The 57,671-nt window shown below is 66.4% G+C and carries 51 protein-coding genes and 1 pseudogene (1 of these 52 running past the window's edge); 23 read left to right on the top strand and 29 right to left on the bottom strand.

What is annotated here, in order from left to right:
• The 12 genes from NS6_RS22880 to NS6_RS35990 form a co-directional block, all read right to left on the bottom strand.
• A protein-coding gene (locus tag NS6_RS22880) for an alpha/beta hydrolase-fold protein (RefSeq protein ID WP_068045042.1) crosses the window boundary here: on the bottom strand, positions 1-1,598 show its 5' portion. 181 nt of this gene lie to the left of the window's left edge; the window shows 1,598 of its 1,779 coding nt (coding positions 1-1,598); its start codon is at positions 1,596-1,598; its stop codon lies beyond the left edge, outside the window.
• A 250-nt stretch (positions 1,599-1,848) separates the two neighbouring features.
• A complete protein-coding gene (locus tag NS6_RS22875; RefSeq protein ID WP_084471325.1) occupies positions 1,849-2,868 on the bottom strand; it encodes an alpha/beta hydrolase in 1,020 nt (339 codons plus the stop codon).
• A gap of 436 nt (positions 2,869-3,304) precedes the next feature.
• A complete protein-coding gene (locus NS6_RS22870) occupies positions 3,305-4,354 on the bottom strand; it encodes an alpha/beta hydrolase (protein ID WP_068045039.1) in 1,050 nt (349 codons plus the stop codon).
• A gap of 286 nt (positions 4,355-4,640) precedes the next feature.
• The gene (locus NS6_RS22865) at positions 4,641-5,735 is read right to left on the bottom strand and encodes an alpha/beta hydrolase (RefSeq protein ID WP_068045037.1); all 1,095 of its coding nucleotides are present in this window, start codon (positions 5,733-5,735) and stop codon (positions 4,641-4,643) included.
• Between the two features lie 170 nt (positions 5,736-5,905).
• The gene (locus NS6_RS22860; RefSeq protein WP_068045264.1) at positions 5,906-7,843 is read right to left on the bottom strand and encodes an arabinofuranosyltransferase AftB family protein; all 1,938 of its coding nucleotides are present in this window, start codon (positions 7,841-7,843) and stop codon (positions 5,906-5,908) included.
• A 4-nt stretch (positions 7,844-7,847) separates the two neighbouring features.
• Positions 7,848-8,774: a decaprenyl-phosphate phosphoribosyltransferase gene (locus NS6_RS22855; RefSeq protein ID WP_068045034.1), complete on the bottom strand. Its 927-nt coding sequence runs from the start codon at positions 8,772-8,774 to the stop codon at positions 7,848-7,850.
• A gap of 1 nt (position 8,775) precedes the next feature.
• A complete protein-coding gene (locus NS6_RS22850) occupies positions 8,776-9,342 on the bottom strand; it encodes a phosphatase PAP2 family protein (protein WP_068045262.1) in 567 nt (188 codons plus the stop codon).
• Positions 9,343-9,347: 5 nt separating this feature from the next.
• Positions 9,348-11,282 (bottom strand): glycosyltransferase, encoded by a 1,935-nt coding sequence (locus tag NS6_RS22845; protein ID WP_068045031.1) that lies wholly within the window; start codon positions 11,280-11,282, stop codon positions 9,348-9,350.
• Complete coding sequence (gene glf, locus NS6_RS22840) at positions 11,279-12,508, bottom strand: UDP-galactopyranose mutase (protein ID WP_068045028.1); 1,230 nt, start codon at positions 12,506-12,508, stop codon at positions 11,279-11,281. Before glf ends, NS6_RS22845 begins: the two co-directional genes overlap by 4 nt.
• Before the next feature lie 159 nt (positions 12,509-12,667).
• Complete coding sequence (locus NS6_RS22835; protein WP_068045025.1) at positions 12,668-13,285, bottom strand: hypothetical protein; 618 nt, start codon at positions 13,283-13,285, stop codon at positions 12,668-12,670.
• A gap of 135 nt (positions 13,286-13,420) precedes the next feature.
• A complete protein-coding gene (locus NS6_RS34905) occupies positions 13,421-13,570 on the bottom strand; it encodes a TipAS antibiotic-recognition domain-containing protein (protein WP_245669468.1) in 150 nt (49 codons plus the stop codon).
• On the bottom strand, positions 13,567-15,084 hold the full coding sequence (locus tag NS6_RS35990) for a SpoIID/LytB domain-containing protein (RefSeq protein ID WP_245669467.1): 1,518 nt from the start codon (positions 15,082-15,084) through the stop codon (positions 13,567-13,569). Before NS6_RS35990 ends, NS6_RS34905 begins: the two co-directional genes overlap by 4 nt.
• A gap of 402 nt (positions 15,085-15,486) precedes the next feature.
• On the opposite strand from NS6_RS35990, the gene NS6_RS22825 reads away from it, so the two are divergent.
• The gene (locus NS6_RS22825; RefSeq protein WP_068045019.1) at positions 15,487-17,793 is read left to right on the top strand and encodes an N-acetylmuramoyl-L-alanine amidase; all 2,307 of its coding nucleotides are present in this window, start codon (positions 15,487-15,489) and stop codon (positions 17,791-17,793) included.
• 107 nt (positions 17,794-17,900) lie between these two features.
• Here the strand turns inward: NS6_RS22825 and NS6_RS22820 are convergent, their stop codons facing one another.
• On the bottom strand, positions 17,901-18,758 hold the full coding sequence (locus tag NS6_RS22820; protein WP_068045017.1) for a Cof-type HAD-IIB family hydrolase: 858 nt from the start codon (positions 18,756-18,758) through the stop codon (positions 17,901-17,903).
• Between the two features lie 189 nt (positions 18,759-18,947).
• Between NS6_RS22820 and NS6_RS22815 the strand changes: the two genes are divergently transcribed.
• From NS6_RS22815 to NS6_RS22795, 5 genes are all read left to right on the top strand, one after another.
• On the top strand, positions 18,948-19,925 hold the full coding sequence (locus NS6_RS22815) for an ABC transporter permease (RefSeq protein ID WP_068045259.1): 978 nt from the start codon (positions 18,948-18,950) through the stop codon (positions 19,923-19,925).
• A gap of 91 nt (positions 19,926-20,016) precedes the next feature.
• Positions 20,017-21,006, top strand: a complete 990-nt coding sequence (locus NS6_RS22810; protein ID WP_068045015.1) for an ABC transporter permease — start codon at positions 20,017-20,019, stop codon at positions 21,004-21,006.
• Positions 21,007-21,020: 14 nt separating this feature from the next.
• Positions 21,021-22,949 (top strand): ABC transporter ATP-binding protein, encoded by a 1,929-nt coding sequence (locus tag NS6_RS22805; protein ID WP_068045256.1) that lies wholly within the window; start codon positions 21,021-21,023, stop codon positions 22,947-22,949.
• Positions 22,946-24,610 carry an ABC transporter family substrate-binding protein gene (locus NS6_RS22800; protein ID WP_068045013.1) on the top strand — a complete coding sequence of 555 codons (1,665 nt, stop codon included), beginning with the start codon at positions 22,946-22,948 and terminating at the stop codon, positions 24,608-24,610. Before NS6_RS22805 ends, NS6_RS22800 begins: the two co-directional genes overlap by 4 nt.
• The gene (locus NS6_RS22795) at positions 24,607-25,332 is read left to right on the top strand and encodes a hypothetical protein (protein ID WP_245669466.1); all 726 of its coding nucleotides are present in this window, start codon (positions 24,607-24,609) and stop codon (positions 25,330-25,332) included. Before NS6_RS22800 ends, NS6_RS22795 begins: the two co-directional genes overlap by 4 nt.
• A gap of 260 nt (positions 25,333-25,592) precedes the next feature.
• Here NS6_RS22795 and hemC read toward each other — a convergent pair whose 3' ends face one another.
• The 4 genes from hemC to NS6_RS22770 form a co-directional block, all read right to left on the bottom strand.
• Entirely contained in the window at positions 25,593-26,519 is a 927-nt protein-coding gene (hemC, locus tag NS6_RS22790) for a hydroxymethylbilane synthase (protein WP_068045011.1), read from the bottom strand.
• A 428-nt stretch (positions 26,520-26,947) separates the two neighbouring features.
• On the bottom strand, positions 26,948-27,730 hold the full coding sequence (locus tag NS6_RS22780; protein ID WP_068045004.1) for a DUF1963 domain-containing protein: 783 nt from the start codon (positions 27,728-27,730) through the stop codon (positions 26,948-26,950).
• A gap of 33 nt (positions 27,731-27,763) precedes the next feature.
• Positions 27,764-29,341 (bottom strand): MBL fold metallo-hydrolase, encoded by a 1,578-nt coding sequence (locus tag NS6_RS22775; RefSeq protein ID WP_068045003.1) that lies wholly within the window; start codon positions 29,339-29,341, stop codon positions 27,764-27,766.
• Between the two features lie 44 nt (positions 29,342-29,385).
• Positions 29,386-30,342, bottom strand: a complete 957-nt coding sequence (locus NS6_RS22770; protein ID WP_245669465.1) for a hypothetical protein — start codon at positions 30,340-30,342, stop codon at positions 29,386-29,388.
• A gap of 100 nt (positions 30,343-30,442) precedes the next feature.
• Between NS6_RS22770 and NS6_RS22765 the strand changes: the two genes are divergently transcribed.
• A complete protein-coding gene (locus NS6_RS22765; RefSeq protein ID WP_068045002.1) occupies positions 30,443-31,204 on the top strand; it encodes a lysophospholipid acyltransferase family protein in 762 nt (253 codons plus the stop codon).
• Between the two features lie 204 nt (positions 31,205-31,408).
• Here NS6_RS22765 and NS6_RS22760 read toward each other — a convergent pair whose 3' ends face one another.
• The 4 genes from NS6_RS22760 to serS all read right to left on the bottom strand — a co-directional run bounded on the left by NS6_RS22760 (position 31,409) and on the right by serS (position 37,213).
• Positions 31,409-32,473, bottom strand: a complete 1,065-nt coding sequence (locus tag NS6_RS22760) for a DMT family transporter (RefSeq protein ID WP_068045001.1) — start codon at positions 32,471-32,473, stop codon at positions 31,409-31,411.
• 24 nt (positions 32,474-32,497) lie between these two features.
• Positions 32,498-33,853, bottom strand: a complete 1,356-nt coding sequence (locus NS6_RS22755; protein ID WP_371859352.1) for an MFS transporter — start codon at positions 33,851-33,853, stop codon at positions 32,498-32,500.
• Positions 33,854-34,013: 160 nt separating this feature from the next.
• Positions 34,014-35,792 (bottom strand): putative bifunctional diguanylate cyclase/phosphodiesterase, encoded by a 1,779-nt coding sequence (locus NS6_RS22750; RefSeq protein ID WP_068044997.1) that lies wholly within the window; start codon positions 35,790-35,792, stop codon positions 34,014-34,016.
• A gap of 158 nt (positions 35,793-35,950) precedes the next feature.
• Positions 35,951-37,213, bottom strand: a complete 1,263-nt coding sequence (gene serS, locus NS6_RS22745) for a serine--tRNA ligase (protein ID WP_068044994.1) — start codon at positions 37,211-37,213, stop codon at positions 35,951-35,953.
• Between the two features lie 428 nt (positions 37,214-37,641).
• Here serS and NS6_RS22740 point away from each other — a divergent pair, with 428 nt between their 5' ends.
• The 5 genes from NS6_RS22740 (at position 37,642) to NS6_RS22720 (ending at position 41,585) form a co-directional block, all read left to right on the top strand.
• The gene (locus NS6_RS22740) at positions 37,642-38,628 is read left to right on the top strand and encodes a septum formation family protein (protein WP_307648224.1); all 987 of its coding nucleotides are present in this window, start codon (positions 37,642-37,644) and stop codon (positions 38,626-38,628) included.
• Positions 38,629-38,642: 14 nt separating this feature from the next.
• On the top strand, positions 38,643-38,993 hold the full coding sequence (locus NS6_RS22735; protein WP_068044991.1) for a metallopeptidase family protein: 351 nt from the start codon (positions 38,643-38,645) through the stop codon (positions 38,991-38,993).
• Between the two features lie 175 nt (positions 38,994-39,168).
• On the top strand, positions 39,169-39,501 hold the full coding sequence (locus NS6_RS22730) for a PE family protein (protein WP_062971714.1): 333 nt from the start codon (positions 39,169-39,171) through the stop codon (positions 39,499-39,501).
• Positions 39,502-39,603: 102 nt separating this feature from the next.
• Entirely contained in the window at positions 39,604-40,758 is a 1,155-nt protein-coding gene (locus tag NS6_RS22725) for a PPE domain-containing protein (RefSeq protein WP_068044990.1), read from the top strand.
• Complete coding sequence (locus NS6_RS22720; protein ID WP_084471320.1) at positions 40,755-41,585, top strand: ESX secretion-associated protein EspG; 831 nt, start codon at positions 40,755-40,757, stop codon at positions 41,583-41,585. The genes NS6_RS22725 and NS6_RS22720 overlap by 4 nt, the downstream gene beginning before the upstream one ends.
• 115 nt (positions 41,586-41,700) lie before the next feature.
• Here NS6_RS22720 and NS6_RS22715 read toward each other — a convergent pair whose 3' ends face one another.
• The 3 genes from NS6_RS22715 to NS6_RS22705 all read right to left on the bottom strand — a co-directional run bounded on the left by NS6_RS22715 (position 41,701) and on the right by NS6_RS22705 (position 43,805).
• Positions 41,701-42,366 carry a histidine phosphatase family protein gene (locus NS6_RS22715; RefSeq protein WP_068044989.1) on the bottom strand — a complete coding sequence of 222 codons (666 nt, stop codon included), beginning with the start codon at positions 42,364-42,366 and terminating at the stop codon, positions 41,701-41,703.
• Positions 42,363-43,280 carry a prephenate dehydratase gene (pheA, locus tag NS6_RS22710; protein WP_068045240.1) on the bottom strand — a complete coding sequence of 306 codons (918 nt, stop codon included), beginning with the start codon at positions 43,278-43,280 and terminating at the stop codon, positions 42,363-42,365. The genes NS6_RS22715 and pheA overlap by 4 nt, the downstream gene beginning before the upstream one ends.
• 93 nt (positions 43,281-43,373) lie before the next feature.
• A complete protein-coding gene (locus NS6_RS22705) occupies positions 43,374-43,805 on the bottom strand; it encodes a hypothetical protein (protein WP_068044988.1) in 432 nt (143 codons plus the stop codon).
• Positions 43,806-43,979: 174 nt separating this feature from the next.
• On the opposite strand from NS6_RS22705, the gene NS6_RS22700 reads away from it, so the two are divergent.
• From NS6_RS22700 to NS6_RS22680, 5 genes are all read left to right on the top strand, one after another.
• Positions 43,980-44,738 carry a DUF2470 domain-containing protein gene (locus NS6_RS22700; protein ID WP_068045237.1) on the top strand — a complete coding sequence of 253 codons (759 nt, stop codon included), beginning with the start codon at positions 43,980-43,982 and terminating at the stop codon, positions 44,736-44,738.
• 55 nt (positions 44,739-44,793) lie between these two features.
• A complete protein-coding gene (locus NS6_RS22695) occupies positions 44,794-45,573 on the top strand; it encodes a CPBP family intramembrane glutamic endopeptidase (protein WP_068044987.1) in 780 nt (259 codons plus the stop codon).
• Positions 45,574-45,685: 112 nt separating this feature from the next.
• On the top strand, positions 45,686-47,056 hold the full coding sequence (locus NS6_RS22690; RefSeq protein ID WP_084471332.1) for an LCP family protein: 1,371 nt from the start codon (positions 45,686-45,688) through the stop codon (positions 47,054-47,056).
• Positions 47,057-47,130: 74 nt separating this feature from the next.
• Positions 47,131-47,685, top strand: a complete 555-nt coding sequence (locus NS6_RS22685) for a ferritin (protein ID WP_068044983.1) — start codon at positions 47,131-47,133, stop codon at positions 47,683-47,685.
• Between the two features lie 92 nt (positions 47,686-47,777).
• Complete coding sequence (locus NS6_RS22680) at positions 47,778-48,329, top strand: ferritin (protein ID WP_068044982.1); 552 nt, start codon at positions 47,778-47,780, stop codon at positions 48,327-48,329.
• A 270-nt stretch (positions 48,330-48,599) separates the two neighbouring features.
• On the opposite strand, the gene NS6_RS22675 is transcribed toward NS6_RS22680, so the two are convergent.
• From NS6_RS22675 to NS6_RS22660, 4 genes are all read right to left on the bottom strand, one after another.
• Entirely contained in the window at positions 48,600-49,520 is a 921-nt protein-coding gene (locus NS6_RS22675; protein ID WP_068044981.1) for a DUF5926 family protein, read from the bottom strand.
• A 76-nt stretch (positions 49,521-49,596) separates the two neighbouring features.
• A complete protein-coding gene (locus NS6_RS22670) occupies positions 49,597-50,382 on the bottom strand; it encodes a glycerophosphodiester phosphodiesterase (protein ID WP_068044979.1) in 786 nt (261 codons plus the stop codon).
• Complete coding sequence (locus NS6_RS22665; protein ID WP_218024280.1) at positions 50,379-51,428, bottom strand: DUF4328 domain-containing protein; 1,050 nt, start codon at positions 51,426-51,428, stop codon at positions 50,379-50,381. The genes NS6_RS22670 and NS6_RS22665 overlap by 4 nt, the downstream gene beginning before the upstream one ends.
• A gap of 18 nt (positions 51,429-51,446) precedes the next feature.
• Positions 51,447-51,815: a rhodanese-like domain-containing protein gene (locus NS6_RS22660; RefSeq protein ID WP_068044975.1), complete on the bottom strand. Its 369-nt coding sequence runs from the start codon at positions 51,813-51,815 to the stop codon at positions 51,447-51,449.
• A 490-nt stretch (positions 51,816-52,305) separates the two neighbouring features.
• Here NS6_RS22660 and NS6_RS22655 point away from each other — a divergent pair, with 490 nt between their 5' ends.
• From NS6_RS22655 to NS6_RS22630, 6 genes are all read left to right on the top strand, one after another.
• Positions 52,306-52,944 carry a hypothetical protein gene (locus NS6_RS22655; protein WP_068044973.1) on the top strand — a complete coding sequence of 213 codons (639 nt, stop codon included), beginning with the start codon at positions 52,306-52,308 and terminating at the stop codon, positions 52,942-52,944.
• A gap of 257 nt (positions 52,945-53,201) precedes the next feature.
• Positions 53,202-53,825, top strand: a complete 624-nt coding sequence (locus tag NS6_RS22650) for a superoxide dismutase (RefSeq protein ID WP_068044971.1) — start codon at positions 53,202-53,204, stop codon at positions 53,823-53,825.
• Positions 53,826-54,111: 286 nt separating this feature from the next.
• Positions 54,112-54,639, top strand: coding sequence for a peptidase (locus NS6_RS22645; RefSeq protein ID WP_068044969.1), 528 nt, complete (start codon positions 54,112-54,114; stop codon positions 54,637-54,639).
• 128 nt (positions 54,640-54,767) lie between these two features.
• The gene (locus NS6_RS34900; RefSeq protein ID WP_157112896.1) at positions 54,768-55,085 is read left to right on the top strand and encodes a hypothetical protein; all 318 of its coding nucleotides are present in this window, start codon (positions 54,768-54,770) and stop codon (positions 55,083-55,085) included.
• A gap of 513 nt (positions 55,086-55,598) precedes the next feature.
• Entirely contained in the window at positions 55,599-56,333 is a 735-nt protein-coding gene (locus NS6_RS22635; protein WP_068044966.1) for a TMEM165/GDT1 family protein, read from the top strand.
• A 110-nt stretch (positions 56,334-56,443) separates the two neighbouring features.
• Positions 56,444-57,211, top strand: coding sequence for an SDR family NAD(P)-dependent oxidoreductase (locus NS6_RS22630; protein WP_068044965.1), 768 nt, complete (start codon positions 56,444-56,446; stop codon positions 57,209-57,211).
• Between the two features lie 74 nt (positions 57,212-57,285).
• Here NS6_RS22630 and NS6_RS22625 read toward each other — a convergent pair.
• Positions 57,286-57,671 (bottom strand): annotated as a pseudogene (locus NS6_RS22625) (hypothetical protein); the annotation flags it as partial.

The raw sequence follows: 57,671 nt of genomic DNA, 5'->3' as shown, positions 1-57,671 counted from the left end.
GGACTCCAGTAGATGTTGCCGCCCTCGAACCCGCTGTACCTGCCGAAATCCTTCAGCGGGACTTCGGGGGCCACCGGGAAGCCGAGCCAACTGTTCTCGAAACCCAGTTCGGCGTATTTGCCGAGGATGAGACCCTCCACCCGATGGGCCCCGGTGGCGGGGCTGAAATAGAACGGGCCGCCTTCGAACGATTGCACCGCACCGTCGCGATGCGGTGTCCGGACCTCCGGTCCCACCGGGTATTTCGCCGGGCCGCCCTCGTAGCCCTGGCGACCCCATTCGGCCAGGATCGCCCCGCCCACCATCTGCGCACCCGTTTCCGGTGTCCAGTACAGCGATCCGTGCTGGAACGGCTGATAGCGACCCCGGCCGTCCGGCAGCGGTGTCTCCCCACCGATCGGCAGGCCGAGCGCACCGTGCGGTCCGGCCGCGGCCTGATAGCCGCCGCCGATACGACCGGCCACCGGGTGCGCGCCCGCCTCGGGGGTGAAAAAGACCCGGCCGTGCAGGAAATCCTGGGCGACGCCGCCCGGCACCCGGTATTCGCCGGTGAGGCAGTCACCGAGCCAGCCGTTGCCGGCCGTCACGCCGGCGATGGCACCGCCGACGGCGCATTCCGGTTTCGCGGCCGGCACACCGAGAGCAGCAGCGGCCTGGGGCCAGGACTGGCGCAGTTCGAAATCCCAGTAGGGCCAGGTGTGAGTACCGGCGGACCGGTATTTGACGGTCGCGGGGATGCGCAGTTCGTGCAGCTTCGAGACGAAATTCTGGGAGGTGATCAGAGATAGTGTTTCCAGACCCATCCCGAACATATTCGGGGTGACTCCCGGGATCTCGGATCCTTCGTCGTGTTTCCCTGAAGCGCCGGTTCCGCTCGATATATAGAGGGACTGGCCTTTCAGGCGGTCGGCGAGGTACACCGGATCGTGTTCTTCCCATTGCGGGCTGTCGGGCGGGCCCCACATCGCCGCGGCGTCGAATCCACCCGCGTCGATCATGGCGAGCCGGATCGCCTGTGGCATACCTGTACTCGTGGTGGTGAGGAAACCGGAGTAGGAGGCGGCGAATTTCGCGAAATCGCTGTTGCGGGCGGACAGGAACATCGCGGCGGTGCCGCCCATCGAGAGCCCGGCGATTCCACGGGTACCGGTGGCCCGCCATTGACTTTCCAGTAGGGGCGGAAGTTCCTTGGTGAGAAAGGTTTCCCACTTGTAGTTCTTGCCGTTGTCGGATTCCAGCCAATCCGAATAGAAACTGGCCTGTCCGCCGACCGGCAGCACGGCCGTGACGTTCTTGTCGGCGAAGAAATCGACGGCGCCGGTTTCGGCGATCCAGCCGCTGTTGTCGTCGGTGGCGCGGAGCCCGTCGAGCATGTAGAGCACCGGGAATTTCGCGTTGGGTGCAGTGTTCCAGTCCCGTGCCAACAGCAACCGCACCTGGATGGGTGCGCCCATGGCAGGCGAATTCACCCAGATGGCGACGTGGCGGTCGGAATGCCAGACGATATTGCGGATGGTCGCCGGCGCGGTGGTCGCGGTGGGCTGGGCAGGTGCCGGAGCCTGGGCGGCGGCGAAGGGCAACACCAGTGCGGCCGCCATCACGGCGAGTCCGCGCCGGCCGCGTATACCGGAACGGGCGGTCGAGCCCCCTCTTACGCGTTTCTTCCCTGCCACACACTGTTTGTACCGCCGTCACCGGCCGATTCGCGGTAGACGCGCGGGCAGCAAATCAGTTGATCACCGTCTCGACCCGCAAACAGCAACGGCGCCACCTGCTCGTATTGCTTTGCAGGTGGCGCCGTTGCGCGGTGCTATCGGTTCAGCGGCAACCGATCAGCGTGTCGTTTCCTCACCAGCCGTTGGTGGAATCCAGGAACATCTTGCGGGAGGCGAAGAGCTGGCTCTCCCAGTACTTCCAGGAGTGGGTGCCGACGCTCGGGAAATCGAAGTGGGCGTTGATCCCCAGGGTCTTCAACCGCGCCTGGAAGGCCCGGGTGTTGACCAGCGACAGCGCTTCCAGAGCCATGGCGTTACCGGTGTTGAACGCCCCGACAGCGCCCGCCGGCTGATCGTGCGGGCCCGGCAGGCCGCTCGCCGCCGAGATGTACATCGGCAGGCCACGCAGCTGCGGCGCGAAGACGAACGGATCCATCCGCAGCCACTGCGGGCTCCACGGGGCCGCCATCGAGTCGACGTTGTAACGACCGGCATCCAGCATGGCGATCCGGATGGCCTCACGCATACCCGGCGCCGAGATGTTCAGGTAGCCGGAGTAGGCGGCGGCCGACCTGAACTGGTCGCGGTGGTAGGCGGCCAGGGACAGCGCCGCGCTGCCACCCATCGACAGACCCGCCACCGCGTTGTTTGTGCGCGAGACACCGTGGCCTTCGAGGAACGCGGGCAGTTCCTCGGTGAGGAACGTCTCCCACTTGTAGGTGAACTTCTGACCGTTGGTGTTGCTCGGCGAGTACCAGTCGGCATAGAAACTGGACTGGCCGCCGACCGGCATGATCAGCGAGATGTTGTCGCCGCCGAACTGCTGGAGCGCGTTGGTCTCGAAGGACCAGGCGTTGCGGTCTTCGCGGGCGCGCAGGCCGTCGAGTAGGTACAGCCCGGCGTTGCCGCCGCGCGCCGCCCACTGCACCTGGACCTTGATGGGGCCCATGCTGGAGGGAACCATGAGTTCCTCCAGGGCGCCCCGGTGCACCGGCGCCGCCGGCGAGGCCACGGCGGTCGGAGCCGCGATACCCGCAGCGACCGGTAGCGCGAGTGCCGCCGCACCGATTGCCAGAATCCGGTTACGCCAACCGCGAGGTGCCCGTGACCGCCCTATACTTCTCTTCGGGCCGGCTGCCCTGCCGAAACGCATGAATTCTGCTCTCTTTCTGCTGTTGTGGTGTTGTACGCCACCGCTGCGCGGACAACACCCCGTTTCTCCTCGACGGCGCCGGCGGCCGGTCCCGACCAACCGTCGGCCGACAGCGCTACAACGATCTGGTCACAGATGCGCTCGCTGGACCTTATTCGACCTCATCCAGCCCAAGCAAGGCCGTGCTGATCGGATGGCCGAAATCCGCCGCGAGAACGTTGTGATCGCCCCGTGACGATACCTTGCCGAAGCGTTGATGTCTCGGTGGGCCGCGATATTCTTCCGTTATCGAAATCGCGCTCTGACCGGGCTTGTGTAACGGAATACGAACCATGGACGAATTCCCATCGACGGCAGTGTGCCCGCCACCGGAAAGTCTCGGTGGCGGGCACACTGCCGTCGATGGCGAGGCCGATGCCGGCCCCGCGACCGCCGGTTATCCGATATTCGCGGACAAATCCGGAATCATCCGATGCACTTCGGCTTCCCAGTAGGTCCAGGAGTGGATACCCGCTGCCGGGAACGAGTACGTGACATTGTTCGCACCCAGCGACATCATCCGCAGCTGGAACGATCGAGTGTTGGCGAGCGCCAGCGCCTCCAGCGCCATTCCGTTCACGGTATTGCCGTCGAATCCGTCGGCCGGCGCAGGCAGCCCGCTACCGGCGGATATCCAGAGACGGGTGTTGTGGTCACGGAGCATCGGCGCGAAGACGAACGGATCCATCCGCAGCCACTGCGGACCCCACGGCGGCGCCATCGAGTCGACGTTGTACCCACCGGCGTCGATCATTGCCATCCTGATGGCCTCACGCATACCCGGCGCGGAGATGTTCAGGTAGCCGGAGTAGGAACCGGCGAAACTGAACTGGTCCGGGTGATAGGCGGCCAGGGTCAGCGCGCCGCTACCGCCCATCGACAATCCGAATACGCCGTTGCGGTTCGGGTTGAACCCGAGCCGGTCGCGCAACGCCCAGCGCAGATGCTGATTGATGAAGGTTTCCCAGGCGTAGCGGAAGCTCTTGCCCGGCCCTTCCGAGATCACGTTGAGTGCGCCGGAACCCGAGGACGAGCCGGTCGGGGGCGCCCCGAAGAAGGAACTCGGCGCATTCCAGTCGGCGTAGAAGCTGGACATACCGCCGATCGGCATGACGACATTGATATTCCAGTCGGTGAGCGCGTCGGCAACATTGGTGTCGAACTCCCAGCCGCTGTGCGTCTCGGGGGCACGCATACCGTCCAGGGCGTAGACGACACGGTTGGTGTTGCCGTCCTTGGCTCGGAAGATCCGTGATCTGATCGGGCCCATCTCGGGGGAATCGACCACGAAATCGAAGCCCCGGGGGTTGGGTGCCGCTGCGACCCGGCCACCCGAATCGGACAACGACACCGCGAGTGGAGCGAGCAGTGCCACGGTGATCCCCAGTGCCCAACGACCGATCCACTGCCGGGATCGGGTCGATCTGAGCCTTCGCGCACTTCGCATTCGACTAGACCTTTCGCCTGGACAGCCGGACAGCAAATCACGAGCTACGTTACCGGCCCCATATCGGATACATAGACCACGGCGCCCACGGGATACCGGAGCCGTTACCTGGATACATGTTCCTGGTGCATCACTCGGGCAGATGCATGCTCATGTTGCCAGATAGTGGCGCGGGTCACGTGCATACGCGTCGCGCGGCTGCGATTTCGTTGTGGCACACCACGGGGAGCGGCCGCGGCAACGCTTCCACAAAACAGACCAAACGGTCTGGAATACCGGGCCGGGTTCAGCCGATATTCGCCGACAGATCCGGGATCATCCGGTACACCTCGTCGGTCCAGTAGCGCCAGTTGTGCACACCGACAGCCGGGAAGTCGTAGGTGACGTTCTGGGCGCCCAGCGACATCATGCGGGCCTGGAATGCCCGCGTGTTGACCAGCGCCAACGCCTCCAGGCCCATGGCGTTCACAGTGTGCATATCCAGCCCGTCCGCCGCCGCCGGCAACCCGCTCCCCGCTGAAACCCAGAGCCGGGTGTTGTGGGCGCGCAGCATCGGCGCGAAGACGAACGGATCCATCCGCAGCCACTGCGGGCTCCACGGTGGCGCCATTGCGTCGATATTGAACCCGCCCGCGTCCAGCATGGCCACTCGCAGGGCCTCACGCATACCGGGGGCAGATACGTTCAGATAGCCGGAATAGGAAGCCGCGTACCTGAACTGGTCCGGATGATATGCCGCGAGCGCAAGTGCCGCGCTGCCGCCCATCGACAGCCCGAAAACACCGTTCCCGTTGGGATTGAAGCCGAGCCGATCGCGCAGCGCCCAGCGCAGATCACGGGTCAGGAAGGATTCCCATTTGTAGGTATTCGAGCGGCCCAGCCCGGCCGCTGATCCCGAGGCCAGCCCCGAACCCGAATCCCCTGCCGACCCGCTGGCATCGCCGGCGCTGCCGGAACTGCCGAGGCCGAAGAAGTTGCTCGGCGCGTTCCAATCCGCGTAGAAGCTCGAGCGGCCGCCGACCGGCATGACCACATTGATATTCCATTTGGTGAGCTCGCGGGCGACATCGGTATCGATCTCCCAGCCGCTGAGATCGTCGCGGGCGCGCATCCCGTCCAGCGCGTAGACCACCCGTCCGGTGTTCCCATCCGCGGCACGGAAGATACGCGATTTGATCGCCCCCATCTCCGGGGATTCGACCCAGAAATCGAACCCGAAAGCAGGATCGAAACGCGCCGATGCCGGAGCGTCCGGACCGGCGACCGACATCCCCACCGGCAGCAGTACCGCCAGGGAGAGCAGCGCCGCTCGTTTCAGCCGGTTGCCCAGTCGCCGGGCCGGGTGGCCGGTCCGTTGGCCGCGGCCGATAACGCCTCGCATTACTCCCACCCTCCGTCGTGCGACCCATCGATCGCGTGGTCCGGCGCCGGTCCCCGGCTGCATGCGTACCGGGAACGGACGCCAGCACAATAGCGTGACACGCCGACAGCCGACAGCCGGGAACCCACGCCGATCCGGCAGTGCCGAAAAGCTATCGGAGAAAGGGGAGCTCAGCGCACCGGCGGGACCGGATCAACCAGGCCACAGCGTTGAATCTCATACTCCGGGACGCGATCTATGCGGTAGGAGGCGAAATCGAAAGCGTGCAACAGGTTGTGCTTGAAGCGTTGCAAGGTCAACGGGTCCTTGTAGGACAGCATCAGTGCGTGGGTCTGCGGGCAGGACATAGCCACGTGAGCTTGTTTCACCCAGTCCTCGTCCATATACCAGGGCAGCCACGGTTTGCGGTCCACCATGCCGGTTTCCACGATCACCCAGTCCGGGTAGAGGCTCTTGTCGTGGCCGATACGCCCGTCGTCGAGTCGTTCGGTGTGCGCGGCCAGCGGGAAGGCCAGTCCCATCGGATCGATGACCCGCACGTCCAACGGGACGTTCATGCTGGTCATACCGAGATTGAGGAAGTAGACCGTATGCCCCGCACCACCCGGTGGAATCGGAACCGGCGGCGGCGCCACGTACCAGAACATGAACGAGGGCGAATTCAGCAGCAGGCCACCGTCGGGCGTGTTCTCGATCGCCTCCACCATGGGCCGCATCCGCGCGTAGTCGAGGTAGTCCTCGGCGCGGATCGGGTGGTCGTGGCCGGTGTTGAGGACATAGTAGATACGTTCGTCGACGATACCGGAGTCATCGATCTTGGTTCCGGTTTGGATCGCAGTGGTCCCCGAGGCCATCAGCGCCCAGATCCCGGTCCCTGCCAGCGCGACCACCAACAGGCCGAAGGCCGGGGCGTCCCGGCGCGTCAACGCCCGAACCCCGCCCGCGGGCAGCCGCAGCGGCAACACCGCGACCGGCAGCAAGAACAGGAACAGCTGCGGCAGCAGCATCCGGCCGTGCATGAAATCGCCGCCGACCCGCAGCGCGTAGACGGTGAGGATCCCCGCGGCACACAGCACCAGCGTGACCACCGCGGCCGGTGTCCGCAGCCGTTCACGCAACCGCCGGAACCGCCCGGCCTTCTCTCCTGTCGGATCCTGTTCCACCACCGCCGGTTCGGCGCGATACACCCGCGCCGCCACCAGGCCCGCGATCAGCAGAATCGCCAGCGGAACATAGAGGTAATACGGGCCGGCGAGATCCCAGAGGTAGGTGAAACCTTGCCCCCATTTGGCCCCGCCCGCATCCTTGGCGACCGCGGTGTTCGGGTACGGCAGCCCGTAGTAACCCATCCGCCAGATCTGGTAGCACAGCGGTACCGCGCCGGCGGTGGCGACGATCAGCCCGCGCAGCAGCCACGGCCGCAACCGGGAGGCAGGCATCGGGGCGAAGAAGATCAACAGCAGGGCCAGTCCGCCGACAACCGCCATCTCCGGCCGAACCAGCGGAGCCAGGCCCGCCAGAAACGCCAGGGCGAGCAGCCCGGGAACGCGGGGGCGTTCGGCCTTGCTCCAGCGGATCAGCAGCAGCCACAGCAGCGCGATCCAGCAGATGACCAGGCCGTTCTCCAAGCCGGAGGTCACATAGTCGCGGGCCGGGGGGACCGCGATGTAGGCCAGCGCACCGGCCGGTAGCAGCAGCGTCGAGGAGGCCGGGCCCCACAGCTTGCCCGAACCCAGCATCGCGAACACCAGCGCGAGCACCGAGAGTGTCAGCGCAACTCCCAGAACGACATACTCGAGCCGGGCCTGGGTCACCCAGCTGAAGAACCACACGATGTAGGTCCACGCCGTACTGGTATTGGTCTCCACCCGCTCGCCCGGGTTGAACACCGGGCCGTTACCGGCCAGCAGATTACGCACGGTACGCAGGACGATGAGACCGTCGTCGGCGATCCAGCGCCGCTGCCAGCCACCGAAGGCCAGTAACGCGACGGTCGCCACGATCCCACCCGCGAACACCGCGCGCGGTATCCAAGTGGGACGAGCCGGCTTGCGGGGCTGCTCTGTAGCAGCCCCCTCGCCGGTCTTTTCTTGTTCGGCTACCGCAATCTCGTCAGAAGAGATAGACAGCGACACCTACCGCTCCGATCCAGGCAATGGCGAGCAACTGCAGGACGCGGTCGCCGAAGGCGATCTCTTCCGGTTCTCCCGCCTCACCACCGTCGACGTCGACTGCGTAACGCAGAATCGCGATGGTGAACGGGATCATCGAAAGAGCGAACCACTCCGTATCTTTGGCCGCACCCTGTTCGAAAGCCCACAGTCCGTAGAAGACCACGACCGCCGTAGCGGCCAGGCTCCAGGTGAATCGTAGGTAGGTCGGGGTGTAGTACTCCAGGGATTTGCGAATCTTGGCCCCGGTGGAAAGCGCCAGCTGTAGCTCGGCATACCGCTTACCGGCCGCCATGAACAGCGACCCGAAGGCCATGATCAGCAGGAACCACTGCGACAGCGGGATTCCGGCAGCCACACCGCCGGCAATCGCGCGCAGCAGAAATCCCGAGGACACGATGCAGATATCCAGCACGGCTTGGTGCTTGAGACCGAAGCAGTAGGCCAGCTGGACACCTACGTAGACCCCGATGGCGACGGCGAGCTGCCAGTTCGCCACGAAGGAGAGCGCCACCGAGCCGATCAGCAGCACTGCCGCCAGCGCGAAGGCCAAGTTCACCGGAACCACACCGGCCGCGATCGGGCGGAACCGCTTGGTGGGATGCGCCCGATCGGCCTCGACGTCCATCGCGTCGTTGACCAGATAGATACCCGAAGCCGCCAGACAGAAGGCCACGAACGCGATCGCGACGTGGGCGAGCACACCCAGATCAGTGACCGACCCGGCGGCCATCGGCGCCGCCAGCACCAGGACGTTCTTCACCCACTGGCGGGGTCGAGCGGCCTTGATCAGGCCACCGACCAAGGTCTTGGGCGGTCCCTTGACCTCGGCCTCGGCCAGATCGACGCCGGTGGGCTCTTCACTCATATCAGGCAGCGCCTTTTCGTCTTGTACGGTCACTGTCGAGTCTCTTTTCGGCGGCGAGCAGGACGGCGGCGGACGCAGCGCCGAGCGCGGAACCGGCGATCACATCGGAGGGGTAATGCACCCCGAGAACGACCCTGGACAGCAACATCGGCGGTACGAGTACCGCTGGCAAGGGTAGCCCGGTCAATTTTCCGAGCAGCACCGCCGCCGCCGTTGTCGAAGTCGCGTGCGAGGACGGGAAGCTCAGTTTGCTCGGCGTACCGACGTTCACCTGCACCGACGGCGCGTGGGGTCGCGGGCGGCGAACTATGCGCTTGATCACGATGGACGCCGCGTGCGCGCCGACGGCGCCGACGGCCACTCCGGCCCACTGTCGCCGGCGGGATTTGTCGGCGAGCGCACCGGCCGCGGCGATCGCGACCCAGCCGAGCGCGTGCTCGCCGAAATGCGACATACCGCGCGCTGCCGAGATCACCGGTGGGGTTGCAATGGCGCCCTGCACCGCTTCGATGATCTTCACTTCGGGCGGGGTCTGCCCGGTGGCCGAATCCTGCAGGCTCGGGTTCATCGCATTCACCGCTGGGTCTCCGTACTACCGTCGATTCCGAAAACCTTCTCCCACGCGGCGGTACCGGTGAGCTCCGCGTGCGCGGCGCGATAGCGCTGCCGCATCTCCGGCATCCGGTCGGCGAGTTCCTTACGCAACCGCAGTGCTTCGCGGAACAGCCCGTAGGCCTGCCGCGGATCCCTTTTCCGGTACACCACACCGCGACCGTCGGCGGTGGTGACGGTGACTCCGTCGACCTGGGAGAGCAGAAACCAGCGCGCGTCCAAGGTCGGCACATTGAGCTGCGGGCGCTCATGATGCTCCGGATGCGCCGGTCGCAGATTGTTCAGCACGCCTTTGCCGAGCCGCACGATCTTGGCGATCGGGTTGGCCGGTTCGCCTACTGCGCCGACCCCGATACCGCTGGCCAGCGGCAGTTCGGTCGAGGACGGCAGGGTCACCGCATCCGGATACTGTTTGCGCAGTTCGTGTACCGCCCCCAGCGCGCTGGGCAGCAGTTCGAATAGACGCTGCGGACCGGCCAGGAAATCGCTGATCGCCAGATTCTGGACCGCAACCGTCGAATATTCGAGGCAGAGCAGGTGTTTGAGGGTCGCCTTGACCGTATGCGCGATCATGGCGCGCCCGGTACCCGGCTGGTACAGCGATGCCACCACCAGGCGGTTGCGCAGATGGAAATACGCCTGCCAGTCGATGGCGTCGTCTTTATCGCTCCACGCCATATGCCAGACCGCGGCACCCGGAAGGGTGACAGTCGGATAACCCGCTTCGCGGGCCCGCAATCCGTATTCGACATCGTCCCATTTCAGGAACAGCGGTAGCGGTTGGCCGAGTTGTTCGGCCACCTGCCGCGGAATGACGCAGGTCCACCAGCCGTTGAAATCACCGTCGATACGCCGGTGCAGCAGTTTCGAATTGTCCCGGTCGCGCAGGGGGTACTTCGCGAAGTCGTGGTCGTATTCGACATTCGGAGCCGCCGACCACATGAAGATATTGCGGTCGACCACCTCGCCCATCACATGCAGGTGCGAACGTTCCTGCAAGTTGAGCATCTGCCCACCCACCAGCACGGGGGATTCGGCGAAACGAGCGAAAGCCAGGGAACGCAGAATCGAATCGGGTTCGATCTCGATATCGTCGTCCATGTAGACGATGTATTCGGCGCTGGTCGATTTCAGTGCCTCATACATCACCCGGCTGTATCCACCGGACCCGCCGAGATTCGGCTGGTCGTGAATGGAGAGCCGGTTGCCCAGCACGGCGGCGGCCTCGTCGAAACCGGGTTCGTCGACGACCTTGCGAGTGCCCTGATCAGGAATGATCACAGCGTCGATCTGCGCCAGCACCAGCGGGTCGGCACCGAGCGCGGCCAGCGTTTTCACGGCATCGGTGGGACGGTTGAAGGTCGGCATACCGACCGCGATCCGCCCCTCGCCGGGCGCTTCGATCGGTGCGTACCAGCCGCCGGATACCAGCGTCACCGCGGTGTCGGTGGTGATATCGAACCAGAGCCAGCCGCCGTCCTCGAACGGCCCGAAATCGGTCTCCAGTTCGAGCGTGACGGTTTCGGCGCCGGGCGCCACCGCGAACTCCTGGCCCTGTATGTGGATACGCGAGCCGTCGGCCTTGGACCGGTACATGTCGACCCGTCCGTGCCCGGCCAGCTCCAGCCGCAGCACCACCGAATCGAGCATGCTCCAGCGCCGCCAGTAGCTGGCCGGCAGCGCGTTGAAATAGGTGCAGAACGACACCTCGGACTCCGCGCCCACCGAGAGCGAGGTCCGGGTGCCGGCGTGTGCGCGCCGGGCGTTGGTCGCCGACTCTTCCAGGTAGAGGGTGCGCACATCCAGCGGCTCACCCGGGCGGGGCAGGATCACCCGCTGCAGGAGTGACTTCGCACGGGTGGCGGACGCGCTGTGCGTCAGTGATGCTGAGGTCATACGTCGTTGTTCTCCTCGGCCAGCGGTGCACCCGATTCCAGATGCGGCCGCAGCACATTGTCGAACATGTTCAGTGCACTCGCGATGGCCATATGCATATCCAGGTACTGGTAGGTACCGAGGCGTCCGCCGAACAGGACCTTCGTCGTGGCGGTCTCCTGCTTGGCCAGCGCGCGATACGCGGCCAGTTTGGCTCGGTCTTCAGGGGTGTTGATCGGATAGTACGGTTCGTCGCCGGTCTTGGCGAAACGCGAGTACTCGCGCATGATGACCGTCTTGTCCGTGGGGTAATCGCGCTCCGGATGGAAATGCCGGGGCTCGATGATGCGGGTGTAGGGCGGGTCCGCGTCGTTGTAGTTCATCACCGATGTGCCCTGGTAGTCACCGGTCGGCAGGACCTCGGTCTCGAAGTCGATCGTGCGCCAGCCCAGCTCGCCCTCGGTGTAGTCGAAGTAGCGGTCCAGCGGGCCGGTGTAGATCACCGGCGCGTCCGGGTTCTGCGCGCGCAACTCGTCGCGCACGTCGAACCAGTCGGTGTCCACCCGGACCTCGATCAGTTCACTGGCCGCCATGTTCTCCAGCCACTTCGTGTACCCCTCTTTGGGCAAGCCCTCATAGGTGTCGTTGAAGTAGCGGTTGTCGAACGTGTAGCGGACCGGCAGCCGGGTGATATTGCCGGCCGGCAGCTCCCTGGGGTCGGTCTGCCACTGCTTGGCGGTGTAGTCGCGGACGAACGCCTCGTAGAGCGGGCGCCCGATCAGCGAGATGGCCTTTTCCTCGAGGTTCTGTGCGTCGGCGGTCTCGATCTCGGCAGACTGCTCGGAGATCAGCGCACGGGCCTCCTCCGGAGTGAAATACCGGCCGAAGAACTGCGAGACCAGCCCCAGGCCCATCGGGAACTGATAGGCCTGGCCCTTGTGCAGGGCGAACACACGATGCTGATAACCGGTGAACTCGGTGAACTGCGTGACATAGTCCCAAACCCGTTTGTTCGAGGTGTGGAACAGATGTGCACCATATTTGTGGATTTCGATCCCGGTTTCCGGTTCGGGTTCCGAATAGGCGTTACCGCCGATATGCGGACGGCGGTCCAGCACGAGAACTCTCTTACCGAGTAAGTTCGCGCTGCGCTCGGCGACGGTCAGCCCGAAGAAACCGGAGCCGACGACGATCAGGTCGAACTGTGCGTTGTTATCTGAGTTACCCGGAGACGATGCGGCGGTCACGGGAGCCCAGCGTATCGGAAGCATTTCCCGGCGCCAGTCGGGATCAGCGGGTAGATGGTAACGCCAGGTGAGAAGGGTTCCGGCCGGGGCGGTCGCAAAACGTTCGCCGGGGCCGTGTCGATGACCGGGCCCCGGCGAACGGGTGTGTGGACCGTTGGATCAGTAGCCGTACGGGGTGGGCATATAGCCCCCCATGGCCGGCGCCCGCGCGGCCTCGATCCACCGTTTGGTGGACCCCAGAGAGGCCAGGACCAGGGTTCCGATGGCGAAGAGACCGGCGATGACCGCCGTGAGTCCGAAGCCGAAAATCGAGACGATGAGGAACGCGACACACGCGACGATCACCGTGGTCCGGCCGGCGCTGCTCCGTTTCAGCAGCATGATCCCGCCGACCAGCAGTGCCAGCGCCACGACGAGGTACAGGATTCCCCAGATGATGCCGACACCCTCGAAATCGATATCCACGTCGGTGCCGCTGCTACTGCTGCTACTGGAGGAACTGCTGCGCCGACGCGCCCCGGTGGCCAGCGCCGCCCCGCTGGTGAGCGAACTCTCCGAGGTGGCGGCGGTCAGGATGAACATGGAGATGGCCATGCAGACACTGGAGACGGCGCCCAGCAGCGCGAGGATGCCCGCGGTGATCCCGGTACCGCCACTCGGCGCGGGCTGCGGGTAGCCGTACGGGCCGGGTGCGGCCGCATAGGCCGGGGCCGGGTAGCCGGGACCGGGCGCCGGGTACCCCTGTTGGTGCGGCGGCTGACCATACGGATAACTCATGGGACCTCCCCCTCGTAAAGGTTTTCGGGAACCCTACCGCGCCGCAGTGGAGTTCGCCGACGTCTCGTCCCACTCATTGTGAAACGCAAGTGTCCGCATACTTTTCGTGTGCGGACACCGCGGTGGTTCCGTTTTCTATTCGAGATCGGTGTCCGCGTAATACTTCATCGCGTCACGAACCAGCTCTGCCGTTCGCTTTCCGTGCCGGTCGTAGTGGACTCCGGAACATTCGTCGGCGAAATACATTTCACCGAGCCCCGCGAATTCCTTCGCAGCGGTGTTCACGAACCGCTGGACAGGTCTGCCACCTCCATGTCCATGGGGATTTTCTGGGCACCCGGTACGGCAGCCGGGCGGTCGCCCTGCAGCGCGGGCCCGCCGGACGGGGTTTCCGGTGCGTCCGCGGCTCCGGCCCGGCCCGCCGGCACTCGCCCCGGAGCGGTACCGGGGTCGCTTCCGGCAGGTCCCGAACTGCCTGATTCGGTGGTCTCGGATTCGGTCGCCCCGGGAACGCCGGTGCCGGGTTCGGTTGTTTCCGATTCAGCGCTGCCGACCGCGGGGTCCTCGAGGTTCGGCACCATCTGCATCAGCGTGGTGAAGTCCACGACCTGCGCACCCAGGGCCGGGGTGTAGACGATGACGCCGTTCTCGAACAGCCGGTAGCTACCGGCATCGTCGGGTAACGGCATTTCCGTGGTGACCGGTAGGCCGACCACACTGCGCGCGCCGCCCATTTCCGCGTAAGCGGTATCGATCGGCGAGGGTGTCTCGCCCGGTTTCACCCCCGGGAGCGCTGGATTCGTCCCGTCCGGTGAAATCGGCAGGCTGCCTTCGGGAGTCCGCGGCACCGGTGCGCCCGCGTTCGGGGCGGTCTTGTCGCCCTCCGGTGACACCGGCGGTACGGAGCCCCCGGGCATACCGGGCGTGGTTCCGTCGGGCGCCGCGGCCTGGATCTGAGGATCGGCCGGCGCGGCCGGCATGGGGCCGGCGACCGCGAGTTCCGCGGGTGTCGGGCCCACCTCGAAAGTCTGGATATCGGCGGGTTGCCCGCCGTCGGGCGCGGCGGAGTACTCCGACCGCAGAATTCGCCCGTCACGCAGTAGCACCCGGCCCGCGGTGGCTTCCACCGCAGCGGTGGTGCGTGGATCTTCCTGGGCGGTACCGCTGTAGACCTGACAGTCGGTGGTGTCGCAGGTCTGCGCGTACGGCCAGCGGGTCTCGGCGAGAGCATAGGAGCGCGCCGCGATGGCCTGGGCCTCGAGCGCCACGGGGTCCCAGCCGGCGGGCATCTCCGCGGGGATCACGCCGCGTAAATAGTCCTGGACATCCACCCGGTTGACCGTGCGGGGGTCACCGTTTTCGGTGGCCACACCTACAGAGCCACGGTAGGCGCTGCCCCCGCACACGGTGAGGTGCTCGTTCGCCGGGCGGTTGGGGTTCGGGTCGACCGGATAGACCCAGGGGTCGCCGACGGAGGTCTCCCAGAGCACGCCGCCTTCGCATCCGTCGGTGACCACGACATGCGCGCCGCCGTCGGGCAGGGGGATCAGGCGGGCAGCCTCGCCCGGTTCGAGCACCCGGCCCGCCACCCGGGCGCCTGCATCCGAGAAGACGACGGGTTCGGCGCCGTCGTAGCCCTGCAACCGGACCGATACCGAAGCCGGGCCGACGCTGCCGATCTCGGCCCCCGGGTAGTAGTGCCCGAGAATCTGCTCGACACTCTGACCGCTGCGCGCGTTCTGCAGGGCACCGTGCTGGCTGAGCCCTCGGCCGTGCCCGGGGCCGGCCTCCGCAATCATCCGGTATACCTCACCGGCAGATGGCGCCAGTAACGATCCGCCGATCAGCAGAGCCGTGGCGCCGCAGGCGAACATCGGCCCGGGCCTGATCCTTCGTCCTTGCATCGACCCGGGTAATCGGCGCTTTACCAGTGGATTCGCAAGGCGCAGCGGAACTTTCGCGCGAGTTATGCTGTTTCGGTATGACATATGAGCACTCCCATCGATTCGCCCGGACGTTTGCCTCGACACGACGTCGGCATGTCGTTTCGACCGGCCACGCTCCGGGAGCTACATTCGAGCGACCAGGTAAGCCTCAACCTCAGGTTTAGATTTGTGACGAATGTGGCTAGTGTGGTCTGTGAGACTCGAGTACGCAAGCATCACTTGCTCACCGATCACTGGTTGCAACCCTGATTGGAGATGCTCGTGCCCTACCGCAAACCGAAGCGTTCCTACGTCCTGCCGGTTGTCGCGCTGATTGCGGTAGCGGGGCCACTCCTGGTTCCCACGGTCATCAGCCCACACAAATCCGCCGACCAGGTGGAACTCACCGCCGTACCGCCCCTACTCACCGAGCAGGCATTGAACAATGCCACCGATATCGTCCTGCCGCTGGCCGAATTGACCGGTCTAGAACTTCCCGACCTGCGATTATCGGACTTACAGGCACTCGATCTGTCCGGACTCGCCCCGGCTGATCCCCCACCGGGCCAGACATCCGGCCGGCAGGCCCCCGGATTCGTGACCGGATCCCCCGGCAGCGGCACACCTTCTGCCGACACGCCGGCACTCACGCCTGGTGTCATCCCCCCTGAATTCATGAACGCCGTCGGCGCGCAGGTCAAGGAACTGACCCGGGAAGAGCCGTTCAGTATGGTCGCGCTCACCGCGCCGGACCTGGCGAACACCACCGTGATGGTCCGCGCCAAACAACCCGACGGGTCATGGGGCCACTGGTACGAAGCCAGCCCGATCGACGGCGCCGACGGCGTGGCCGACGGCGCGCCCGCAGGAACCGACCCGATCTACGTCGGAAACACCACCGCGGTACAGGTTCTGGTCACCCGGACACCCCAGCAGGCCCCGGGCGGACCGCTGACCCCCACCCCCGCTGCGGCCGGCGAACAAGAACCTCCCCCCGACCTCACCGCAGTCTTGATCGATCCCGGTCGCGGCGCAGTCGACGACAATCTGCAGGACATCGCCGCCGCCCTGCCCGGCGGCGGACCACGGGTGATCACCCGTGATCAATGGGGTGCCGACGAATCGATCCGCTGCCAAGAACCCACCTACGACGACGGCCTCGGTGGTATCACTGTGCACCACACCGCCGGTCGCAACGATTACAGCAAGGGCGAATCGGCCGGGATCGTGCGCGCCATCTACGCCTACCATTCGAAAACCCTCGGCTGGTGCGATATGGGCTACAACGCCCTGGTCGACAAGTACGGGCAGATCTTCGAGGGCCGCTACGGGGGCCTGAACGAGCCGGTACAGGGCGCGCACGCGGGCGGTTTCAACGAAAACACATCCGGAGTCGCGATCATGGGCGACTACCAGGCCGAACAGCCCACCGACGCCTCGATCGAGGCCACCGGCAAATTCGTCGGCTGGCGCGCGAAGATCGCCGGACTCGACCCGCAGGGTCAGACCACCATGTACTCGGAAGGCACGGAGTTCACCCCGTACGCCCGCGGTGAAGAGGTGAAACTGCCGGTGGTGTTCGCGCACCGCGACGTCGGCAACACCAGCTGCCCGGGGGATGCCGCGTACGGGCAGATGGACCGCATCCGCACGATCGCCGCCGGTGAAGCCGGCGGGACACAATCGCAGTCGCCGTCACCGCGCAGCCAGGCCGCCCGTTCCGACCTGGCCGCGCTCGCCGATCTCACCGCGAAGCTGCTGACCATGGTCAACGACAACCTCATCGCCAGATACTGGGTCGCTAAAGGCGGCCCCGACGGCCCCCTCGGCCAGGCGGCCTCCGAACCGCTGCCCGCCGCCCACGGTCAGCAGTACGCAAAGTTCGTGAACGGCTACGTCTACACCACCCCGGAAGGGCAGGCCCACGAAGTGGTCGGCAAGATCCTGGACCGCTTCCTGGAACTCGGCGCCGACGCCGGCGCTCTCGGCCTGCCGCTGACCGGCCCGTACCAGGTCCCCGAGGGTTTGCGCACCGATTTCCAGAACGGTTCGCTGATCCTGAACCAGGCGACCGATGTCGTCACCACACTCTGGAAGACCTACAACGAACTCAACCAGCAGCAGGTCCAGGGCGCCCCGGGGCAGCCACCGCATCCGCAGGTCGCTCCGCCGCCGGGCCCGGGTCTACCGCAGGGGGTCGCGCCGACACCAGCACCCGCGCTCGCCGCCCCGCCGCCTGTGCACGCCCAGGTACCGGGTGCTCAGGCGCCGGCCTTGGCCGCCCCGGCACCGCAACCCCAACTGCCCGACCAAGCCCAGGCCCCGGTTCAGGCTCCAGGAGACAGTTCCACGCCGAGTAGTCCCGTCGCGCCGCCACCGGCCGGTGCGCCGATCAACGAAACCCCACCGGCGCAACCGGCACCCACCGGCGCGGCCGCGACCCCGCCCGAACCTGTCCCCGGCCCCCCGGCGCAGCAACCGCACCCATCCAGCCCGCAACCGGCTCCGGCCGGTCAGGAGCAAGCTCCGCCGCCCCCGGCCCCCACCAGCGAACCGATAGTCCCGCCGGCCCCGGCTGCCTGAACCGGGTCCAGATCACCGCGCCGGCCGTTCACCACGGCCGGCGCGGTTCTGTGTGTGCGGTCGCACAGATCCACCACCGGCGCCGGTCACGGCAGTCCCCGGCCTGATCAGCGGCGCGAATCGTCGTGCGGCCACCAGCGTTCCAGCACCCGCGCGACCCCGTCCTCGGAATTCGTCCCCGCCACCTCGTCCGCCGCCGCGATGGCCTCCGGGTGCGCATGGCCCATCGCCACGCCCAGCCCGGCCATCCGCAGCATCGGCACATCGTTGGGCATATCGCCGAACGCGACCATATCGGCCGCATCGATACCGAGCCGCTCACCGATGATGCGCAGCCCGTGCGCCTTGGTGACGCCGGGCGCGGAGATCTCGACCAGCCCGTGGTCGGTCGAAAAGGTGATATCGGCCCGGCCACCGATATGACCGGCCAGCGTCGCCGCCATATCGCCGCTACTGGCCCCCGGCAGCCGGATCAGCATTTTGATCGCCGGGGAGGCGATGACCTCATCACGCGCCACGGCCGTATCGTCGGGATTCAGCCAGGCGTGCACATACTCCGGCGAGCTCACGAACTGCGGTGTCGCCGCGTCCTGGGCACTGGCGCCCACTCGTTCGGCCGCCAGACCACATCCGGGCAGCACCTTTTCCGCGAGATCGGCGAGCCAGGCCAGCGTCGGCACGTCGAGGACGGTGGTACTCAGTACCTGATCGGTTTCGGGGTCGTAGAGCACAGCCCCGTTACCGCATACGCACAGCGGCGCGAACCCCAGCCCGGCGACCACGGGCGCGATCCACCGCGGCGGCCGCCCCGTCGCCAGCACGAACTGCACTCCGTCGGCCACCAGCGCCGCTACGACATCCCGGGTTCGCGCGGTGACCCGCTCGTACGGGTCGATCAGGGTGCCGTCCACGTCGGAGGCCACAAGCTTGGGTTTGGGCAGTTGCGATGCGGTCACCTCGTCCATTCTGCTGTGTCCCGGCACAGTGGTCCCGCGGTGTCCCCACCTGGCGACCGCAGTGGCCTGCGCGGGCCGGCCGGTGGTCCCTCCACGACCGGCCGCTTTTGGGGGTCGAACACGCAGCGAGCCATCCGGCGCGCAGGGCGCGGGAACGCTCCCTATGATCAGGGACCACACCTGATGTCGAGGGGAATGATGGCCGGCTTTCTGTTGCGACGCGCACTCAACTACGTCGTGCTGTTGCTGCTGGCATCCTTTTTGACCTTCACTGTCGCCTCGCTGACCTTCAACCCGCTGGAAAGCCTCGAACAACGGAATCCACGGCCACCGCAATCGGTGATCGATGCCAAGGCCGAAGAGCTGCATCTGAACGACCCCGTCCCGCAGCGCTATCTGATCTGGGTCTCCGGCGCGGTCCGCGGTGATTTCGGGACCACGCTGGCGGGGCAGCCGGTGAGCGAGGAACTGCCTCGACGGGTGGCAGTGAGTCTGCGGTTGCTCATACTCGGTTCGGTGGTGGGCACGGTGCTGGGTGTGCTCATCGGTGCGGCCGGTGCGATCAGGCAGTACAAGTTCAGCGACTACTTCACCACCGTGGTCTCGCTGCTGATCTTGTCGACCCCGGTATTCTTGCTCGCCACCTTGTTGAAATACGGAGCGCTGGAAATCAACTCGATGGCCGGACAGCAAGTCCTGCTCTATACCGGCGAAACGTCGGCCGGGCATATCGAAGGGCTCGGCGCCCAGCTGGTCGATCGGTTGCAGCATCTCGTATTGCCGACCCTGGCGATCGCGCTCGGCGGTATGGCCGGATACAGCCGCTACCAGCGCAATGCCATGCTCGATGTCCTGCAGAGCGATTTCATCCGCACCGCCCGCGCCAAGGGACTCACCCGGACTCGCGCGCTGTACAAGCACGGTTTGCGCACAGCATTGATCCCGATGGCGACCCTGTTCGCCTACAGTCTGGGCGGATTGATCACCGGCGCGACCTTCACCGAGAAGATTTTCGGCTGGCACGGCGTCGGCGAATGGCTGGTCGATTCGATCAACGCGCAAGACGTGTACGTGGTGGTGACGGTGACCGCGTTCGCCGGTCTGGTGGTGCTGATATCGGGGCTGCTCTCCGACATCGTGTACGCGATCCTCGACCCCCGGGTGCGTGTGGCATGAGAGGGCCGGTCCTGCGCCACGGGCACACGAGGAGCATCGAAGTAGGTGGCCCGCCGCGTGCCGGGCGCACAGATCCCGATACGGGGGCGCAATGACCGAAGCCGAGATCATCGTCCAGGGCGCCCCGGCGGTCGCGGCGTCGGGTCGGCGCAAGCTCGTCCGGAAACGGTTCCTGCGCAACCGGCCCGCGGTCACCGGAGCGGTGGTGCTGCTCCTGCTCGTCCTGGCCGCTTTCGCGCTACCGCCACTACTGCCCTACGACTACCAGGACCTGGACTACACGGCCCTACTGCAGCCGCCGAGTCCACAACATCCGTTCGGCACCACCCAGATCGGCCAGGACGTCCTCGCGCAAACGCTGCGGGGCCTGCAGAAATCTCTGATCATCGGCTTCTGCGTGGCGATCATCTCGACGACCATTGCCGCCCTGGTGGGTGCCTTCGCCGGACTGCTCGGCGGCTGGACCGACCGGTTCCTCATGTGGATCGTCGACCTGCTGCTGGTGGTTCCGAGTTTCATCATCATCGCGCTGTTCGCGCCGCGCACCAAGGGCAGCGGCTCGATCGTGCTGCTGATCATCCTGCTCGCGGTCTTCGGCTGGATGATCAGTGCACGAATCGTGCGGGGTCTCACCCTCAGCCTGCGTGACCGCGAATTCGTGCGCGCGGCCCGGTATATGGGCGCACCGACCCGCACAGTAATTCTCACCCATATCGTCCCGAATATCGCCTCGATCCTGATCATCGACACCACGCTCACCGTCGGCGCCTCGATCATGGCCGAAACCGGGCTGAGCTTCCTCGGATTCGGTGTGCAACCGCCGGATGTTTCGCTCGGATCGCTGATCGCCGCCGGCACCGACACCGCACTCACCTACCCGTGGCTTTTCATGTTCTCCGGCGGCCTGTTGATCGTTACCGTACTGTGCGCGAACCTCGTCGGCGACGGATTACGCGATGCGTTCGACCCGGGGGCGAAACGGGCGCGTTCGCGTACCCCACGAAAAACCCGCAAGGCCGAGCGTGCCCGGCAGGCCGGAACCACCCGGCCCGCGGAATCGTCCGGGAGCGAGCGGCAATGAGCGGAGACAAGACCATGGCGCAGCCGGCCGCGGATCCCCCCGAGGCCGCCGCAACCGGGAACACTCCCCTACTCGAGGTCTCGGACCTGCGGGTTTCCTTCCCCAGCGAGGAGGGCCGCATCGAGGCAGTACGCGGGGTGGACTACACCGTCTCCGACGGCGAAGTATTGGCGATCGTCGGCGAATCCGGCTCCGGTAAGTCGGTGTCCTCCCTCGCGGTCATGGGCCTGCTTCCCGACCAGGCGCGGGTCACCGGGTCGATCCGGTTGCGTGGCCGCGAACTTCTCGGACTCGGCGACCGGCAACTGTCCAGGTTGCGCGGGAGTTCCGTGAGCATGGTGTTCCAGGACCCGCTTTCGGCCCTGACGCCGGTGTATCGGATCGGCGAGCAGATCGCCGAAGCCCTCCTCGCCCACGGCGATATGAGCAAGGCCGACGCCGCGAACCGCGCAGTCGAACTGCTCGACCTGGTGGGTATTGCCGATCCCGAACTACGCGCCAAAGCCTTTCCGCACGAATTCTCCGGCGGTATGCGCCAGCGGGTCGTGATCGCCATGGCGATCGCCAACGATCCGTCGCTGATCATCTGCGACGAGCCGACCACGGCACTGGATGTGACCGTGCAGGCGCAGATCCTGAACCTTCTGCGCAAGGCGCGCGATATCACCGGCGCGGGCGTCATCATGATCACCCACGACATGGGTATCGCCGCGACACTCGCTGATCGGGTCGCCGTGATGTATGCGGGCCGGATCGTGGAAACCGCAACGACCCCGGATCTGTTCGCTGCCCCGCGAATGCCGTACACGGTCGGTCTGCTCGGGTCCATACCGCGGATGGACGGGCCTGCCCGGACCCCGCTGATCCCGATCGTCGGCGCGCCGCCGGCCATGCACGATCTCCCGCCGGGATGCTCGTTCGCCCCGCGCTGCCCGGTCGCCGTCGCCTTGTGCCGGGACAGCGAGCCTTCACTGACCGAGGCCACGAGCGGGCACCGTGCCGCCTGCTACCGCACGGGCGAAGTGGGTACCACGGAACTGTTCGACGCCTATCGCCATGAAATCGACGAACCGGCGCTCGATTCCGCTTCCCAGCCCGAACCCGACGTGGTGCTCCGGGTCTCGGATCTGGTGAAGACGTATCCGATCACTTCGGGCGTGGTGTTCCGGCGGCGCAAAGGCGAGGTACGCGCGGTAGACGGCATCAGCTTCGAGGTCCGTGCCGGCCGCACGTTGGCCCTGGTCGGTGAGTCCGGTTCCGGGAAATCCACCACGCTCGAACAGATCCTGGACCTCGTCCGGCCACAATCGGGCCGGATCGAAATCCTCGGCCACGAGACCGGTGAACTGACCAAAACACAGAAGCGCGAACTTCGCCGCCGGATGCAGATCGTCTTCCAGGATCCGACGGCCTCGCTGGACCCGCGCCTACCGGTATTCGACGCTATCGCCGAACCCCTGAAGATCGATCGGCGCCCGAAAGCAGAGATCGCACGCCGAGTGCCGGAGTTGCTCGCCCAGGTCGGTTTGCGCCCCGAACACTCCGACAGGTACCCGGGGGATTTCTCCGGCGGTCAGAAACAACGCATCAGCATTGCCCGCGCCCTCGCCCTGGATCCCGAGCTGCTGGTACTGGACGAACCGGTGTCATCGCTCGATGTCTCCATCCAAGCCGGCGTACTGAACCTACTGCGTGATCTACAAACTCAGCGCGGCCTGTCCTATCTGTTCGTCTCCCATGACCTTTCGGTGGTTCGCAATCTCGCACACGAGATCGCAGTCATGTACCAGGGCAAGATCGTCGAATACGGCCCTGCCGAGCAGATCTTCGATGATCCTCGGCACGCGTATACAAGGTCGCTGATCGAGGCGATTCCGGTGCCGGTCGTCGACCGTGGCAGGGGTTCGGACGCGAACCCCACCAGCAGGAAGGAAATCTCATGAAGATGCGATCCGTCGGTATCCGCGTGGCGGTGCCGATCACCGCGATCGGCTTACTGCTGAGCGGCTGCAGCGCGAACAGTGCCGAGGGCGGGGATGTGACCATCACCGGCACCAATCAAATCAACCCGCACGACCCGGGCGAACTACGCGACGGCGGGAACTTACGGCTGACAATCTCTGCGCTGCCGCAAACCTTCAATCCGCTGCATGTCGACGCGGACCTCGATGCTTCCGATGTCGCCTCCTGGACACTGCCGAGCCCGTTCCGGTCCGACGCCAAGGGCGAACTGTCGGTCGACACCGATTACTTCACCAGTGTCGAACTGACGAAAACCGACCCGCAAGTGGTCACCTACACGATCAATCCGAAGGCGGTCTGGTCCGACGGAAGCCCGATCACTTGGGAAGACCTCGCCTCGCAAGCGCACGCGCAGAGCGGGAAGGACCCGAACTTCCTGGTCGCCGCGACCTCGGGCTTCGATCGAGTGGAAAAGGTGGAACGCGGCGCCGACGACCGGCAGGCCGTGGTCACCTTCAACAAGCACTACGCCGAATGGCAGGGCCTGTTCGGCCTGCTGCTTCCGAAGGCAGTGACCGCGAACCCGCAGGTTTTCGACGATTTCTACCGCAACGGCATGCCGCTCAGCGCAGGCCCGTTCATGATCAGCAATATCGACCGCGCCCAGAACCGCATCACCCTCGGCCGTAACCCGAAGTGGTGGGGCGATACCCCCAAGCTCGACACCGTCACCTTCAGCGCGCTGGACATCCCGGCGCGGATCGCTGCGATCCAGAACAACGAACTCGACTCCTCGGACATCTCCGGGATCGCCGAAGTGACCACAGCCAAGAACACGCCGGGCGTTCAGGTCCTGCGGACCCCGCTGCCGCGCTGGTCGCACTTCACCTTCAACGGCGCACCCGGGTCCATTCTCGAGGACCCGGCACTGCGGCGAGCGATCGCGAAGGGAATCGACCGCCAGGCCATCGCCTCCGCCACTCAACTCGGTGTCGTTTCCGACCCGAAACCGCTGAACAACCACATCTACATGGAGGGCCAGAAGGGCTACCAGGACAACGCCGGCGTGGTCGCGTTCGACCCTGAACAGGCCGCCCGTGAACTCGACGAACTCGGCTGGAAGCTCAGTAGCGACGTCCGAGTGAAGGACGGCCGCCCGCTGGTGATACGTGACGTCATGTACCAGCAGGATCTGTGGGTCCAGACCGCCAAGATCGCACAGCAGAATCTTGCCGCCATCGGAGTGAAGCTGGAGATCGAGACCTATCCCGGGCAGGGGCTGTTCACCGACATCATCGACCCGGGCAACTTCGATATCGCCCAGTTCAGCTGGCAGGGCAGTGTGCTCCCGCTCAGTAGCCTGCCGCAGATCTACGCCTACAACCCGGATATGCCCCTGTCGAACAAGGGCAAGATCGGCTCGCCGGAACTCAACGCATTGATCGAACAGACCATCTCCGAGCTGGATCCGGACAAGGCGATCGAACTGGCCAACCAGGCCGACCGGATGATCTTCGAGGAAGTCCATTCGCTGCCGATCACGCAGTCCCCCGGGACCGTCGCCCAGCGCAACGAGGTCGCCAACTGGGGAGCGTTCGGTCTCGCCTCTCCCGACTACACCACAGTCGGCTTCCTGAAGTGAATCGTGGATCGGGCCGTCCGCTGGCCTATCCGCTGTGCGTAACGATCGGCGCCCTCGCGGTACTCACCGCGTGGGCGCCGTTCGCCGGTCCGGACCAGCTCAGTGCGTTGGCGGTCGTCGGATCGGGGATCATCGGCTACACCGGGTACCGGCTGGCAGTGGCGCTCGGGGCGGTCGCGCATGGCGCCGCGATGGCACGTCCCGCTGCTGCGCGCCGAGTCCGGCAGGAGTATCGGTTGCAGAGCAGGTCCTGGCTGGAAATCCGGGCCGGCGAGCACCTGCGCTGGATACCGGTCTATTTCACCCCGGCGCTCGTCGGATTCACCGGTGGTACGGCGGAGTTCGACGGCGACCGCATCTTCCTTCGCGAAACCGGCCCGAACAGGGCACCGAGTGAATCAGCTCCTGGCTCTCCGAACTTCCTCGCCGACGGCGGACTGTACGTACTTCCCGCGGGCCGGGTGCGTTCGCAGGAGCCCAGCGGGCGGCTGCTCGACAACCCCTCGCGCAGGGATGCCGCTACCGAAGAACGGGCCTGCGCGGCGGCGAAATTCCCCCGCAGGCTGCTGCTGGATGCGCAGTCCGTGGTCGCTGCACCGTTCATCGGGTTGTTGTGGGTCTACACAGCAGGCGGCGGACTGCCCGCGTTCACCGGTGCCGCCTGCGTGGCTGCCGCCGCAGCGATCTGGCTCTGCGCGATTCGCGGCTCCGATCCGAGTTGAGAAGCTACGGCGCCGCCGTCTCGCACCGGCGAGCGCCCGCCGACCGGACCGGCAATGGCGTCGAAATCTGCTCTCCTGCTCTCCGCAGCTGCCGAAATCGCCATCGAGTCTTGTGGCCACCCCGATCTCCGGCAGCTCGCTGCTTCACCTGATCCGATGCCGTGAGGCCGCGGCACGGGTCCGTGCCCGGTGCGGGCGGCCGGAACCTCGGCAGGATCTACACCGGATGCCAGAACATCAGGCGTGCAGGGCTTGCCGGATCAGTGCGGGATGGAATCGATGATCCTGCGCGCGCCCTGCCGCAGTAGGTCCGAACCCACGAAGAACCCCAAGGCTTGGGGATCCTCCGGGACACCCCAGTGCTGCGAATCCAGCCACTGGGTTCCTTCCAGGTTGAACACCTTGCCGTGCATCGAGAGCCGGCCGGCGGGCTCGATCACGCAGACCCCGGCGATCGGCGAATTGCAGTGGCCCTGCAGGGCGTGCAGCATCGCGCGTTCGGCGTCGACGACGCGGCGGGTTTCGGCGTGGTCGAGCCGGCCCGCGAGTTCGCGTACCTCGTCGTCGTCGGCGCGGCAGGCCAGGGTGAGCACACCGGCGCCGATCGGGGGGCACATGATTTCCAGCGGAAGGATTTCGGTGATCCGATCCTCCTGGCCGATCCGGTACATACCGGCGACCGCGGCGATCAGTACATCGCAGTACCCGTCCTCGAGCCGCATGAGCCGGGAGTTCATGTTCCCGCGCAGCGGTTTCATCTCCAGATGCGGATAGTGCAGCCGCAGTTGCGCGGCCCGGCGCACCGAACTGGTGCCGACAACGGTTCCCGCCGGCTGTTCCGACAGCGGCCGGCCGTCCTTGGTGATGATCGCGTCGCGCACATCGTCGCGTTTCGGGAATCCGGCGAACGCGATACCTTCCGGAATCGGGATATCACCGGGAATATCCTTCAGGCAGTGCACGGCCAGATCGGCCTCGTCGTGCAGCAGGGCATCGTCGATTTCCTTGACGAAAGCCCCCTTGCCACCGAGCGCCGCAAGATCACCCATCCAGCGGTCACCGGCAGCGGTCACCTTCACCAGCTCGGTTTCCGCACCGAACTCGGATAAACCAGCCGCCACCTGCTCGGCTTGGGCAACTGCCATAGGACTGGCCCGGGTCGCGACCCGGATTATGCGCGAGGCCATGGCGTGACTCTACCGCCGGCCCAAACCGCGGCAACCGGCCGTCCCCGCGGCGATCCGCCGCAGAGTTCTTGTCGACCGCTGCCCACGACCACGGTTGGTCCGCTCCCCCGAGCCGGCCGGTCGCGACGGCAGCGGTGAAAGCGTCCCGGGTCGCCGACTCGACCACCAACGCTGGACCGGCGCGATTCTCGGATCCACGGATGCCGATCGCGAATACGGTGTGGGCGCCGATCGTACGACCAGCCGATTCGCCGGCCCTGTACCGGGGTGGACGGCCGAAGCACCGAACAACGCGTAACTGTCGAGGTGAAACGCCGGGCGGACAGAGAAGGCGTCCCGCCGGCCGCAGGTGGCTCAGCTCGACAGTTATCTCGACCGTTCGGAGTTGGGCACCGGAGCCGACGGGGAATTATGGGGCTGCGGAATGCCTAATAGCATTCCCAGTAGACGGCGACGTCGGAGAATTCGTGTGCGGCGAGGTGTCCCGGATCGATGAAGCAATACAGGGTCCCGAAGTCTCCCCATCCCATACCGATGGCGTGATCGGTATCGAACTGGGCCAGCAGGATCTGACCGGCCGGCGCACCTTGCGGAAAGAAATGTCGTTCGGCGGCGCTGTCCGGGAGCAGGCCCCGGTCGCGCTCGCTCTGGATCTCGTTCGCCCAGCCCCCCAGTTGATGCCACGACCCGGAATGGGTGAAGAACTTGGTGCCGAAGGCTTCGAGCTGCTCGAGCACCTCGTCGGCGTCGTCCTCGTACAGCAGGTGTTCTTCGAGCCACCGTGGCGAAGGAATCGTCGGAACCACCGCGTAGGTCATCGGCACACGTTCGAAAACGCGGTCATCGCTTTCGAGATCCGGGGGCAGCGCCGCTTCCCGGAGGGCGATATCGTCCGGGAAGTAGAGGAATGCCCCCGCGCTTCCTTCGGTATCGCCGAATACCGAAATCCGGCCGCGGCGCGGCAGCTCCAGGTCCGACTTCGGCAGCGTGGCCAGGTCGATACTGGCCACGTGCTCATAGTGGGCTTTACCGTCACCGGGCCAGTCGACTCCTACCGGTAGCTCCGGCAGGCCGCCGAACCAACCGATGACCGCGTCCCCCGCACTGGCATGTTTCAACCGCAACCCGTCACGGATCGCCATCCGGAAGACGGAATGTCGGTCCTCGGGAATGTGCGACCGCATCGAACCGTACAGATCAGCTTCAACCACGAAGCAATCTTGTACCGGCCTGCCGGATCCCGGCTACCCCGCCGGTTCGGTCAGTTTGCGAGAGCGGAGTTCGTGGCCCTTCGAGGTCTTGCACCGGCCGGATTCCAGATCCCACTGCCAGCCGTGCAGGTTGCAGGTGAGTGTGTTGCCTTCCACCACACCGAATTTCGACAGATCCGCTTTGAGGTGGGGGCAGCGGCGCTGGATTTCCCAGCCGGCCACCTCGACCGAGGCCGAATCGTCGTGGGCTTCGGAGAACCAGCCGTCGGCATAGGCGATGCGTTCGCCGGTGAGGCATTTGAAGAAGGTGTACAGGTACTCGTTGTAGCCGCCGATGCGCCACGCCTGGAAGCGGGTGGACAGGAAAATCGTGTTCACCCAGTCCGGTTCCTGATCGCGCAGGACCGTGCGGACGAGTTCGGGAGCGATCCGGAAGCCGTAGCGGTACCTGCCCTCGCCGGCTCGGGGGGCGCGGACCTGGCGGGCCGGGAAGTCGAGGACCACGGTTTCGCCGCCGAGCACCAAGCCGACCGGGTAGCCGATGCCGTCACAGATGAGATCGCTCTGCCGCATGATCGGTTCGAACAGTCCGCGCAGGGGTTCGAGGAGCGGTTCGCCCTCCGCAGGGGCCCAGGTCTTCTTCTCCGCGACCAGGACCGGTGCCAGCCGCTGCGCCATCTTCTCGACGTAGGCGGCTTTATCGTTCCAGATGGTTTCGGGGTCGTAGGGATGGTTCAGTTCGAGTTCGGCACCGTGCACCTCGACCGTCGACCCGGGCACCATCAGCAGCCCGCGGTCGTGGCCGTGCTCACGCATCTGCTCGAGGAAGACCATCTGGTCGGGGAAGATGTTTCCCTCGTCGCCGCGATCGTCGTTGAGATAGCGCAGTTCGTCGTCCAGGAAAACGGGCGGGCCGGCCGCCGGAACAACCCAGGTGGCGCCGACCTGCTCGATATAGCTGCGGGCGCGGTCCATTCCGCGCTGCCGCTTCTGCTTCCCGAAATTCGATTTCGTACGGGCCGGGATGTCGTACACCATCGGATACCAGATGGCGCCCGAGTACTGCAGGAGATGGATATCGATCTTGCCGAAGGCGTCGTGCAGCACATCCATATCGACCGGCCGCGCATCGTTCATATTGAAACAGGTGGTTTCCCGGTCCGAGACGATGAGCCCGGAATCACCGATCGGGCCGTCCGCGGGAGCGCGCAGTGCGACGATCATGATGTCCAGTTCGGCTGTGGGATCACCACCGCCGGCGCCCATGGCACCGGTCACCGTGTGCTTGACCGAATCCTCGGTTTCGAAGAATTTGTGGAAGCCGAGTTTCTCCAGCTCACGCCGCAGATCCAGGACCGGGTAGTCGGGCAGTAGGACGGTGGCGTCCTTGTTGACGTACTCCAGCAGATGCGCGGCATCGAAATGATCGCGGTGCAAATGGGAAACGTAGAGAAAATCGCAGTTCCCGAGTTCCTCCCAATCGAGCTGGGTGTTGTCCGGGAACGGGAACCAGGAACCGAAGTACGCGGGGTTCACCCAGGGGTCGCATAGGATCGTCCCGGCCGCGGTCCGGATATGGAAACCCGCATGTCCGACGCTGGTGATCTGCACGTGCTCGCTCCTCTTGACCGATTGCAGGCTTCCAGGGTAGTGGCTCAGTCCGAGATTTCCCCGATGCAGTAGCCGTTGTCACCGTCGGCGAGGACAAATGTCCGATCCTGCGTGACTCCGGACGCATTTGTCACCGGCGCCGTCACCGACATATATCCCGGGGTCAGCTGCTGGGAACCGATCAGCTGATCGGTGAAACCGGTGGTTCCGGTGAGTATGCCGGGATTGTTCGCCAACGGGGCGGGTTCCGGCGCGCCGGAGCCCTGTGGATCCCAGGTGGCCGGATTCGCCGCGCAGACCAGCGGGTATTCGGCTTCCTGGTCGTCGGGGTGCAACGGTTGCCCGACGAGCCGCGCCAGGTAGCGGCGCACGGTGTGCCGGGCGTCGGCATCGTCGTGCGCGGGTTCCACACCAGCGGGGAACACGCGGCCGCAGGCATATCCGGATGCCACCTGATCTCGTTCGGCCGTGACGCTCGTCACTCCGTCTGTCCAAGTGATGGTTCCATCGGTGGCCGTACCCGGCTGGGCCAGCGCATCGAGCACGGCATCGGGGTCGGCGTACATGGTCTGCGTGGTGCGGGGCGGGATGGTCCAGCAGGCCTCTTGGAGAGTCGCGAGACCGCCGGCGCGCACATCGGCGGCGAAACGTTGCAGCGCGGGCGCGGCCTCCGGGACCCCGGGTACCTCGCCGACAGGAGGCGCGTCCGCGGGAACAGGCGGCAACGCAGGCGCAGGTGCCACGGCGGTGGCGGTAGCCGCCGGTGGGATGCTCATATCGGTATCGGCTGCCCCGGTCGCCGGATCGTCGACCGGAATTCCGGAGACCGAATCGCATCCGGTGGCCAGCAGCAGACCCGCCGCGGCCAGCCCGATCACCACCGACCGGCCCCGGCGGCGCGGTGCAGCACCGGCGCGGAGATCGTCTGCACGACGCGGTGCGGTTGCGCGGCCGGGTCGGCGCGACGGTACAGGGCGGACGCGTTCCACTTCGACGATCACCTTTCCTGCGGTAAATACCGGTTCGAACAGGGCCCGCCGGGCGTGCTTTCGCGGGCCGGCCGGTGCCGGTCATCATGGCAGCGACTACGCTAGCGGACTTGTGGATCCCGTCTACCGGACTGTCATCGGGCTGGCCCGGACCGTCTTCTTCCTCGAGGGCCTGAAATTCACCGTCACCGGCGACGAGAACATTCCCGCCACCGGCGGTGCGGTGCTCGCGGTGAATCACACCGGGTACATGGATTTCACGTATGCGGGCCTGCCGGTGCGTACGCCCAAGCGCTACATCCGGTTCATGGCCAAACACGATGTCTTCGAGAACAAGATCTCCGGCCCGATCATGCGGGCCCTGAAACATATTCCGGTCGACCGCACCGCCGGCGCCGACTCGTACCAGGCCGCCCTGGACTATCTTCGCCGCGGCGAACTCGTCGGTGTGTACCCCGAGGCCACGATCAGCCGCAGCTTCGAGATCAAACAGCTGAAATCGGGTGCGGCCCGGATGGCCCTCGAAGCCGATGTGCCGATCATCCCGATCGTCATCTGGGGTGCACAGCGCGTCTGGACCAAGGGGTATCCGAAACGACTCGGCCGCACCAACACCCCGATCTCCATCGCCGTCGGAGAACCGATCCGGCCCTATGAGCCCGCGGCAGAGCTCACCACCGAACTGCGCTCCACGATGCAGCGGCTGCTACACGGGTTACAGGAGAACTACCACCACGAACCCGGCGCCTATTGGGTTCCCGCCCGGCTGGGCGGTAGTGCCCCAACTCTGGAGGAAGCCGACGCGATGGACACCGCCGAAGCAGCGCAGCGCGACGCCCGCAAACAAGCCGGCGACGGCGCTGCGGACGTGTAGCCACCGCGCGGCGATACCGGGGAGCGGTTATATCCGCAGGTAGTGAGCGGAAGTAGCAATGGCGCGGGCGCCGGTTTTCGATATGCTCGCCGGGCTGGTGCCTACGGTGTGCTTCCCCCAGGGCCTACGTGTGGATATCCGCGGCCGGAAGTCCGACAGGGGCAGGACTCCGGCTCCATCGGTCAGTGGGCTCGGCGAGATCCACTACCGCAATCCCCGCCCGAACGGACCCCGGATCGACCTTCCGGAACCCCGGCGACGACCGGCACCGGCCCGATCCCGGACCTGCGCCGTCTCCGAGTTCGCGGTGAGCTCGGAACGACCGGACTGCAAGGTCGCGACGACCACCGCGGTGAGAGTGAGCCCACATCCGGCCAACTTCGCCGGCGACAACGGAGCGCCCGCGGGCAGGAGCCAGTCGAGCAGCACCGAGGTCGTGAGCTGGCCGGCCACGGTACTCAGGCCCATCAGCAGCACCCCCACCCAGCGCACGACCAGCACTCCGGCCGCGATGAACAACACTCCGATCGCGCCGCCCAGGTAGAGCCAGGGCTCGCGGGGGAACTCGGCGGGCGGTCCGATCCGGATCAGTACCAGAGCTTCGATGACAAGAAGGCCCAGCAGCCCGATACCGAAGTTGATCACGGTCGCGGCGAACGGACTACCGGCCGTACCGACCCGCCCATTCCACGCCTGTTGCCATGCCAGCCCGATCCCTGCCAGCACCGGCAGGATCAGCAGGACCGGCCCGGCGGTATCACCGAGCCAAGATGCCGTCGTCGCCTCCGCATCGGACCCCGGCCCGCTGGAGGCGGCCAGCAGCACCGCGCCCACCGCCAGACCCGCCCCGCCCAGCCGAGCCGCGGTGACCGGAGTACGGCCCTGCGGCCCGACCCCCAGCCGATCCACGACCAGGCTGCTCACCAACTGCCCGGATACCGCGCCGACGGTGAACGCGGTGACACCGACAGCGGCGACAGTCAACGACTGACTCGCCACGAACAGCGCCCCGCAGAGCCCGCCGAGCAACTGCCATCGCCGCAACTCCCCCGCGGCCACCGCCACTCGCACCCCGCGCAGGCCCGCCCGCAACCGCGGACTCAGCGCCACCGCGATCAACAGCAGCACGAACCCGCTCCCGAAACTCACCACCGCCGCGGCGACACCATCCGCCAGCCGCGCACCCAGCTCCCCGTTGATCCGCCCCTGCACTGCGACCCCGGCCCCGATCAACAAGCCCAGCCCGAGACCCCACCGCCGCAACACCATGACCGGAACCCTACCGACGGCGGGTTATTCGCCCGGTGACTCGCGGCCGGCATTCGCCGGTAACCAGGCCCGCGCGAGGACCGCGATCCCGGCGAGGGCAATTCCGAGCAGCGCGAGGGTGGAGGAGATCGGCAACCACATCGCCGTCAGGCCGACGAATCCGAATACCGCCAGCGAAACCAATTCCTGCGACAGCCCGGCAACCGACATCACGGTGGCTCGTGCCGGCCCGCTGATGGCGTCCTGCAACCGCGCTTCGGCAACGATGCCCGCGTTGTAGACGATGCCGTAGGAAACAGCCAGCGCCACAAAACCCAGGCCGGTGAGAACATACACAGCTCCCGGCCAGCGGCCTGCCCCGCCCGCGAGCAGTGCGCCCGCGCCGAAGAGTACAGCCGCCGCGCACAGGGCACGGGCCATGGTGCGGGCGTGCATCGCTTCGGTCCGGCCGGCCAGTAGCGAACCCAGCAGCGAACCGACGACCGTCACGCCCACCAGTACCGGCACCACCGAAGTCGCGGCACCGGCCTCACCGGCCAGCAGGCCGAAGTATTCGTCGAAAGCGGTGATCCCGTACAACAGCGCGAGCAGCCCCACACCGAACCGCACCCGCCGGACCCGCACCGCTTCGGTGACACCGGTCCGCAGCATGTGCAGATACCTACGGATCGACCCGTAGCCGCCGGCGGCGGGGTCGGCGGTGGCGGGTCGCGGACTCGGCGTGAGTACGGCCGGGCCCGTCGTATCCGATTCGGTTGCGTGCTCGTCCTCTTCGAGTTCGGCGACCTCGGCTGCCGAAACCGACCGCGGCGCCGACGGCAGGCTGCGCGCCAAAACCGTGTGCAGCACCGCGCAGCCGACGCTGGCCCAGCCCACCAGCTCGTAACCGCCCCACAGATACAACGGGGTCGCGGCGAGTATCGCGAGCACCGCACTGAATTCGCTCGCCGATCGCGTGTAACCGATAACGCGGGCATAAGCGCGGGATTCACCACGGACAGTGAGTTCGTCGTACAGCAGCGCTTCGAAGGTCCCCGACCGCAACGCGCCCGCCACACCCCACAACACGAAACCGAGTGCGAAGCCGAGGTACGAAGGCGCAACCGTCCACAGCAGGAATCCCACGGCCATCAGGAAACCGTTCAGGATCAGCAGGCCACGCCGCGAGACGGTATCGGCCCACGCGCCGGACGGGATCTCACAGACGAAGGCCGTGACCGACCAGAGCGCGAGCAGCAGCGAGATCTGTCCCGGCCCGAATCCGTGATCGGCGAAGAGCAACGCGTACAGCGCGTAGTACGGAATCAAATCTCCGGTCGCGGCGAACAGCATCGCGCGCAGTGTCAGCGCGCGCAGTCCGGTATTCCGCCCGGAACTCACCCGTCGGTGTCAACAGTTGTAGATGACCAAACGCATACAGTCAGCCTTCCGGCAACGGGCCCTCGGGTCAAGGTATTTACTCCGAACACCGCAGGGCCGGGGCGACCTCGACGCCGGACGAATGGCGGCACGGCTGATCACCGGCCGCTGCCCGGGAGATTCAGAGCGGCACCCAGCCGTTCTGTTCTTCCGAGCCGATGCCGAGCGCGCGGGTATTCGCGGCGCCCAGTCCCCGATTCATATCGCTGATCAGATCGGCCACCGGATGCGAATCGCTGTAGTGATACCCCTGGGCCAGGGCGAAACCCAATTCGGTGAGCACAGCCGCCTGATGTTCGGTTTCCACGCCTTCGGCGATGACCTGCAGGTCAAGCGATTTACTCAGCGCCGCGATCACACCGAGCAGCGGCGGGGCCGGGGAATCGGAGCGGATGGCGGCCACGAACGACTGGTCGACCTTGATGATATCGCTGGGCAGGGTCGCCAACCGGCTGAGCGAGGAGTAGCCGGTACCGAAATCGTCGATGGCGATCCGCACGCCCCGGTCGCGCAGGGTGTGCAGATTCGCGATCGCGGTATCCGATTCGGCCGCCAGTTCGGTCTCGGTCACCTCCAGCACCAGCTGATCCGCGGGCCAGCCAGTGGTCTCCAGGATTCCGGCGACCTTGTCCGCGTACCCGGTTTCGGCGAGTTCCAGCCCGCTGACGTTCACATTCAGGGTGAGTGCCAGCGCGGCGAAAGTTTCCTGGAGTTGGGCGGCGTCGGCGCAGGCCCGGCGCAGCACCAGTTCGTCCAGGTCGGCGATGAGGTCGTACTCTTCGGCCACCCGGATCAGACCTTCGGTGGTGACATCCGGTTGCGCGCTCGACGACCAGCGCAACAACGCCTCCACCCCGACCGCTTTCTCGCCGCCGTCGCTGAGACTGACGATCGGCTGGTAGTGCACGTCGAGGGTGCCGTTGTCGATGGCTTCACGCAGTTCCACCGCCAGGGGCGTGCGATGCCCGGATTCCAGAACCGTCCGGTTACGACCGGACTGCTTGGCCCGGTAGAGACCCACATCGGCACGACTCACCAGCAGGGAGGCCGATTCCCCGGTCTGCCAGGAAGTGACACCCGCCGAGCATCCGGTGCTCACCGCGGCCCGCAACTGCTCGGTGAGCAGGATGGCCGCCTGTTCGGTGGTGCCCGGCAGCAGCGCCGCGAAGACGTCGCCGCCGTAACGGGCCAGCCGCTGACCGGGTCCCAGCAATCCGGCCCAGGTATCGGCGACCTTCTGCAGCACCGCGTCACCGGCGCGATGGCCGAGGTGATCGTTGACTTTCTGGAAGCGGTCCAGATCGACCAGCACCAATGCCAGTGCCTGACCGGAGCGGTCGGCGTGTTCGATGGCGGTGTTCAGGGCACGATCGAACCCGCGCCGGTTCAGCAACCCGGTCAGCGTGTCGATATCGGCTTCCGACGCCATCCGGGTGAGGATGCCCACCACGACACCGACGCCGAAGGTGATCCCCGCCGGAATCATCCCCGACCACCACGGCAGCCCCGCCCGCGTCGGCAGGACCCACAAGCACAGCGCCATACAGAGAGCGATATGCGCGGCGGCCTGCGTCCAGGCGAAGAACAGCGCGGCATCACAGGCGACGAAGACGTAGAACGAGGCCAGGGCGATCGCCGCGACGGTATTGGGGAACGAGTGCACGGCGATGGTCACCAGGATTGTCGCCATCACGACGTAGCCGTGGTGCAGCCAGTGCGGCATCCGGGGCCCCCAGCCGAGCAGGCTGATCCCCAGCAGCAGCGCCACCGCCGCGGCCGAGCCGACCAGTTCGCGATTGCCCTCGTCGCCCGGATAAAGCACCTGAGTGGGCGCGATGGCGGTCACCAGGAGACCCAGCACACCGCCCATGACGTAGAACGCCCCGGTGGTCCGGGACATGACCCTGGCCGTCGCCACACCCGACGCGGCCCGTACCCGCGTCCGGGTATCGCCGCGAGACCCGCTTCCTCGCACGATGAACAGCCTAAACAACGAGTTCACTGCACGGCGACCCAACCGGGTATATCGAGTACCCCGAAACTGGTGAATTGAACCGTTCAGCCCGCCGGGGTCAGTACATCGGTACCCACGAACGGCACCAGGGCGGCGGGCACCCGGACCGAACCGTCGGCCTGCTGGTGGTTCTCCAGCAGTGCGACCAGCCACCGAGTGGTGGCCAGTGTTCCGTTCAGCGTCGCCGCGATCTGCGGTTTTCCGTTCTCGTCGCGATAACGGACCGATAGCCGGCGCGCCTGGAAGGTGGTGCAGTTCGACGTCGAGGTGAGTTCGCGGTAGGTGCCTTGGCTGGGCACCCAGGCCTCACAGTCGTATTTGCGGGCGGCCGAACTGCCCAGATCGCCCGCGGCGACATCGATGATCCGGTACGGCACGTCGAGGGCGGCGAGCATCTCGCGCTCCCAGGCCAGCAGCCGCTGATGTTGGGCATCTGCGTCCTCAGGCCGGCAGTAGACGAACATCTCGACCTTGTCGAACTGGTGCACTCGGATGATTCCCTGGGTGTCCTTGCCGTAGCTGCCGGCTTCCCGGCGGAAACACGACGACCAGCCCGCGTAGCGTTTGGGCCCGGCACCGAGATCCAGGATTTCGCCGGAGTGGTATCCGGCCAGCGGCACCTCGGAGGTACCGACCAGGTACAGATCGTCTTCCTCGAGGTGGTACACCTCGGCCGAATGCTGACCCAGGAACCCGGTTCCGGCCATGATCTCGGGGCGGACCAGCACCGGCGGGATCATCATCGTGAACCCGTTGGCCACCGCACGTTGCGCCGCCAGCTGCAACAGCCCCAGCTGCAGCAATGCGCCGTAGCCGGTGAGGAAATAGAACCGCGAGCCCGATACTTTGGCCCCGCGTTCCATATCGAGTACGCCCAGTGATTCGCCGAGGTCCAGGTGGTCGCGCGGCGTGAAATCGAATTCGGGCACATCGCCGACGGTCTCGAGCAGGACGAAATCGTCCTCGCCACCGGCCGGTGCGCCGGCCTGGACGATATTCGAGATCGCGCGGTGCGCTTCCTGCAGTTCGGCCTCTGCGGCGTGCTCCGCGGCCTCGGCCGTTTTCACCGCGGCCGACATCTGCTGCGCCTGCTCCAGCAGCGCCGGCCGCTCTTCCTTACTCGCCTTACCGACCTGCTTGCCCATGGCCTTGTGCTCGGCCCGCAATTTATCGGCGGTGGCGATCGCGGACCGGCGCGCGCTATCGGCGGTGAGCAGCGCGTCGACGAGTGCCGGGTCCTCGCCCCGGGCTCGCTGCGAGGCGCGGACCAGCTCGGGATCATCGCGCAGGAGTCGGAGGTCGATCATGGCTGACCAGCGTAATGGGCTCGGTTTTCCGGTCTCAACCGAGTATCTCCCCCACCGGTCCGGCGGCCGGTCCTGCCGGTTCTCGCACAAGTGCGCCATACCGATCGGCCGGGTTCATGGCACGTTCGGGTGTGGCGCTGCCATGATGGACCGCGATGTCCTCCGAAAATGAGCCTGCAAACCGGCCCGGCCTGCGTGGCGGCCCATCGTTGCGCTCGCGTACCGCCCGCCCGGGCCGCGGTCGCAAGACCGATACCGCGCGTCCTCGGCCCGGTGGCCCGGCATCTCCCGATACACCGGACCACGATCGGGGGGCGGTCCGCACCCCGGGCCGGGGAAAACGGCCGGGCGCGGCAGGTTCGCGTCCGGGCGGGAAAGGCATACCGAAGCGGATCCCCGCACCGCGGTTGCGCTGGAGTCTGCTCGCGGTGGCCGTCGGTGCGATCGTCGCGGCGTTGCTCACGCTGATGCTCAGCGGGTTCGACAACAATTCGAACCTGCAGGCACGCAGCCCGGGCGGTGCGGTCGCGAAAGCGGACAAGGTATTCGCTTCGGTGGCTCCCGGTGATTGCCTCACCTGGACCAAACCCGACCATTCGGACCTGGTGGAACTCGATTGCGCCGAGGAGCACCTGTTCGAGGTCACCGATACAGTCGACCTGAGCCGGTATCCCGGCGCGGAATTCGGGCCCGGCGCGGTCTGGCCGGATTCGCTGCGGCTCACCGAACTCCGCGAGGAACACTGCGCACCGGCCGCCCAGCGCTACCTCAACGGCCGGTTCGATCCGCGCGGCAAGTACGCGGTGGGATTGATGTATCCGAGCAATGACGGCTGGAACAACTCCGGTGATCGCATACTGCGCTGCGGTTTGCAGGTTCCGGGGCTGAGCGGCAACCCGCTGCCCAATACCGGCCGCGTGGCCGAAGGCGACCAGTCCAAGGTGTACGAGCCTGGCGTATGCCTCGGGATCAGCCAGAATCTGCCGACCGATCCCGTCGACTGCACCCAGGAACATGCCGTCGAGATCGCCGCCACGGTCGATCTGTCCGCCCGGTTCCCCGGCGGGCCGCCGTCCAGAGAGGATCAGGACAAATTCCTGGAAGAAGAATGCGGCCGGACCACAAACGACTATCTCGGCGGCCCGCATGTGCTGCGGGACAAGACGCTGACGGTGTTCTTCGACTTCCTCGACGCGCGCAGCTGGCTGGCCGGTAGCCGGAAATTGAACTGCATGGTCGGAAAGGGCGCGGACCAGGAAGGTTTCGCACCGATCGTGGGTCCGGCCCGCGGTCGTGTCCTGATCGACGGTCAAGAGCCGGTGCCGCCGCCGAACTCGGGCCGCTCCACCCCGACCCCGCTGCCGGGTGCGGCGCCGCTGCCCCCGCAGCCGGAACCGCGGCCCGCGCCGCGCTGAGGCGGAACATCACTATGCCGGTATCCATGTCGGAGACCCGTTTCGAAGAGCTAGTCGGGGACGCGCTGGACCTGATCCCCCCGGAGTTGTCCCGAGCCATCGACAACGTGGTCGTGCTGATCGAGCCGCGTAATCCCGACGATCCGCACCTGTTGGGGCTCTACCACGGGATCGCGCTCACCGAGCGCGACAGTCATTACGGCGGTTCGCTTCCCGATACGATCACCGTCTATCGGGATGCCCTGTTGTCGATCTGCGCCGACGAGGACGAAGTGGTGGAGGAGGTGCGAATCACCGTGATCCACGAAATCGCACATTATTTCGGGATTGACGAAGCCCGGCTCCATCAGTTGGGATGGGGTTAAGCTGATCCTGGTCTACGCGACGCGCCGGCAGGGGATGCACGGGCGCGGCGCCGGACCGCACCGGAAGAAATTCTGGATTCGATGGAACCGCTCGCGGGGGTGTCGCGTCCAATGTACTCGTAGGGGGAATTCTCGTGGTTCCGCCCAAGAGCCGCCACAAGAAGGAGTCGAGGACATGATTGGCAATGTCGGCGTCACACCTGAGCTCATCCTTGCCGCCGCGGTCGAACTGGACCTGCTCGCCGACCGGCTGGCCGGGGTCGCCGCGGCCACCGTACCAGCCACATATGTCGCGCCGTCCGGCGCCGACGAGGCGTCGATACACGGTGCGATGCATATGAACAAGGGCGCGGCCACCCACCAAACCTCGCTTGCGCAAGCAGTTCTCGAACTGCACCACACCGCCGCGATCCTGCGTACCCAGCTCGCCGGATACCTCGCCCAGGACGCCGCTTCGGCGGGCGTACTGGCGCTCACCGGCGCACCGTTCGGCGCGATCAGCGCCTAGGCCACCGATGATCGAAGAGGTGCCGCGCCGCAGCACAGACCACGAGCGCGTGTGGCGCGAATGCCGAAGTATCAGCGATAGTTCACAAGGGGAGAAACAAGCATGACCGCAGGTATCACCGGGGTGTTCTGGCTGCCCAGACTCGCCGAGGGGAATTCGATCGCACTGAATGCGGGGTCGCACGCCATCCCGATGTCCGCGGCCGCCACCTCATGGGGCGCGCTCACCGGGGCCTGGGTGGATGCCACCGCCACCGCGGTCCGGGTGATGGCCGAACTCGGCGTCGGCCTGCAGAGCGTCAACGGTATCGGCGCGCTGGCCCGGCTGGTCGGTTTCACCGGGTGGGCCGAGCAGCAGGGGGTGATGTCCGCGGCCCTGGGTACCAAGGCGGCTTCCCAGGCCACCGCCTACACGGTCGCTTCGATCGCCATGCCGAGCCTGCCGGAGATCGCGGCGGTGAACGCGGCGCGCGCCGCGGCACACAGCACCGGCGGCGTGCTCAACGGCAGCTCCGAGATCGCGGAAGCCGCCAAGGCCGCAATGGATCTGCGCGCGGCGCTCACCATGGAGACCTACGAGGCGGTCATTACCACGCTGGTGCTGACGCCGGGTGAATTCCTGAATCCGCCGCCGATAGCCAACGGCGCCGGAATTGCCGATCCGGGCCCCGCCGAGGATGCCATGAAGGAAGCCAACGGCGATCCGGTGAAGATGCTGGCCGCGGCGGGTAGTGCGCTGGCACAGAACCCCGGCGTCGCGAGCGCGGTTACCCAGGCGGCGAATGTCGCCGGTTCGGTGGCGAGTACCGGTGTCACCACGGTCGGCAATCTGGGCGCCAATGCCATCGCGGCAGCCACCACCACATCGGCGCCGGCCTCGATGGCCCCCCTTCCCGGCGTGGTGACCGGTGCGGTCGCGGCGTCCACGGCCGCGGCGACCACCAGGGCCGGTGGGATGCCCAGCTCGGCCCTGGGTCTGAACAACGGTGGGCTCAAAGTGCCCGAGGGCTGGGGCGCGCCCCCAGCCGGCGGCGGCGCGCCCGCTACCGAATCCGTCGCCGTGACGCGTGGTGACGCCGCCCCCGTCCGCCCCACGGGCGCCGGTACCGGGAGCCCGCTGATGGGTAATGCCCGCGCCGACGGTGAGGACGAGCAGGACCACGACGCAGCCGATTACCTGCGCGGTGATCACTTCGCCGATGGGCGCTACATCGCGGACGGTGTCATCGGCGCCGAACCCCAGCGGTCGGACAAGTGACGGTGCTCGGTGCGGGGCGCGGGCCGTCCATGCTCGCGGCGGTCCATCTATCGCTCGACGAAATGCAGTATCTCCTGGAGAAACTGGAGATCGACGAGGTACCCGTCGTGCTCGACGCACGGGGTCGCTACGACAACGAAGTCGACCACGACAGAGCGATGAGCGCAGCCGAGCAGTTGCTGACCGAACGGGAACTGCTCGAGGGCGACCGTATCCATCCGGATCTCGCGGACCGGCTGCGTGGCCTGTACCGGCCGCACTGGGTGGTCGCGCTGCGACTCTTCGTCGGCGGTCAGGCGAGCCGAATGTGCCTGGCGAAGGGCGACGATCTGCTGACAATCGCCCTTCGCGGCCCGGAGTCCTACATGATCGACGAGGCCGGCGAGGATCTGCCGGGCCCGGTGATCGCGGCACTCGGCTACGCCGAACCGCTGGAGCTGACCGGGATGAACGCGCCCACCGAACAGCTCGTGCCGATTTTCGACGACGCCGGGGATCCGGCGGCCACGGCGGCTCGGCTGGCGAAGGTCGGCAATCCCGCACGCGATGCGCAGACCATCGCATCGGCCATGGCGCATTGCGAATCGCACGCCGAAATCGCCGGGGTCGTCTACGGGGACGCGAGTCGCGATGTCGCCGATAACCATATCGCCGTATTCAATACGCGGGCGGGCCGTTTCATCGCCACCGCCAGCGTCGCGGACGACGGAACCAAATGGACTTCGTTCAGCAGCGGTACGGATGCCCGGCTGCGAATCGCCCTGCAGGATCTGATCAATTCGCTGCCCGAGCGTTCGGAATTCCCTACCAATCCTGCGCTGGCCTGATAAGCCGGCCGGTCGAAGCCGATTCACCCCTGTGCGTTGCTCACGCACAGGGGTCGGCCGGTAACTCCGAACCCGACATACTGTGCCCAGGCAATGAGCGTCCGAGGGCCGCGCGTTACCCCATGGGATCGTCGGCGCCGAATTCGGCTTTACCGCCGAACGGCGGTGCGAACCGGCCCCAGCGGACACATTCCCAGCCACCACCGGGCCGTGCGACCAATTCGATCGTCTCGGTGTTGTCCAGATGATTGTTGGTGGTGAAGGGCGGCGCCACCCCGGCCAGTTCACGGCCCAGCAACCGCATGGCCGCGCCGTGGGTCACCACCAGAACATCGCCGCCGCCACCGGCTTCCAGCAGGAATTCGGTACGCAGACCGGTGATTGCCGGCAGGAATCGGTCGAGCACATCACGACCCGATTCTCCGCCGGGGACGCGCTCGGTCAGCCTGCCCTCATGCCAGGATCGGTAGATCGCCTGGAACTGTTCGTGGGCTTCGGGGCTGGCCGATCCATCCAGATCGCCCAGCTGCACCTCGTGGACGTCATCGCGTGCTATAGCGCGCACCCCGGTGGCTGCTTCGATGTAGCCGGCGGTCTGGCGAGCGCGCAGCGCATGCGAATGGAAGAGCGCGCGCGGCGGGGTCAGCAGTCTCTCACCGAATGCCTTGGCCTGGGCGGCGCCGCGCTCGGTAAGCGGTAGACCGGGCAGTTTGGTGTCCAGGATCTTGGCGACGTTACCTTCGGTTTCGCCGTGCCGGACCAGGATGAGCTTGGCGGTCACAGGTCGGCCACCCCTTTACGTAGCTGGGTCAGCCAGAGCGCTGCATCCTCATCCGATGGTGGCGGGGTGCCGTTCGCGGAGGTAGCGGGCCAGGAGCCGAGGAACCGGATATGCGCCGTGCGGTGCAGCGCCTTCAATGCCTCGGCGACCGCGGCGTCTTCGATATGGCCGACGCAGTCGAGGTAGAAACGGTAGGTGCCCATACCGGTCCTGGTGGGCCGGGATTCGATTCGGGTGAGATCGATTCCGCGGGTGGAGAATTCGGCGAAAGCACGCATGAGGGAGCCGGGCATGTTCGGTAGTTCCTCGATCACGATCGAGGTGCGGTCGCTGCCGGTGGGGGCCGGCGCCACGCGCGGCGCAGTAACCAGTACGAAGCGAGTGACTGCTTGGTCGTGGTCGGCGACCCCGGCGGCGAGCACGGCCAAACCGAGCCGCTCTCCTGCCAGCGCGGTGGACACTGCGGCGTCCGCCAGCCCGTCGCGGACGTCCTCCGCGGCCGCGGCGTTGGAGTTCGAGGTGTGAATCGAGATATCGGTCCAGGTATCGGCCACCCAGTTGCGGACCTGCGCCAGCGCGACCGGGTAGGCGGCCAGGGACCGGACGGCGGCTGTATCGGTTCCGGGCCGGGTGAGGATGGTGAACGTCACTTCCAGTTCGGCTTCGGCGATGATCTGTAGCCGCGGTCCGATGGCCAGCGAGTCCAGCGTCGCCGAGATGGAGCCTTCCACCGAGCTCTCGATCGGCACCACCGCCGCGGCCACCGATCCCGCACGAACCAGATCCAGGGCGGCCGCCTGGCTGGGGGCGGCGATCCGCTCGACCGGCCCGTCGAAGGACCCCGAGCTCTCGAATTCGGCGAGGGCCATCTCGGTGAATGTTCCGGACGGACCGAAATAGGCGATACGCGGCACGTCTACGAGCCTACTGGTGCGGGCGGTGTGCTCGCCTCCGGTATCGGGCACGCTGATGGGCGGGCGGGGAACCCGCACGGAGGCACCGGCCGGTCAGCTCCCGGTCTCCTCTGGGCGTAGTGCCGCGCGAAGCGCGCGCTCGATCTCTACCGGCGTATCGCTCTCGATCCCGAGCAGTACTTCCCGGACGGAGTCCGCTGCTCCGCTGGAAAGGCCGGCCAAGAATGCGGTATCCGGGCTGTTCAGTGCCTTGCGGATATTTTCGCCACACAGCGCGGCGACTGTGCCGGCAAGAACCGCCAGAGCCTGTGCACCGTCCTGCGCGCGGGCCACGAAACCATCCGGGCGGTGGGCGGCATCGGCCAGGAAGTCGGCGATTTGTTCGCCCGGCAGGGCCGGGTCCAGCCGGCGTTCGCCCGTGAATTGCCCCACTGGTACGACAAGGCCGTCCATCAGTCCGCGTTCGACCACGCGTTTGGGAACAGTCAGTTCCACCAGTACCGGTTCAGACTCGCCCGCGACCACTCTTCGATCGTAGGCAGGCCGTCCTAGGCAGCGGGCGACCGGCCCTGCCACCGGATGCGGAATCCCGTGGGCGACTTACGTGGCGATCCTCTTGCGTCGCACCCGAGTTTAACTTAGCTTAGGTTTACCTAATTCTCGATCGTGAAGTCGGGTACGCCCGCACTGGAGGTACCGATGGCGCCGACCGCCCCCGCCCCGTCCACCGCCGAACGCGTCCGCAGCGCCTGCGCACACGCCGAACAGGCCGTTCTCGCACTGCCCGGCGCCGACCCGACCCCGGTCCCAGTGCACTATCTGCGCCAGTGTGGCGATGTGGTGATCGCGGTACCGAACGAAAGCGCCGCGGTCTACGCCGCTCGGGAACAGGTCGCGGGTGCACCGGCCGTTCTCGAACTCACCGATCACGCCCCTTTACCGCTGCGCGAACCGGTCCGAGCGCTCGTCTGGCTGCGCGGCTGGATCCGCGCGGTGCCCGCCCGCGCCCAGCGCACCCTGGTCACCGCCGTCGCGGAGGAATACCCGCATCCCGGCCTGCTCGATATCGGCCACACCACCACCCTGCTCCGCCTGGTGTTGAACTCGGCGGTCGTCGCCGATTCGGCCGGCGCGGAATCGGTCTGCGTCGACGATCTTCGACTCGCCACCCCCGACCCGTTCTGCGGGATGGAATCGGCCTGGCTGCAGCACCTGGACGCCGACCACGGCGATGTGGTCGCGCAATTGGCCCGGCACCTGCCGGCCAGGCTGCGCCACGGCCGGATCCACCCACTGGCCATCGATCGCTACGGCCTCACACTTCGTATCGAAGGAATCGAAGGCGATCACGATTTCCGCCTGCCCTTCGCCACGCCCGCCGACGATGTCGAGGCACTGAGCAGGGCGGTCCGCACCCTCGCCGGCTGCCCGTTCCTCAACGGTTTGCGTTCCATCTGAAACGGCACCCCACCTCGGACCACACTTCCGGGCAGTAGGCCCATAAGTTCGGTACATGAGCGAAAGCGGTGGGACGGTCGCTGACCGGCTGCGGGAACAGCGGGCGGTCCGGCTCGAGATTCTCGTCGTCCTGAGTGTCACATTCGGCCTGAGCGGGATCAATGCCGCACTGTCGCTGCTGGAGAGCGCGCTGGCGCCGGGCGGTGTCGGCGAGCAGACCGTCGCGTTGAATTCATCCCGGACGAGTCAGGCGGTGCTGGACCTCCTGTTCCAGCTGCTCGGTGTGGCGCGTTTGGCCGCGTGGGCGGGGCTCGCACTGTATCTGCTGTGGCGCAGTGGGCTGGGACCCCGGGCGATCGGGCTGGCCCGGATACGTTTCCGGCCCGACCTACTGCACGGGCTACTGCTCGCGGCAGTGATCGGGTTTCCGGGTTTGGGGTTGTATCTCATCGCCCAGAGCCTGGGAATCAATGTCACCATCGTGCCGGACGCGCTGGCCGACCACTGGTGGCGGATGCCGGCGCTGGTGCTTTCCGCATGCGCGAATTCGGGTGCCGAGGAGATCGTGGTGGTCGCCTACTTGCTGACCAGGCTGCGCGCGCTGGGCTGGTCGGATAATTCGGCACTGGCCGCTTCGGCGCTGCTGCGCGGCAGCTATCACCTCTACCAGGGGCTCGGTGGGGGGATCGGCAACGTGGTGATGGGCGTGATCTTCGGGCGGTACTGGCAGCGCACCGGCCGGCTGTGGCCGTTGGTCATTGCCCATGCGGTGATCGATGTGGTGGCCTATATCGGCTACGGAGTGCTGCGCGGGCGGGTGGCGTGGCTGCCGTGACGTCCGGCGCGTAACCCGGCTGGACACGATCGGCGCCCCCACCTGGGGCGCAGTCCTGCCGGTCCCAGCGCTAACGAACACCGGCGAGAACGATAAGTACAGTCTGATGATGATGAACGGCGACGACCCACGGATGCGCCGGGTGCCGCCGCAGAACGGAGCACCCGGACGAGGCCCCGCGCGCCGGCCCGCCCCACCCCCACCGCACGGCGGGCGGCCGCCGGTCGAACCGCCGCAGGTAATCCGCCGCGGTCCGGGCCCGCCTCGTGGCGGACGACCGACCGAACGCTATGAACCACCCAGGGCGTATTCACAGGCCCCCGAGGGACGGCAGGCCACCCCCGCGCGACCCCCCGCGCCGGGACGTGGCGGCAAACCCGGCCCGCGCACGCATGCACCCACGCAGCGGCAGGCGCCTTACCGCGAATCCGAGTACGCACCCACCCAGCGCCCGGTCCCGGATCGCGGTGGACGCAGGCGGCCACCGCCACCGGGCAGGAATGCTCCCTACGGTGGCGCCGCGCCACGGCCGCGCCGCCGCCGGAAACGTCATATCGGCCGATGGGTCCTGGTTTTCCTGCTGGTGCTGGTCACCGCGCTCGTGTACGCCGTCGTGAAACTCGATGGTTCGCTCACCCGGATCGACGCGCTCGGCGATTACGAGGACCGGGTCGGTAATACCGCGGGTACCAACTGGCTGCTGGTGGGCTCGGACAGCCGGGCCGGCCTATCCGACGAAGAAGCCCAGGGCCTGGCCACGGGCGGTGAGGTCGGTGACGCGCGCACCGACACCATCATCCTGGTGCATATCCCGCCCTCGGGTCGCACCACCTTGGTGAGCCTGCCGCGCGATTCCTATGTCGGGATCCCGGGCTACGGCCAGGACAAACTCAACGCCGCCTTCGCTTTCGGCGGAGCGCCCCTGCTCACCCAGACAGTGGAGATCGCGACCGGCCTGCACATCGATCATTACGCCGAGATCGGTTTCGCCGGTTTCGCGGGCGTGGTGGACGGGCTGGGCGGTATCGATGTGTGCGTCCCGCAGGCCATCAACGATCCGCTGGCCGGGATCGATATCCCCGCAGGCTGTCAGGAATTGAACGGCCCCGAGGCGCTCGGCTTCGTACGCAGCCGGGCCACCGCACTCGCCGATATCGATCGGATGAACAATCAGCGGCTGTTCCTCTCCGCATTGCTGGAGAAGGCGACCAGCGCGGCTACCCTGGCCAACCCGTTCGCACTGTGGCCCATGGCCAGTAATACCGCGCGTTCGCTGACCGTCGATTCCGACGACCATATCTGGGACCTCGCCCGGCTGGCCTGGTCGTTGCGCGGCGACACCCTGGCGACATCGGTCCCGGTCGGCGGATTCACCGATACCGCGAGCGGCAACGTCGTGTTGTGGGCGAAGCCCGATGCCAGTCGTTTCTTCGAAGCGCTGGCCGATGGTGATCCGATCCCGGCGGAGCTCACCACCGAGTGAGCCCACCGGGCCCGGGAACGTCCCCGTTCCGGCCCGGCCCCCGGGCCCATCCGCAGGCGCGCGATAATCGATTCATGCACGACAGCGACCTGGCCCAGCCGTTCATTGCCCTGCTACGGGCCCAGGTACAGCACGGGCTCACCGCTTCGCAGCAGTATCTGGCCGCGGCGGTGTATTTCGATATCCAGCGGCTGCCACGACTGGCCGCGCATTGCTATGGGCGGTCGGAACAACAGCGCGGGCATGCACTCAGGATCGTCCAATATCTGATCGATAGGGACCTCGAGATCACCATCGGCGGCCTCGGTGAGGTCCGACAGACCTTCGAATCACCTCGTGCCGCAGCGGCTTTCCTACTCGCCCGCGAGCAGACGCTGACCGATCAGGTCACCGAACTCGCCAAGGTGGCCCGGGAATGGACGGATTTCCTGGGTGAACAATTCATGAGCTGGCTACTCGAGTGCCAGCAGCAGGATGTGGCCGGTATGTCGACAGTGCTGGCTGTGATCGATCGCTCAGCCGGCAATTTGTTCGACGTCGAGGACTTCGTGGCCCGGGAACTGCCCGCGGCCGCACCGCAAACGAACAGTTCGGTGCCGAAAATGGCCGGAGCCGGCAGAAATAAATAAGGCAACACTATCCTTATTCGAATAAGGCAACACTAGCCTCATTAAGGCTGCACTTGGATGACATAGCCTCTTTCCGGCATTAATGTCAAGGCATGTCCAATCATCCGGAGAGCCCCCGCAGCAAATTCCATGGATTGCTGCACGATCAGATTCGGCACGAGTTCAACGCCGAGCACCAGTACATCGCCATCGCCGTGTGGTACGACAACGCCGACCTGCCCCAACTGGCGAAGCGGTTCTACGCACAGGCGGTCGAGGAACGCAATCACGCGATGATGATCGTCCAGTATTTCCTGGACCGGGATATCAGCGTCGACATTTCCGGCGTCGATGCAGCAAAGTCACATTTCGAGAATTCCCGTGAGCCGATCGCGCTGGCACTCGATCAAGAGAAGACTGTTACCGACCAGATTGTTCAGCTGGCGAGCACAGCCCGCGAAGAAGGCGATTACCTCGGCGAGCAGTTCATGCAGTGGTTCCTCAAGGAGCAGGTCGAGGAAGTCGCGAAGATGACCACGCTGATGACCGTCGCCGACCGCGCCGGTTCCAACCTGTTCGACCTCGAGGAGTTCATCGCCCGCGAGATGAGTGACGACCCGACCTACGCGCCGGGCTCGCCCTCGGTCGCAGGCGGCCACATCTGATTACTGAACAGTCCGCCCCTACCCGGTGACCGCCGCAATGCGGACAACTCGGACGGGGCTCGTCGACTGTTTCCCGGGTGATGAATGGGAGCATCGGCCGTCCCGGCCTACTGCGCCGAGGTCGGGCGGCCGATGCTCCAGCACGTCAGCCGGCGCCGGGTCGTGTGTCGGCTGACGTTCGTCGCCGGGGGTTCCAGAAACGGCGACCCCTGAAACCTAGCGGAGATCAGCTTCGGAAAGAAGGGTTTTTCGGAAATTTCTCCGTTTTATTCAGCGGAGGGTCACCTGACGCGACCGCAGCCCGTCCCGTGAACGCCGCTGCTCCGAGGTCAACGGGGCGTCGACCGCCAGCGCTTCGGCCAAACGCTCCCCGAATTCTGTTGCCGGGGTAGACCATTCGCTCACATGACGCTCGGGATCGAGATCGAAGACCGGTACCAGCAGTCCGTGAGTGCGGAACGAACCGGCGAACCGCGACCCCGCACCGAGATGCAGCCCGCCCGACGCGTGCAACCGGGCCAGCGCCAGCATCAGATCATCTTCCGACTCCGGCCGGACCCAACGCAGATGAGCCTTCTCACCGGCGTCCACCCACCAGGGCGCGCCGATCGCCTCGGGGCCCAGATCCAGCCGATCCGAGGGCATGATGGCCTCTTTGGCCTGCTCGATGGTGGCGGCGATCTGCGGATCGGGCTGCACCCCTTCCGGCACCCACCAATCGAAATCCTGGTGCACCACCAGATCCAGCGCCGCATCGGCCACTATCACATCGGAAAGTGCGGGCCCACCCGGCGCGGCATGCGCCACGGCCAGCGAATCACCGGGTTCGGCGGATTGCGCCCACAGAATCGAGGCCGCGATATCGGCGGCCGGATCGGCCGTCGGGGCCTGCACCTGGACACCGACGTATCCGGCCGGTGTCTCGCCGGCGCGCACCAGCGCCGCCACCGCACCCGGCAGCACCGTCGCCAGGACTACCGGGCGCTCGGCGGCGACACCGGGAGCAAGCACCGGCTCGGCGGTCGCCGACGGTACGAACTCGCGCAGCGCGACCAGATCACATTCGGCGGCCAGTCCCTCGAATGGACGGGCGACGGCAGTTTCGGCCTCCTGCAACGCCGCCCGCCGCTCGGCCAGACGCTGAGCCCGGTTGCCGCCGGGTTTCGGACTATTGCGTTTGCTCTTACCCACGGCTGGTCAAATTACACGGCATACCGGCCCACCGGCGGCAGGCCACTCGATATCAGCGGTTGGGGAGTAACCCGGATCAGCGATTGGCGAGGACAGCCTTTGCCCGGCCCGGGTGATTCGTCGCCACCCAGCTCACTCCGAGATCCGCGCACAGCGCTATATCGTCGGGTTCGTCGACAGTCCAGCAGTAGGTCGCCCGGCCGGCCGCGGCGGCCCTGTCCACCAGTTCCGGGTGCTCTCGCAGCGTTTTCACCGAGGGACCCACAGCGGTCGCACCCACGGTGGTCGCCGCACTACCGCCCAGGTAGCGGGAGGATTCACCGAGTAGCACGGTCGGCAGCAACGGCGCCGCCCGGCGGATCCGCCAGACAGCAGTGGCCGCAAACGACATCACCACAGCCCGCGAATGGGCCGCCGACGCCGGGGTCGCGATCCCGAACCGCTGCAGTTCGGCCAGAACTTTGTTCTCCACCAGCGACCCGTATCGGACCGGGTGTTTGGTCTCGATGAACAGTTTCGTCGGACGGCTGCGCCAATCCAGCACCAGGCCGATGAGTTCGCTCAAAGTGAGCACACCGGCCGGGGACCCGTCACCGAAATCCAGTTCCTTGAGCTCGGCCAGCGTCAGTTCGCTGACCGAGCCGGTACCGGTGGAAGTGCGGTCCACCGTGCGGTCGTGCACGCAGACCAGATAACCGTCGCGGGTGAGCCGCACATCGCATTCGACCCCGTCGGCGCCCTCTTCCAGCGCCAGTTCGTAGGCTGCCAGCGTATGTTCCGGACGTGCCGCCGAGGCGCCGCGGTGTGCGACCACGAACGGCGCACGCGGGCCCTGGACCGACTGGTCGCTGTGCTCGCTCACTGGGCCACAACCTCCTGTGCTGCTCGGCCGGCACCGTTCCGGGATTCTGCTGACGCGGCGTCCGGCGCCGTGCTCACCGTAGCGGCACCGCCGGGATGCACCGGTTCGATCAGCGGGGTGGCCGGGTCGACGGCCACTACCCAGCGGTGGGCGAGCCGGTCCCGGCCGTGTAGATCGCGGCCCTCGACCGTGCGCACGACCCACAGTGTCAGCACGGCGATGGCGGCCGCGACGAGATCGGTCAGCGCAGTGAAAAGCACGCCGTCGGCCTGGGACTGCAGCGAATCGGCGGTCCGCCAGTAGAGAGCCGAGACGGCGAGCAGGCCGCCCAGGACCCATACCGCCCACCAGATCCGCACCGCCTGCAACGGGCGCGGGTCACCGCGTTCGGCCAGTACTTCCGAGAGGAAGACGCCGGGCCCGATCAGGTTCACCACCGGAATCAGGCAACCCAGCGCGAGTATGCGCGGTGAACGCGGGTCCCGGCGGCCGGTCGCGGCGAAGGTGGCGCGACGCAGCTCGATCAGCCAGCCCAGCGCGGCCACCGCGGCGACCAGCGCCATGATCAACGCGAAAAGCGCGGCGGTGTTCACGAGCGCGTCGGAGAACCACAGCAGCAGCGGTTCGATCAGTCGCGTGCGATTACGCAGCAGAATCAGGTACCGGCCGAGTTCGGCCACGGCGGCGAGGCCGAACAGCACTGCGGTGGCGAGCAGCGCGGTGTACACCCAACGGGTGAGCGTGCTCAGCGGGCGGGGTTGTTCACACGCCTCGGCGGCTACCGGGCGGTCCTGCAAACCCCAGCGCGGAATCTCGGTGTATCGGGGTGTCGCCGTGGATGCCCGGCCCGTTCCAGCGGTACGGCCGGAACGGTCGAGACGACCGGGCCGGCGGGCGACCCAGCGGTAATTACGGCGCTGTGGCGGCGCATCGATCGGGCCCGGGGACAGCAGAACACCGCGGCACCGCGGACACCAGTGCATCGGCGCACCCCGCACCGCCCAGCGTGTACCGCAGCGGGCACAAGGCTGCACCACCGTACTCACCGCGCACCTCGCAATTCGTCAGTAGATCGTCGCGGGCCCGGGGCCCTCGCCGGCCAGCGGACGGCCGAGCTGCTGCCACGCCACCATGCCGCCTGCCACGTTGACCGCTTCGTATCCGATGTTCACCAGATACTTGACCGCCTCCATCGAGCGACCGCCCTGCCGACAGATGACATACAGGTCGGCGTCGGGATCCAGTTCGCCGTAGCGCGCCGGGATATCGGACAGTGGGATGTGCACGGCACCCGGCGCACGGCCGAGCTGCCACTCGTCGTCTTCTCGCACATCGAGCAGGACGGCGGCAGCCGCCTCCGCCTGCCCGGGCGGCTGATCGAATTCGGCCGGTACGGCCTCGACCGATACCGACGGGACCCCGAAGCTCGTCACGTTACTGATCCTGCCACAACCGCCGGTACCGCCGCCGGGTCCGGGGCGAGCGCCCGCGGGTACACCCGCCCGTCACCGGCCAGTGGCCCACAACTGTCCGGACCGAACCGACACGCCGGGCGCTGCCGGGGATTCGCCGGATCGGGATACCGCGTCGATCCGCTACCGGGACGGCCACGTTCGAAGACGGTCTCGTGATGAGTAATATGCATAATTCGCGCCACGCTCGGGTGTGATCAGCTACCATTCAGCGCACCATTATCCCAGGTTCCCCGGATCGACGGCTCGACCTGCGGTAACGGTGGACCCGAACGGCCGATCCGGTACTCCCCTCCAAAAGATCCCGGAGCGGCCGTCCGGCCACCGCATCGTGCCGCGCCCCGCCGCGACCGATAACCAGTTGGACGCCGCCGGCGCCGAATCGGTTCCACCGGAACCGGAAAAATGAAAAATCCCCTGATCCCCGTGCTGATCTCGGTAATCTGGCGCCATGACATCGACCAGGGGGTTACTCGACGAATTGGACAAAGCCGGTCTCGACAAAGCGCTCTCGGAGGCCGGCTGCCTGGGATCGACAATCGATTCCGAGGCAAAACGACTAGTACTCGACCTCGAGATACTGAGCCTGCCGGAGCAAATCACCGGCATCGCCACCGGCGACGCCACACCGGGCACCCACACGGAACGGGTGCAGCTCACGTTCCACGGGGTCACCAGAATTGCCGCATCGTTGCGGGTGCAGCGGTGGGACGATCTGGAACCGCGAATCCTGCCGCTGGAGCTCACCGGCCTCGACGCCGCGGTTGCCAGTTTCGGCGGTAGCCGGCTACACGGCTGGGAATTCGTCGACCTGGACGACAGCAGCTGGGCGCTGTGGAGCGAACTGCTCAGTTTCGACACCACCATCGACACCCGGAGCTCCCGGCATGTCCTGGAGTTCTCCCAGGAAGAAGGAGTCGATCCCCGGGAACTCGATATCCGGGTCTGGTTCGATTCGGTTACCGCACACCGCGCCGACGGGGAACCCATCCCGCTGCCGGACCTGGTCGCCGGTTCGCAGCGCTGGTGGGCCGCTCACGACAAGGGCGACCCCCGCGCATCGCATCCGGGTATCGCCCCACCGTTGTGACCCATCGCCCGGCGGTTCGGAGTAGGGACCGCCGGGAACCGTTTGTCGCGCCGCGGCTTCCGCTCGTCGGGTAGCGCGCATCTGCCGAATGAGAGGCGGGATGCGGCGGCGGGATCGTCACAGGAACGGAACAAAAATGGTCGGTTTCCGTCCGATGTGGAATGGTGGGGCGTCGGGGCGAGTTGGACCGATCGGGTGTACGAATGGTCGGGAGCATCCGGTACAGGACGCGCTCGACCCGACAAGGAAGGGACATCGTGGCTGAGTACACGCTGCCAGATCTGGATTACGACTACGCCGCCCTGGAGCCGCATATCTCCGGGCAGATCAACGAGATTCACCACTCGAAGCACCACGCGACCTACGTCGCCGGGGTGAATACCGCGCTGGAGAAGCTCGAAGCCGCGCGCGAAGCCGGTGATCACGGCGCCATCTTCCTGAACGAGAAGAACCTCGCTTTCCACCTCGGTGGTCACGTCAACCACTCCATCTGGTGGAAGAACCTCTCCCCCAACGGCGGCGATAAGCCGACCGGTGAGCTGGCCGCTGCCATCGACGACCAGTTCGGTTCGTTCGACAAGTTCCGCGCGCAGTTCACGGCCGCGGCCAACGGCCTGCAGGGCTCCGGCTGGGCGGTGCTCGGCTACGACACCCTCGGCCAGAAGCTGCTGACCTTCCAGCTCTACGACCAGCAGGCCAATGTTCCGCTGGGGATCATCCCGCTGCTGCAGGTCGATATGTGGGAGCACGCCTTCTACCTGCAGTACAAGAACGTCAAGGCCGACTACGTGAAGGCCTTCTGGAACGTGGTCAACTGGGCCGACGTCCAGGAGCGTTTCGCCAAGGCCACCAGCCAGGCGAAGGGCCTTATCTTCGGCTGACCGTCGGCGGTCATGTTTATCGGCTCGAATTCCGGCCGGTGAACGGCATCGCGCACCGAGCCCGCGGATCTTCGGTCCGCGGGCATTTCGGCGTCTGCGGGCGAGCTGGCACTCTCTGGTACTTGTGTGCCAGACAACTTCTGGGAGATGCTCGAACTTCACATAACGGGCGGTATGAGCAAGCCAGGCCCGAAGGCGGTAACGAAGCGTAACCACGCAGAGCCTTCGCTCATACCCAGTAGATACAGACGGGCAAGGCCGCCCCGGTATCCGTACGGGAGGCATCATGCGCGGCAACGATCGAATCGGCGTGACGCCGTTCCACGCCGGCGGATCACTGCGCGGTTTCGTGATCTCCGGCCGCTGGCCTGACACGACCAAAGAATGGTCACAGTTGCTGGTGCTCGCGGTACGCGTGGCCTCCATGCCCGGCCTGCTCACCACCTCGACGGTCTTCGGAGTACGCGAGGACCTACCCGACGATCCGGCACCCGATACGGTCGGGCTGGTGCTCGCGGAAGGCCCGGTACTGGGCGAGGAGAGGGTGCAACCGGGGCTTTTCGGCGAACACACACCACCCGCCCTGTTCATGCTGCACCCCCCGGCGGAAACCAATCCCTCGCTACCGGAGTGCTCCGGGGCCGCCTCCGGGTGCGTACTACTGCCGGGCCTGCCACACCTCGGGCTGGAACACCGCGCCGCCTGGGCCGAGGCCGAAGCGGACGGAACGATCACTTCCCTGGTCAGCAGGGTCGGGCTGGATCCGATCAGCGATCCCGATACCGCCGTACTGGCGATGCTGCTGGCCGCCTGAGCGGCGGGCCGAGCCCGGGCAGGAGACCGGGCTCGCGTGGTAACTGCACCAGCCGCTTCAGGCCGAATGCGGCCGACCCCTGATCACTGCAGTTTCGACAAAACTTCCGTGAGCTTATCCACGACGGCTTGCTGACCCGTTTCGAGTCGGGCCTGCCCGGCTTCGAGCCGAGCCTGCCCGGTTTCGAGCCGAGCCTGCCCGGCTCGCAGATCCTGGACGTCGGCACGCAGCTTGGTCTGCCCGGCTTCGAGCCGAGCTTGGCCGGTCCGCAGATCCTGGACGTCGGCATGCAGACTGCCGAGCTCCCCCACAACCGCGTTATGGTTGCTATCGATCCGAGCTCGAAGAACCCGGACAGATTCCGGTTCCCGATCGCGCTCGTTGATTATCTGCACAACCTGGGCTTCCAGGACAGCCAAGCGGTTCTCGATCGACATCTGAGGTGATCCTCTCGTCGGTCGGTAGTGTACCGATCGACCCCACGGACCATGCCTACGTCCGGTCTCACGGTTCGTGGTTCTCTGATAATCCGGCCCTTCAGTAGCCGGAAGCATTCCCGCAACCCGCAGGACGCCCGGCCCGGACGTCGAGGGCCCCTGCTTCGACCGAGGGCTCACGATCGGATTGCTGAAGTGATGCCATAAAACCGTTCCGGATGACCGGGCAACAGTTATCAGGCTCCCCTAACTATGCCGCTACCTTACCCAAACTTATTGCCGGAAGCCATATTTCGCTGTTGCGTAATTGCGACACCGACGCCGATGCGATAGAGTTGCCGACAGCGAAGGGGAGTAGCCCCCAATCACGCGGTCGACATACTGGCCACGCCGCCCAGCGGCGGGTCCGGTCGCGTGAACCGGCACCCCGGTGGGCGAGACCTTCGGCCGGACAACTATCGCGTTGCCGGCCGGAGGCAACCTGTATCCGGCCGGTGAACCGGAGGATCGGGAGCCCCTCGGATGATCGCCACCATCGGACTCGCCATCGGTATCGTTTTCCTTGCCGAACTGGGCGATAAGTCCCAGCTCATGGCGTTGACCTTTGCCCTGCGTTATCGCTGGTGGGTAGTTCTGGGCGGTATCACTGCGGCCACCGCCGCCGTTCATGTGCTTTCGGTCGCCATCGGGCATTTCCTGGGCGCGGCCCTGCCCACCACGGCCATCGCCTGGGTCGCGGCGGTGACCTTCCTCGCAGTCGGCGTATGGACGCTGCGCGAACTCGCCGGCGACGACGACGGCGAGCCGTCACCTCCGAGGTTCGCCACCGCCGCGCCCTTCCTCGTGGTCCTCTCCGCGTTCCTGCTGGCCGAACTCGGCGACCGCACCATGTTCGCCACGGCCGCGCTCGCCACCGACAACAATTGGGCCGGTGTCTGGCTGGGATCAACCATCGGGATGGTCGCGGCCGACGCGCTCGCCATCGCCGCGGGCATTGTGCTGGGCAAGCACCTACCCGAACGAGCCATCGGATTCGGTTCGGGACTGCTGTTCCTTTTCATCGGCGCACTGACCGCCCTGAACACCGCGGCCCCGGCGATCGGGCTGCCGGCGGCGATCGCTCTCGCGCTGGCGGCGCCCGCCGCGGCCGCCCTGACACTGTGGTGGCTGCACACCCGCCGGATGGCCCGGGAAATGATGGTGACCTCGGCAGACACCATGGATGCCGATGAGCGACGAGTCGGCGGGCAGCACTAGCATCCGGTGACCGATCGACGCAAGGGGACCGTCCACGCCCACGGCGCATCCACGGGCTAGGGTGCAATTGACGTTAGGCCAACTGGCTTGTCACGAACGAGAGGACCATCGTGGAGATTTCGGGTTCCGCCGCCATCGTCACCGGGGGCGCGTCCGGTCTGGGCGCCGCCACTGCCAAGCGTTTCGCCGATCTGGGCGCCACCGTCTTCGGGCTCGACGTACCGCAGTCGATCGAGCGCGCCGGCGACAATGTCCCCGACGGGGTCACCCTGCTCGCCGCCGATGTCACCAGCCACGACGAGGTCGCCGCCGCGGTCGCCAAGGTGGTCGAATCGGGTACCCCGCTGCGTATCGTGGTCAACTGTGCCGGTGTCGGCTGGGCCGGGCGCATCCTGTCCAAGAACGGCCCGCACGATCTCGAACTGTTCCGCACGGTGATCACCGTCAACCTGCTGGGCAGCTTCAATGTCATGCGGCTGGCCGCCGATGCCATCGCCAAGACCGACGCGGTGGACGAATCCGGGCAGCGCGGTGTCGTGATCAACACCGCCTCCGTGGCGGCGTTCGAGGGCCAGATCGGCCAGATCGCCTACTCGGCGTCGAAGGGTGGCGTACACGGCATGACCGTTCCGGCCGCCCGTGACCTCGCGCAGTTCGGTATCCGCGTCAACACCATCGCCCCCGGCATCATCGACACCCCGATGCTGGCCGGTGTCACCGAGGAATACCGCCAGGGCCTCGAGGCCGGTGTCCCGTTCCCGTCGCGGCTGGGCCGCCCGGACGAGTACGCACAGCTCTCGCAGTACATCGTCGAGCACGACTACCTCAACGGCGAGACCATCCGCATGGACGGCGCCCTGCGTATGGCGCCGCGGTAGCCTCCCCCAGCCGATACGACGCCCGCCCTCCGAAGCCGTAGGGCGGGCGTTCGTCCTGCCGCGGCAGCGGAGAACTAGCCGGCGCTCCCCGTGGGGAGCCGGAGCCCGTTCGGACGCTCGGCCCGCCATGCGTCGCAGATCGCGCGATCGGCCCATTCCCGATCCACACCGTCCGCACGGCAACCCTGGTGCGTGTAACCCTCACGATCGAGGCCGAGCCGGTCGTATCCCTGTCGGTCGTATCCCTGACGGTCGTAGCCCCACCGGTCGTAACCGTAGCGATCGAAACCGCTGCGGTCATAGCCGAAGTCGTCGTAGCCGTCGGCATCGAAGGGCTCGTCCGGACCGGGTACGACACAGTGTGGGGCGTGCTCGGGTATTCCGTTGGGGCAATCGGCGGGTAGCGGCGGCCGCACGGGCGTCGTGGTCGGCGGCACGGGCGTCGTGGTCGGCGGCACGG

It is taken from the genome of Nocardia speluncae NBRC 108251 (assembly GCF_001613245.1).
Classification (GTDB): domain Bacteria; phylum Actinomycetota; class Actinomycetes; order Mycobacteriales; family Mycobacteriaceae; genus Nocardia; species Nocardia speluncae.
Note: the sequence above shows the minus strand (reverse complement) of the source record. Positions and strands in the feature narration are given on the sequence as shown.

Excerpts from the sequence above, each read along its gene's own strand:
- NS6_RS22825 (WP_068045019.1), top strand. The coding sequence starts at position 15,487 with ATGCTCGTGCCCTACCGCAAACCGAAGCGTTCCTACGTCCTGCCGGTT.
- NS6_RS22805 (WP_068045256.1), top strand. The coding sequence starts at position 21,021 with ATGGCGCAGCCGGCCGCGGATCCCCCCGAGGCCGCCGCAACCGGGAAC.
- NS6_RS22800 (WP_068045013.1), top strand. The coding sequence starts at position 22,946 with ATGAAGATGCGATCCGTCGGTATCCGCGTGGCGGTGCCGATCACCGCG.
- NS6_RS22865 (WP_068045037.1), bottom strand. The coding sequence starts at position 5,735 with ATGCGAGGCGTTATCGGCCGCGGCCAACGGACCGGCCACCCGGCCCGG.
- NS6_RS22855 (WP_068045034.1), bottom strand. The coding sequence starts at position 8,774 with ATGAGTGAAGAGCCCACCGGCGTCGATCTGGCCGAGGCCGAGGTCAAG.
- NS6_RS22635 (WP_068044966.1), top strand. The coding sequence starts at position 55,599 with ATGATCGCCACCATCGGACTCGCCATCGGTATCGTTTTCCTTGCCGAA.
- NS6_RS22870 (WP_068045039.1), bottom strand. The coding sequence starts at position 4,354 with ATGCGAAGTGCGCGAAGGCTCAGATCGACCCGATCCCGGCAGTGGATC.
- NS6_RS22645 (WP_068044969.1), top strand. The coding sequence starts at position 54,112 with ATGCGCGGCAACGATCGAATCGGCGTGACGCCGTTCCACGCCGGCGGA.
- NS6_RS22700 (WP_068045237.1), top strand. The coding sequence starts at position 43,980 with ATGGCGCCGACCGCCCCCGCCCCGTCCACCGCCGAACGCGTCCGCAGC.
- NS6_RS22810 (WP_068045015.1), top strand. The coding sequence starts at position 20,017 with ATGACCGAAGCCGAGATCATCGTCCAGGGCGCCCCGGCGGTCGCGGCG.
- NS6_RS22735 (WP_068044991.1), top strand. The coding sequence starts at position 38,643 with ATGCCGGTATCCATGTCGGAGACCCGTTTCGAAGAGCTAGTCGGGGAC.
- NS6_RS22730 (WP_062971714.1), top strand. The coding sequence starts at position 39,169 with ATGATTGGCAATGTCGGCGTCACACCTGAGCTCATCCTTGCCGCCGCG.
- NS6_RS22690 (WP_084471332.1), top strand. The coding sequence starts at position 45,686 with ATGAACGGCGACGACCCACGGATGCGCCGGGTGCCGCCGCAGAACGGA.
- NS6_RS22850 (WP_068045262.1), bottom strand. The coding sequence starts at position 9,342 with ATGAACCCGAGCCTGCAGGATTCGGCCACCGGGCAGACCCCGCCCGAA.
- NS6_RS22815 (WP_068045259.1), top strand. The coding sequence starts at position 18,948 with ATGGCCGGCTTTCTGTTGCGACGCGCACTCAACTACGTCGTGCTGTTG.
- NS6_RS22845 (WP_068045031.1), bottom strand. The coding sequence starts at position 11,282 with ATGACCTCAGCATCACTGACGCACAGCGCGTCCGCCACCCGTGCGAAG.
- NS6_RS22875 (WP_084471325.1), bottom strand. The coding sequence starts at position 2,868 with ATGCGTTTCGGCAGGGCAGCCGGCCCGAAGAGAAGTATAGGGCGGTCA.
- NS6_RS22725 (WP_068044990.1), top strand. The coding sequence starts at position 39,604 with ATGACCGCAGGTATCACCGGGGTGTTCTGGCTGCCCAGACTCGCCGAG.
- serS (WP_068044994.1), bottom strand. The coding sequence starts at position 37,213 with ATGATCGACCTCCGACTCCTGCGCGATGATCCCGAGCTGGTCCGCGCC.
- NS6_RS22695 (WP_068044987.1), top strand. The coding sequence starts at position 44,794 with ATGAGCGAAAGCGGTGGGACGGTCGCTGACCGGCTGCGGGAACAGCGG.
- NS6_RS22835 (WP_068045025.1), bottom strand. The coding sequence starts at position 13,285 with ATGAGTTATCCGTATGGTCAGCCGCCGCACCAACAGGGGTACCCGGCG.
- NS6_RS22760 (WP_068045001.1), bottom strand. The coding sequence starts at position 32,473 with ATGGTGTTGCGGCGGTGGGGTCTCGGGCTGGGCTTGTTGATCGGGGCC.
- NS6_RS22655 (WP_068044973.1), top strand. The coding sequence starts at position 52,306 with ATGACATCGACCAGGGGGTTACTCGACGAATTGGACAAAGCCGGTCTC.
- NS6_RS22750 (WP_068044997.1), bottom strand. The coding sequence starts at position 35,792 with ATGTCCCGGACCACCGGGGCGTTCTACGTCATGGGCGGTGTGCTGGGT.
- NS6_RS22680 (WP_068044982.1), top strand. The coding sequence starts at position 47,778 with ATGTCCAATCATCCGGAGAGCCCCCGCAGCAAATTCCATGGATTGCTG.
- NS6_RS35990 (WP_245669467.1), bottom strand. The coding sequence starts at position 15,084 with ATGATTGCGGAGGCCGGCCCCGGGCACGGCCGAGGGCTCAGCCAGCAC.
- NS6_RS22820 (WP_068045017.1), bottom strand. The coding sequence starts at position 18,758 with ATGGACGAGGTGACCGCATCGCAACTGCCCAAACCCAAGCTTGTGGCC.
- hemC (WP_068045011.1), bottom strand. The coding sequence starts at position 26,519 with ATGGCCTCGCGCATAATCCGGGTCGCGACCCGGGCCAGTCCTATGGCA.
- NS6_RS22685 (WP_068044983.1), top strand. The coding sequence starts at position 47,131 with ATGCACGACAGCGACCTGGCCCAGCCGTTCATTGCCCTGCTACGGGCC.